Origin of the sequence: Citrobacter sp. Ce119, from assembly GCF_030334525.1 — a bacterium.
In the GTDB taxonomy this organism is placed as follows: Bacteria; Pseudomonadota; Gammaproteobacteria; order Enterobacterales; family Enterobacteriaceae; genus Citrobacter; species Citrobacter europaeus.
This window is the reverse complement of record NZ_JAOWDR010000059.1, coordinates 588,037-643,027: the sequence shown is the minus strand read 5'-3', so window position 1 is coordinate 643,027 and position 54,991 is coordinate 588,037. Positions and strand designations below refer to the sequence as shown.

The 54,991-nt window shown below is 52.7% G+C and carries 57 protein-coding genes, 1 other RNA gene and 1 pseudogene; 34 read left to right on the top strand and 25 right to left on the bottom strand.

Annotation, left to right across the window (positions count from 1 at the left end; translation table 11 throughout):
• Positions 1-388: 388 nt before the first annotated feature.
• Complete coding sequence (locus tag OGV80_RS20050; protein ID WP_043015384.1) at positions 389-928, bottom strand: SadB/YajI family lipoprotein; 540 nt, start codon at positions 926-928, stop codon at positions 389-391.
• Between the two features lie 154 nt (positions 929-1,082).
• Here OGV80_RS20050 and nrdR point away from each other — a divergent pair, with 154 nt between their 5' ends.
• From nrdR to pgpA, 6 genes are all read left to right on the top strand, one after another.
• Complete coding sequence (gene nrdR, locus OGV80_RS20045; protein WP_016152032.1) at positions 1,083-1,532, top strand: transcriptional regulator NrdR; 450 nt, start codon at positions 1,083-1,085, stop codon at positions 1,530-1,532.
• A gap of 3 nt (positions 1,533-1,535) precedes the next feature.
• The gene (ribD, locus tag OGV80_RS20040) at positions 1,536-2,639 is read left to right on the top strand and encodes a bifunctional diaminohydroxyphosphoribosylaminopyrimidine deaminase/5-amino-6-(5-phosphoribosylamino)uracil reductase RibD (protein ID WP_075145069.1); all 1,104 of its coding nucleotides are present in this window, start codon (positions 1,536-1,538) and stop codon (positions 2,637-2,639) included.
• A gap of 90 nt (positions 2,640-2,729) precedes the next feature.
• A complete protein-coding gene (ribH, locus tag OGV80_RS20035) occupies positions 2,730-3,200 on the top strand; it encodes a 6,7-dimethyl-8-ribityllumazine synthase (RefSeq protein ID WP_003021575.1) in 471 nt (156 codons plus the stop codon).
• A 19-nt stretch (positions 3,201-3,219) separates the two neighbouring features.
• Positions 3,220-3,639, top strand: a complete 420-nt coding sequence (gene nusB / locus OGV80_RS20030; RefSeq protein WP_000801129.1) for a transcription antitermination factor NusB — start codon at positions 3,220-3,222, stop codon at positions 3,637-3,639.
• A gap of 77 nt (positions 3,640-3,716) precedes the next feature.
• Positions 3,717-4,694: a thiamine-phosphate kinase gene (gene thiL / locus OGV80_RS20025; protein WP_043015387.1), complete on the top strand. Its 978-nt coding sequence runs from the start codon at positions 3,717-3,719 to the stop codon at positions 4,692-4,694.
• The gene (gene pgpA / locus OGV80_RS20020; RefSeq protein WP_003021578.1) at positions 4,672-5,190 is read left to right on the top strand and encodes a phosphatidylglycerophosphatase A; all 519 of its coding nucleotides are present in this window, start codon (positions 4,672-4,674) and stop codon (positions 5,188-5,190) included. Before thiL ends, pgpA begins: the two co-directional genes overlap by 23 nt.
• A gap of 57 nt (positions 5,191-5,247) precedes the next feature.
• On the opposite strand, the gene yajO is transcribed toward pgpA, so the two are convergent.
• From yajO to xseB, 4 genes are read right to left on the bottom strand one after another with little or no spacing between them, the layout of a single operon-like run.
• Positions 5,248-6,222 (bottom strand): 1-deoxyxylulose-5-phosphate synthase YajO, encoded by a 975-nt coding sequence (gene yajO / locus OGV80_RS20015; RefSeq protein WP_043015388.1) that lies wholly within the window; start codon positions 6,220-6,222, stop codon positions 5,248-5,250.
• A 56-nt stretch (positions 6,223-6,278) separates the two neighbouring features.
• A complete protein-coding gene (gene dxs, locus OGV80_RS20010) occupies positions 6,279-8,141 on the bottom strand; it encodes a 1-deoxy-D-xylulose-5-phosphate synthase (RefSeq protein WP_100194039.1) in 1,863 nt (620 codons plus the stop codon).
• Positions 8,142-8,165: 24 nt separating this feature from the next.
• Positions 8,166-9,065, bottom strand: coding sequence for a (2E,6E)-farnesyl diphosphate synthase (gene ispA / locus OGV80_RS20005; RefSeq protein WP_043015390.1), 900 nt, complete (start codon positions 9,063-9,065; stop codon positions 8,166-8,168).
• A complete protein-coding gene (gene xseB / locus OGV80_RS20000) occupies positions 9,066-9,308 on the bottom strand; it encodes an exodeoxyribonuclease VII small subunit (protein ID WP_087053084.1) in 243 nt (80 codons plus the stop codon).
• A 208-nt stretch (positions 9,309-9,516) separates the two neighbouring features.
• Here xseB and thiI point away from each other — a divergent pair, with 208 nt between their 5' ends.
• A complete protein-coding gene (thiI, locus tag OGV80_RS19995; RefSeq protein WP_003021587.1) occupies positions 9,517-10,965 on the top strand; it encodes a tRNA uracil 4-sulfurtransferase ThiI in 1,449 nt (482 codons plus the stop codon).
• Positions 10,966-11,030: 65 nt separating this feature from the next.
• Here thiI and OGV80_RS19990 read toward each other — a convergent pair whose 3' ends face one another.
• The 3 genes from OGV80_RS19990 to panE are packed head-to-tail and all read right to left on the bottom strand — an operon-like array spanning position 11,031 to position 13,580.
• A complete protein-coding gene (locus OGV80_RS19990; RefSeq protein WP_087053082.1) occupies positions 11,031-12,083 on the bottom strand; it encodes a hypothetical protein in 1,053 nt (350 codons plus the stop codon).
• Positions 12,084-12,115: 32 nt separating this feature from the next.
• Entirely contained in the window at positions 12,116-12,706 is a 591-nt protein-coding gene (yajL, locus tag OGV80_RS19985; protein ID WP_043015393.1) for a protein deglycase YajL, read from the bottom strand.
• On the bottom strand, positions 12,669-13,580 hold the full coding sequence (gene panE / locus OGV80_RS19980; protein WP_043015394.1) for a 2-dehydropantoate 2-reductase: 912 nt from the start codon (positions 13,578-13,580) through the stop codon (positions 12,669-12,671). The genes yajL and panE overlap by 38 nt, the downstream gene beginning before the upstream one ends.
• A 174-nt stretch (positions 13,581-13,754) precedes the next feature.
• On the opposite strand from panE, the gene OGV80_RS19975 reads away from it, so the two are divergent.
• Positions 13,755-14,246, top strand: a complete 492-nt coding sequence (locus OGV80_RS19975; RefSeq protein ID WP_003831002.1) for a YajQ family cyclic di-GMP-binding protein — start codon at positions 13,755-13,757, stop codon at positions 14,244-14,246.
• A gap of 94 nt (positions 14,247-14,340) precedes the next feature.
• Here OGV80_RS19975 and OGV80_RS19970 read toward each other — a convergent pair whose 3' ends face one another.
• Complete coding sequence (locus OGV80_RS19970; RefSeq protein WP_087053081.1) at positions 14,341-15,705, bottom strand: MFS transporter; 1,365 nt, start codon at positions 15,703-15,705, stop codon at positions 14,341-14,343.
• Positions 15,706-15,887: 182 nt separating this feature from the next.
• Between OGV80_RS19970 and OGV80_RS19965 the strand changes: the two genes are divergently transcribed.
• Genes OGV80_RS19965 through OGV80_RS19955 form a run of 3 tightly spaced genes read left to right on the top strand, consistent with a single transcriptional unit; the run spans position 15,888 to position 17,190 of the window.
• Complete coding sequence (locus tag OGV80_RS19965; protein ID WP_071445873.1) at positions 15,888-16,370, top strand: Hcp family type VI secretion system effector; 483 nt, start codon at positions 15,888-15,890, stop codon at positions 16,368-16,370.
• A gap of 11 nt (positions 16,371-16,381) precedes the next feature.
• Entirely contained in the window at positions 16,382-16,831 is a 450-nt protein-coding gene (locus OGV80_RS19960; RefSeq protein ID WP_087053080.1) for an STM2901 family protein, read from the top strand.
• Positions 16,816-17,190: a DUF1493 family protein gene (locus OGV80_RS19955; protein WP_087053079.1), complete on the top strand. Its 375-nt coding sequence runs from the start codon at positions 16,816-16,818 to the stop codon at positions 17,188-17,190. Before OGV80_RS19960 ends, OGV80_RS19955 begins: the two co-directional genes overlap by 16 nt.
• A gap of 63 nt (positions 17,191-17,253) precedes the next feature.
• On the opposite strand, the gene cyoE is transcribed toward OGV80_RS19955, so the two are convergent.
• The 7 genes from cyoE to OGV80_RS19920 form a co-directional block, all read right to left on the bottom strand.
• Positions 17,254-18,144, bottom strand: a complete 891-nt coding sequence (gene cyoE / locus OGV80_RS19950) for a heme o synthase (protein ID WP_003831005.1) — start codon at positions 18,142-18,144, stop codon at positions 17,254-17,256.
• Between the two features lie 11 nt (positions 18,145-18,155).
• Positions 18,156-18,485 carry a cytochrome o ubiquinol oxidase subunit IV gene (locus tag OGV80_RS19945; RefSeq protein WP_087053078.1) on the bottom strand — a complete coding sequence of 110 codons (330 nt, stop codon included), beginning with the start codon at positions 18,483-18,485 and terminating at the stop codon, positions 18,156-18,158.
• Positions 18,485-19,099, bottom strand: coding sequence for a cytochrome o ubiquinol oxidase subunit III (locus tag OGV80_RS19940; RefSeq protein WP_003021608.1), 615 nt, complete (start codon positions 19,097-19,099; stop codon positions 18,485-18,487). The genes OGV80_RS19945 and OGV80_RS19940 overlap by 1 nt, the downstream gene beginning before the upstream one ends.
• Entirely contained in the window at positions 19,089-21,080 is a 1,992-nt protein-coding gene (gene cyoB / locus OGV80_RS19935) for a cytochrome o ubiquinol oxidase subunit I (RefSeq protein WP_003831008.1), read from the bottom strand. The genes OGV80_RS19940 and cyoB overlap by 11 nt, the downstream gene beginning before the upstream one ends.
• Positions 21,081-21,091: 11 nt before the next feature.
• Positions 21,092-22,039 carry a cytochrome o ubiquinol oxidase subunit II gene (gene cyoA, locus OGV80_RS19930; protein WP_047413039.1) on the bottom strand — a complete coding sequence of 316 codons (948 nt, stop codon included), beginning with the start codon at positions 22,037-22,039 and terminating at the stop codon, positions 21,092-21,094.
• Between the two features lie 459 nt (positions 22,040-22,498).
• Entirely contained in the window at positions 22,499-23,974 is a 1,476-nt protein-coding gene (gene ampG, locus OGV80_RS19925) for a muropeptide MFS transporter AmpG (protein WP_087053076.1), read from the bottom strand.
• Between the two features lie 44 nt (positions 23,975-24,018).
• Positions 24,019-24,597: a lipoprotein gene (locus tag OGV80_RS19920; RefSeq protein WP_016152050.1), complete on the bottom strand. Its 579-nt coding sequence runs from the start codon at positions 24,595-24,597 to the stop codon at positions 24,019-24,021.
• Between the two features lie 306 nt (positions 24,598-24,903).
• Between OGV80_RS19920 and bolA the strand changes: the two genes are divergently transcribed.
• The 9 genes from bolA (at position 24,904) to fadM (ending at position 35,320) form a co-directional block, all read left to right on the top strand.
• A complete protein-coding gene (gene bolA, locus OGV80_RS19915) occupies positions 24,904-25,221 on the top strand; it encodes a transcriptional regulator BolA (RefSeq protein ID WP_003021619.1) in 318 nt (105 codons plus the stop codon).
• Positions 25,222-25,565: 344 nt separating this feature from the next.
• Positions 25,566-26,864 (top strand): trigger factor, encoded by a 1,299-nt coding sequence (gene tig / locus OGV80_RS19910; protein WP_003021622.1) that lies wholly within the window; start codon positions 25,566-25,568, stop codon positions 26,862-26,864.
• A 247-nt stretch (positions 26,865-27,111) separates the two neighbouring features.
• Positions 27,112-27,735: an ATP-dependent Clp endopeptidase proteolytic subunit ClpP gene (gene clpP, locus OGV80_RS19905; RefSeq protein ID WP_003021624.1), complete on the top strand. Its 624-nt coding sequence runs from the start codon at positions 27,112-27,114 to the stop codon at positions 27,733-27,735.
• A 126-nt stretch (positions 27,736-27,861) separates the two neighbouring features.
• Positions 27,862-29,136 (top strand): ATP-dependent protease ATP-binding subunit ClpX, encoded by a 1,275-nt coding sequence (clpX, locus tag OGV80_RS19900; protein ID WP_003831013.1) that lies wholly within the window; start codon positions 27,862-27,864, stop codon positions 29,134-29,136.
• 184 nt (positions 29,137-29,320) lie between these two features.
• Complete coding sequence (gene lon / locus OGV80_RS19895) at positions 29,321-31,675, top strand: endopeptidase La (protein ID WP_038638272.1); 2,355 nt, start codon at positions 29,321-29,323, stop codon at positions 31,673-31,675.
• A 190-nt stretch (positions 31,676-31,865) separates the two neighbouring features.
• Positions 31,866-32,156, top strand: a complete 291-nt coding sequence (hupB, locus tag OGV80_RS19890; RefSeq protein WP_219352570.1) for a nucleoid-associated protein HU-beta — start codon at positions 31,866-31,868, stop codon at positions 32,154-32,156.
• Positions 32,157-32,423: 267 nt separating this feature from the next.
• The gene (ppiD, locus tag OGV80_RS19885; RefSeq protein WP_043015402.1) at positions 32,424-34,298 is read left to right on the top strand and encodes a peptidylprolyl isomerase; all 1,875 of its coding nucleotides are present in this window, start codon (positions 32,424-32,426) and stop codon (positions 34,296-34,298) included.
• A gap of 146 nt (positions 34,299-34,444) precedes the next feature.
• Positions 34,445-34,819 carry a helix-hairpin-helix domain-containing protein gene (locus OGV80_RS19880; RefSeq protein WP_043015403.1) on the top strand — a complete coding sequence of 125 codons (375 nt, stop codon included), beginning with the start codon at positions 34,445-34,447 and terminating at the stop codon, positions 34,817-34,819.
• A gap of 102 nt (positions 34,820-34,921) precedes the next feature.
• The gene (fadM, locus tag OGV80_RS19875; protein ID WP_016152055.1) at positions 34,922-35,320 is read left to right on the top strand and encodes a long-chain acyl-CoA thioesterase FadM; all 399 of its coding nucleotides are present in this window, start codon (positions 34,922-34,924) and stop codon (positions 35,318-35,320) included.
• A gap of 59 nt (positions 35,321-35,379) precedes the next feature.
• On the opposite strand, the gene queC is transcribed toward fadM, so the two are convergent.
• Positions 35,380-36,075 carry a 7-cyano-7-deazaguanine synthase QueC gene (queC, locus tag OGV80_RS19870; protein ID WP_043015404.1) on the bottom strand — a complete coding sequence of 232 codons (696 nt, stop codon included), beginning with the start codon at positions 36,073-36,075 and terminating at the stop codon, positions 35,380-35,382.
• Positions 36,076-36,140: 65 nt separating this feature from the next.
• Positions 36,141-37,841, bottom strand: coding sequence for an SgrR family transcriptional regulator (locus OGV80_RS19865; RefSeq protein WP_043015405.1), 1,701 nt, complete (start codon positions 37,839-37,841; stop codon positions 36,141-36,143).
• A 100-nt stretch (positions 37,842-37,941) separates the two neighbouring features.
• On the opposite strand from OGV80_RS19865, the gene cof reads away from it, so the two are divergent.
• Complete coding sequence (cof, locus tag OGV80_RS19860) at positions 37,942-38,760, top strand: HMP-PP phosphatase (RefSeq protein WP_286515586.1); 819 nt, start codon at positions 37,942-37,944, stop codon at positions 38,758-38,760.
• 50 nt (positions 38,761-38,810) lie between these two features.
• Here cof and OGV80_RS19855 read toward each other — a convergent pair whose 3' ends face one another.
• On the bottom strand, positions 38,811-39,866 hold the full coding sequence (locus OGV80_RS19855) for a PLP-dependent cysteine synthase family protein (protein WP_219921265.1): 1,056 nt from the start codon (positions 39,864-39,866) through the stop codon (positions 38,811-38,813).
• Positions 39,867-39,982: 116 nt separating this feature from the next.
• Here OGV80_RS19855 and decR point away from each other — a divergent pair, with 116 nt between their 5' ends.
• From decR to amtB, 5 genes are all read left to right on the top strand, one after another.
• Positions 39,983-40,441 carry a DNA-binding transcriptional regulator DecR gene (gene decR / locus OGV80_RS19850; RefSeq protein ID WP_003831023.1) on the top strand — a complete coding sequence of 153 codons (459 nt, stop codon included), beginning with the start codon at positions 39,983-39,985 and terminating at the stop codon, positions 40,439-40,441.
• A 44-nt stretch (positions 40,442-40,485) separates the two neighbouring features.
• Entirely contained in the window at positions 40,486-42,258 is a 1,773-nt protein-coding gene (locus tag OGV80_RS19845) for a SmdA family multidrug ABC transporter permease/ATP-binding protein (RefSeq protein ID WP_043015407.1), read from the top strand.
• The gene (locus tag OGV80_RS19840; protein WP_087053074.1) at positions 42,251-44,029 is read left to right on the top strand and encodes a SmdB family multidrug efflux ABC transporter permease/ATP-binding protein; all 1,779 of its coding nucleotides are present in this window, start codon (positions 42,251-42,253) and stop codon (positions 44,027-44,029) included. Before OGV80_RS19845 ends, OGV80_RS19840 begins: the two co-directional genes overlap by 8 nt.
• 248 nt (positions 44,030-44,277) lie before the next feature.
• Positions 44,278-44,616, top strand: coding sequence for a P-II family nitrogen regulator (gene glnK / locus OGV80_RS19835; RefSeq protein WP_003021657.1), 339 nt, complete (start codon positions 44,278-44,280; stop codon positions 44,614-44,616).
• Positions 44,617-44,647: 31 nt separating this feature from the next.
• On the top strand, positions 44,648-45,934 hold the full coding sequence (gene amtB, locus OGV80_RS19830) for an ammonium transporter AmtB (protein ID WP_008783954.1): 1,287 nt from the start codon (positions 44,648-44,650) through the stop codon (positions 45,932-45,934).
• Between the two features lie 50 nt (positions 45,935-45,984).
• Here amtB and tesB read toward each other — a convergent pair whose 3' ends face one another.
• Positions 45,985-46,845: an acyl-CoA thioesterase II gene (gene tesB / locus OGV80_RS19825; protein WP_003831027.1), complete on the bottom strand. Its 861-nt coding sequence runs from the start codon at positions 46,843-46,845 to the stop codon at positions 45,985-45,987.
• Between the two features lie 212 nt (positions 46,846-47,057).
• Here tesB and OGV80_RS19820 point away from each other — a divergent pair, with 212 nt between their 5' ends.
• Positions 47,058-47,627 (top strand): YbaY family lipoprotein, encoded by a 570-nt coding sequence (locus tag OGV80_RS19820; protein ID WP_043015409.1) that lies wholly within the window; start codon positions 47,058-47,060, stop codon positions 47,625-47,627.
• 31 nt (positions 47,628-47,658) lie between these two features.
• On the opposite strand, the pseudogene OGV80_RS19815 reads toward OGV80_RS19820, so the two are convergent.
• Positions 47,659-48,048: pseudogene (locus OGV80_RS19815) on the bottom strand (MGMT family protein).
• Between the two features lie 84 nt (positions 48,049-48,132).
• Between OGV80_RS19815 and ffs the strand changes: the two are divergent.
• From ffs to OGV80_RS19800, 3 genes are all read left to right on the top strand, one after another.
• Positions 48,133-48,229: signal recognition particle sRNA small type (ffs, locus tag OGV80_RS19810), an RNA gene on the top strand.
• Positions 48,230-48,426: 197 nt separating this feature from the next.
• Entirely contained in the window at positions 48,427-48,678 is a 252-nt protein-coding gene (locus OGV80_RS19805) for a hypothetical protein (protein WP_043015410.1), read from the top strand.
• A complete protein-coding gene (locus OGV80_RS19800; protein ID WP_016152066.1) occupies positions 48,675-48,893 on the top strand; it encodes a hypothetical protein in 219 nt (72 codons plus the stop codon). The genes OGV80_RS19805 and OGV80_RS19800 overlap by 4 nt, the downstream gene beginning before the upstream one ends.
• Positions 48,894-48,952: 59 nt before the next feature.
• Here OGV80_RS19800 and yczR read toward each other — a convergent pair whose 3' ends face one another.
• Entirely contained in the window at positions 48,953-50,380 is a 1,428-nt protein-coding gene (gene yczR, locus OGV80_RS19795; protein ID WP_087053073.1) for a MocR-like transcription factor YczR, read from the bottom strand.
• Positions 50,381-50,466: 86 nt separating this feature from the next.
• Here yczR and yczE point away from each other — a divergent pair, with 86 nt between their 5' ends.
• Positions 50,467-51,096, top strand: a complete 630-nt coding sequence (yczE, locus tag OGV80_RS19790; RefSeq protein WP_043015412.1) for a membrane protein YczE — start codon at positions 50,467-50,469, stop codon at positions 51,094-51,096.
• 64 nt (positions 51,097-51,160) lie between these two features.
• Entirely contained in the window at positions 51,161-51,514 is a 354-nt protein-coding gene (locus tag OGV80_RS19785) for a DUF1428 domain-containing protein (RefSeq protein WP_003831033.1), read from the top strand.
• 51 nt (positions 51,515-51,565) lie between these two features.
• On the opposite strand, the gene pdeB is transcribed toward OGV80_RS19785, so the two are convergent.
• On the bottom strand, positions 51,566-53,119 hold the full coding sequence (gene pdeB, locus OGV80_RS19780) for a cyclic di-3',5'-guanosine monophosphate phosphodiesterase PdeB (RefSeq protein ID WP_087051625.1): 1,554 nt from the start codon (positions 53,117-53,119) through the stop codon (positions 51,566-51,568).
• 188 nt (positions 53,120-53,307) lie between these two features.
• On the opposite strand from pdeB, the gene OGV80_RS19775 reads away from it, so the two are divergent.
• Positions 53,308-53,568, top strand: coding sequence for a type B 50S ribosomal protein L31 (locus OGV80_RS19775; protein WP_043015414.1), 261 nt, complete (start codon positions 53,308-53,310; stop codon positions 53,566-53,568).
• Position 53,569: 1 nt separating this feature from the next.
• Positions 53,570-53,710, top strand: coding sequence for a type B 50S ribosomal protein L36 (gene ykgO, locus OGV80_RS19770; protein WP_005125190.1), 141 nt, complete (start codon positions 53,570-53,572; stop codon positions 53,708-53,710).
• 79 nt (positions 53,711-53,789) lie between these two features.
• On the opposite strand, the gene OGV80_RS19765 is transcribed toward ykgO, so the two are convergent.
• Positions 53,790-54,260 (bottom strand): YlaC family protein, encoded by a 471-nt coding sequence (locus OGV80_RS19765; RefSeq protein WP_043015415.1) that lies wholly within the window; start codon positions 54,258-54,260, stop codon positions 53,790-53,792.
• Between the two features lie 116 nt (positions 54,261-54,376).
• A complete protein-coding gene (gene maa, locus OGV80_RS19760) occupies positions 54,377-54,928 on the bottom strand; it encodes a maltose O-acetyltransferase (RefSeq protein WP_043015416.1) in 552 nt (183 codons plus the stop codon).
• Positions 54,929-54,991 lie beyond the last annotated feature (63 nt).

The following is a 54,991-nucleotide window of genomic DNA, read 5'->3' as shown; positions in this document are numbered from 1 at the left end:
GAAAAATGCGCAATTTGCGTTTCTATACACTTCATCCTTCAAGACGCCTCTTTGTTGGCTGCCTTTGCTCACCCCTGTTACTTACTGATGTAAGCTCCAGGGATTCACGCAGTTGCCGCCTCGATGCATCTTGCATGATTTTGTGTAGAAATATTTCGTGTTTCTTCGGAGCCTATTATAAAAATCATTGTTCACAAAAATATGTCTTGTTTCACAGTTCTATCATTCGCGTAATCGATTGCGTTCACGTTTGCGTACTTTAGGCGGCGAATTGTACTGGCTCCCATGAATGTTGCCAAGTTTTAACAGAAATATTGGTTATGTCAGGGGAGTAACAAAATAAGGCGAAGTGATGTTGCGGAACGCACAAAACGTCCCGCAAAAAAGTTTATTGGTTAACAGGCTGGATGTCGTGGATGCGCACAAACCCTAACTGGTCCGCAGAAAGGCCATTTAACTGCAGCGGAATATCGACGTCGCTGGGTGCAAGGATACTCGCGGGGGCAGTGACCAATTGATTCTGAACGTTCACTTCCTGATAGTTATCTGTGGTGCCCTGAATTTGTCCGTACTCGACGGTGGCGCTAAAGGCGGGTAAAGGTGTGTTGGATTCACCCTGAATCCGCAGCGTCAGACGTGTGCCGTCGGCGTTTGGCGCAATATTGATTAGCGACATACGTAGTGTGCCAATCTGGCTGTCCAGTCGGGCAGGCGTTTTGGAACCCGGCAACAGATAGACGCCGCTGGTTGATTTTGCATTCAACATATTCTGTTGTGTAATTTTTACCGTTTCCTGATTGAGCTGCGTCATCTCTTTGTTCAACGTGCTAACGCTTTGATGCATCTGACGTACTTCGCTTTGCTGTGCGCAGGCGCTAAGACTAAAGAGACTTCCCACCAGGACAATTCTTAGGTAACGTCTTGTCATTGTGATTACTTCCTTCATTGTCGCGATAGCATAATGGTAGTGCGCACTGAGCACGAAGGCATCGATCCTTTGTCTCAAAAGCGCTGCGCCTTTGTTGTCACGCCAGTTCAGGGTAAAATAGATTTCTGTTAACCACTGAGGTACAGGACGCCGTATGCATTGCCCATTCTGTTTCGCCGTAGACACTAAGGTAATTGACTCTCGTCTTGTAGGCGAGGGCTCCTCAGTACGCCGCCGTCGGCAGTGTCTGGTCTGTAATGAACGTTTCACCACTTTTGAAGTGGCTGAACTTGTTATGCCGCGCGTTGTGAAAAGCAACGATGTGCGTGAACCCTTTAATGAAGATAAGCTGCGCAGCGGCATGCTCAGAGCGCTTGAGAAACGCCCGGTCAGCTCTGATGACGTCGAAATGGCGTTGAACCATATCAAATCACAACTGCGTGCAACTGGCGAGCGTGAGGTGCCGAGCAAGATGATCGGCAACCTGGTGATGGAGCAGTTGAAAAAACTCGATAAAGTCGCCTATATTCGCTTCGCCTCGGTTTATCGGAGCTTCGAAGATATCAAAGAATTTGGCGAAGAGATTGCTCGCCTACAGGACTAAGCCATGCAGGATGAATTGTACATGGCGCGCGCGCTGAAGCTTGCTGCGCGCGGACGTTTTACCACGCATCCCAATCCCAATGTGGGCTGCGTGATTGTGAAAGATGGGGAGATCGTCGGTGAAGGATATCATCACCGCGCGGGCGAACCGCATGCTGAAGTCCATGCCCTGCGGATGGCTGGAGAAAAAGCGCAAGGGGCAACCGCCTATGTCACGCTTGAACCCTGCAGCCATCATGGTCGTACGCCGCCATGCTGCGATGCGTTGATTGCCGCGGGTGTGACGCGTGTGGTTGCGGCGATGCAGGATCCCAATCCACAGGTAGCAGGTCGTGGCCTCTACCGTTTGCAGCAGGCGGGTATCGATGTCAGCCACGGGCTGATGATGAGCGAGGTTGAGCAGCTTAATAAAGGTTTTCTCAAGCGCATGCGTACCGGATTCCCGTATCTGCAGCTTAAGCTTGGCGCGTCGCTTGATGGGCGTACGGCGATGGCCAGTGGTGAAAGCCAATGGATAACCTCGCCGCAGGCGCGCCGCGATGTGCAACGTCTGCGGGCGCAAAGCCATGCCATCTTAACCAGCAGCGCGACGGTGCTGGCCGACGATCCTCTGCTTACCGTGCGTTGGTCGGAGCTTGGGGAGTCAACCCAGGCGAGTTACCCGCAGGAAAATCTGCGCCAGCCAATCCGCATTGTTCTTGATAGCCAGAATCAGGTCACGCCGGAGCATCGTATTGTGCAACAGCCAGGAGAAACCTGGATTGTCCGGACTGAAGACGATTCTCGTAGCTGGCCGGAGGCGGTACGCAGCCTGAAGGTGCCGGAACATAACGGGCATCTGGATCTGGTGGTGCTGATGATGCAGCTGGGCAAACAGCAAATTAACAGCATTTGGGTTGAAGCTGGCCCTACGCTTGCGGGCGCGTTATTACAGGCCGGTTTGGTTGATGAGCTAATCGTGTATGTTGCGCCTAAACTGTTAGGCAGTGATGCGCGAGGATTATGTGTGCTGCCAGGGCTTGAGAAACTGGCCGACGCGCCCCATTTCAAATTCAACGAGATACGCCAGGTGGGCCCGGACGTTTGCCTGCATTTAACCACTGCGTGAGGCTTTCTGAATTAGAGCAAGCAGCGCACAGAATATTATGATAAAATCCGCCCCCCTTACGGGGCCATAAATCGAACCCGAAGGAAGAATATGAACATTATTGAAGCTAACGTTGCTACCCCGGACGCTCGCGTCGCCATCACCATTGCGCGTTTCAACAACTTTATCAATGACAGCCTGCTGGAAGGTGCGATTGACGCCCTGAAACGTATTGGCCAGGTAAAAGATGAAAACATTACCGTCGTTTGGGTTCCAGGCGCATATGAGCTGCCGCTGGCGGCTGACGCGCTGGCGAAAACCGGTAAATACGACGCGGTGATTGCGCTCGGTACGGTGATCCGTGGCGGTACTGCGCACTTCGAATATGTGGCTGGCGGTGCAAGCAATGGCCTGGCGCATGTCGCTCAGGACAGTGGCATTCCGGTAGCCTTCGGTGTTCTGACCACCGAAAGTATTGAACAAGCCATCGAACGTGCTGGCACTAAAGCCGGCAACAAAGGCGCAGAAGCTGCACTGACTGCGCTTGAAATGATTAATGTATTGAAAGCCATCAAGGCCTGATTTTTGTAAGGGGAAATCCGTGAAACCTGCTGCTCGTCGCCGCGCCCGTGAGTGTGCCGTCCAGGCGCTCTACTCCTGGCAGTTGTCCCAGAACGACATCGCTGATGTTGAATACCAGTTCCTGGCGGAACAGGACGTGAAAGATGTTGACGTTCTGTATTTCCGTGAACTGCTGTCCGGGGTGGCGACTAACAGCGCGTACCTGGATGGATTAATGAAGCCTTACCTGTCTCGTCTGTTGGAAGAGCTGGGTCAGGTAGAAAAAGCCGTGCTGCGTATTGCGCTGTTTGAACTGTCTAAACGTAGTGATGTGCCGTACAAAGTGGCCATCAACGAAGCGATTGAACTGGCGAAAACCTTCGGCGCTGAAGACAGCCACAAGTTCGTGAACGGCGTACTGGATAAAGCAGCACCTGTGATTCGCCCCAACAAAAAGTAATCCCGAGGCCGGCTGGATGGTGGAACCTGTTTCCGCTGTCCCCGGCTTTTTCTTTTTTTTCTGCTGAGGCATAACGTATGGCATGCGGCGAGTTTTCCCTGATTGCCCGTTATTTTGACCGCGTAAGAACGTCTCGTCTTGATGTCGAAACCGGTATTGGTGACGACTGCGCACTTCTGAACATCCCTGAAAAACAGACGCTGGCGATCAGTACCGATACGCTGGTGGCTGGCAACCACTTCCTCCCTGACATTGATCCTACCGATCTGGCCTGGAAAGCTCTGGCGGTGAATTTGAGCGATCTGGCGGCGATGGGAGCCGATCCTGCGTGGCTGACGCTGGCGCTCACGTTACCTGACGTCGATGAAGCCTGGCTTGAAGCTTTCAGCGATGGCCTGTTTGAACTCCTTAATTACTACGATATGCAGCTGATTGGCGGTGATACCACGCGTGGACCGCTGTCGATGACGTTGGGTATTCATGGCTACGTTCCCGTTGGGCGTGCCTTAAAACGCTCCGGTGCGAAACCGGGTGACTGGATTTATGTGACCGGCACGCCGGGTGACAGCGCTGCCGGGCTGGCGATTTTGCAGGATCGCTTGCAGGTTGCAGAGGTAAAAGACGCAGACTATCTGCTGAAACGCCATTTGCGTCCCACGCCGCGTATTTTGCAGGGACAAGCCCTGCGCGATCTGGCCAGTGCGGCTATCGATATCTCTGACGGTCTGATTTCCGATCTGGGGCATATCGTTAATGCCAGCGGCTGCGGCGCACGGGTTAACGTTGATGCGCTGCCTTACTCCGCGGCGTTTGCCCGGCACGTGGAGCCGGAACAGGCCCTGCGCTGGGCACTCTCGGGTGGTGAAGATTATGAGTTATGCTTTACCGTACCGGAAATTAATCGTGGCGCGCTGGACGTAGCGCTGGGAAATCTCGGCGCAACGTTTACCTGCATAGGACAGATGAGCGCGGACGTGGAAGGTATTCACTTTACGCGCGATGGAAAATCCGTCACGTTCGACTGGAAAGGATATGACCATTTTGCCGCGCCTTAAAAAAGATGTCGCCAAAAGCCGCCTGAGTATGCGCAATCCGTGGCATCTGTTAGCCACCGGTTTTGGCAGCGGGCTGAGCCCAATTGTTCCTGGCACCATGGGATCGCTGGCGGCGATCCCTTTTTGGTATTTAATGACGTTTCTGCCGTGGCAGCTGTATTCACTGGTGGTGATGTTATCTATCTGTATCGGCGTTTATCTGTGCCATCAAACGGCGAAAGATATGGGCGTGCACGATCACGGTAGCATTGTCTGGGACGAGTTTGTCGGGATGTGGATAACCCTGATGGCGCTGCCGACCAACGACTGGCAGTGGGTTGCCGCCGGATTTGTGATTTTCCGTATTCTGGATATGTGGAAGCCGTGGCCGATTCGTTGGTTCGATCGCAACGTACATGGCGGTACGGGAATTATGATCGACGATATCGTGGCCGGGATACTGTCCGCCGGGATACTGTACTTTATTGGCCATCACTGGCCGGTAGGTATCATTTAACGGGTTTGCCGGATGGCGGCGTAAATGCCTTATCCGGCCTACAATCTACAATCGCGCTTATTTAAATCCCACCACCGGATGCTGTTTGTACGGCGTTTCCAGCTCGGCAATCTGCTCCGGCTTCAGCGTTAAATCCACTGCATTGAGCAACTCATCCAGCTGTTCCTCGCGCGATGTGCCGATAATCGGCGCTGCCACACCCGGTTTGCTCAGCAGCCAGGCCAGCGCGACCTGCGCACGGGTTACGCCCAGTTCCTCACTGACGCCGGTCAGCCGTTCGGCGATTTGCGCGTCGTTTTCATCGCTCTCGCTGTACAAATTTTTACCGACCTCATCGGAAACCAGACGGGCGGTCGTTTCTCCCCAGGGGCGCGTCAGGCGACCACGCGCCAGCGGACTCCATGGGATCACTGCCACACCCTCCTGATAGCAAAGCGGCAGCATTTCGCGTTCTTCTTCGCGGTAGATCAGGTTGTAGTGATCCTGCATGCTGACGAACTGCGCCCAGCCGTGTTGCTTCTGTAAGGCCAGCGCCTGAGCAAACTGTGAAGCGTGCATGGATGAGGCGCCGATATAGCGCGCTTTACCGGCTTTCACTACGTCGTTAAGGGCTTCCAGCGTTTCTTCGATCGGCGTGTTGTAATCCCAGCGGTGAATTTGCAGGATGTCCACATAGTCCATACCCAGGCGTCTGAGGCTGTCGTCGATTGAGCGCAGGATTTGTGCGCGGGATAAACCTTCCGCTAAATCATCCACCTGGTGAAAAACCTTGGTCGCCACCACGACATCTTCGCGGCGGGCGAAATCACGCAGCGCGCGGCCGACAATCTCTTCGCTGCTGCCAGCGGAGTAGCTGTTGGCGGTATCGAAAAAGTTAATGCCGCCTTCAAGAGCGTGTTTGATTATCGGGCGGCTACTTTCTTCAGGTAGCGTCCAGGCATGATTGCCGCGATTGGGCTCGCCAAACGTCATGCAACCCAGGCAAAGGCGGGAGACCCGAAGGTCGGTTTTTCCTAAGGTGTTGTATTTCATCAATCCACTCCTGCTTAGCTCGTGATGAGTTAAGCATAGCAGGAGCGGAGAGAGGATTATGCCAGCCAGGCCTTGATTTTGGCCTCAATGCCGGCGGCATCAAGACCCAGATCGGCGCGAGCCTCGTCCTGAGTCCCCTGCGGGATGAAGAAGTCAGGCAGGCCAATGTTCAGCACCGGAACGGGTTTGCGATGGGCCATCAGCACTTCGTTTACGCCGCTGCCAGCGCCGCCCATAATGGCGTTCTCTTCGAGGGTGACCAGCACCTCGTGTTGGGCTGCCATTTCCAGAATCAACGTTTCATCCAGCGGTTTGACAAAGCGCATATCAACCAGCGTGGCGTTCAGCGACTCTGCGACCTGCGCGGCTTCCGGCATTAGGGTACCGAAGCTCAGTATTGCCACTTTCTCCCCGTGACGCTTCACGATGCCTTTCCCAATTGGCAGTTGCTCCAGCGGCGTTAGCTCAACGCCCACCGCGTTACCGCGTGGGTAGCGTACAACCGTTGGGCCGTCGTTGTAGTGATAGCCGGTGAACAGCATCTGGCGACATTCGTTCTCATCGCTCGGGGTCATAATGACCATTTCCGGGATGCAGCGCAGGAAGGAGAGATCGAACGCCCCCTGGTGGGTTTGCCCATCTGCGCCAACAATACCAGCCCGGTCAACGGCGAACAGGACCGGCAGTTTCTGAATGGCGACATCATGCAGCACCTGATCGTAGGCGCGTTGCAGGAAGGTAGAGTAAATAGCCACGACCGGCTTATAGCCGCCAATCGCCAGACCGGCAGCAAACGTCACCGCGTGCTGCTCGGCAATCGCCACATCGAAGTAGCGGTCCGGGAACTTACGTGAGAACTCCACCATACCGGAGCCTTCACGCATCGCCGGGGTGATCGCCATCAGCTTATTGTCTTTCGCTGCGGTTTCGCACAGCCAGTCACCGAAGATTTTTGAATAGCTCGGCAGACCGCCGCTGCTTTTCGGCAGGCATCCGCTGGACGGATCGAATTTTGGTACCGCGTGGAAGGTAATCGGATCTTTTTCCGCAGGCTCGTAACCACGACCTTTTTTGGTCATGATGTGCAGGAACTGCGGACCTTTAAGGTCGCGCATGTTCTTCAGCGTAGTGATAAGCCCCAGCACGTCGTGACCGTCTACCGGACCAATATAGTTAAAGCCCAGCTCTTCAAACAGCGTACCCGGCACAACCATGCCTTTGATGTGTTCTTCGGTACGCTTGAGCAGCTCTTTAATCGGCGGCACGCCGGAGAACACTTTTTTCCCGCCTTCGCGCAGCGAGGAGTAGAGTTTGCCAGAGAGCAGTTGCGCCAGGTGGTTGTTCAGCGCGCCGACGTTCTCTGAAATCGACATTTCGTTGTCGTTGAGGATAACCAGCATGTCGGGCTTAATATCACCCGCGTGGTTCATCGCTTCAAACGCCATCCCGGCGGTGATAGCGCCGTCGCCAATCACACAAACGGTACGACGATCTTTGCCTTCTTTCTCGGCGGCAACCGCAATACCAATACCGGCGCTGATGGACGTTGAGGAGTGCCCAACGCTCAGTACGTCATACTCGCTCTCACCGCGCCACGGGAACGGATGCAAACCGCCTTTCTGACGAATGGTGCCGATTTTATCGCGGCGGCCGGTCAGAATTTTGTGCGGGTAAGCCTGATGTCCCACATCCCAGATTAACTGGTCAAACGGGGTGTTGTAGACATAGTGCAGCGCGACGGTGAGTTCCACCGTGCCCAGACCAGAGGCGAAGTGCCCGCTGGAACGGCTTACGCTGTCGAGCAAATAGCGGCGCAGTTCGTCGCAAAGCTTTGGCAGACTCTCTTTTGGCAGCAGGCGTAACTCCTGGGTGGAGTCGACCAGCGCCAGGGTCGGGTATTTGGCTATATCAAAACTCATCGCAAGCTCATGGGATATGTTGGTTTATTTATCACGCTGGATTATATAGTCCGCTAGCGCTTCCAGTGCCGAGGTATCGAGTGACTGTGCGGCCAGCAAACTTAGCGACTCGCGGGCATCCTCAATTAAATCCCGGGCTTTGTTCTGGGCTTGCTCAAGACCCAGAAGTGCAGGATAGGTACTTTTGCCAAGCTGCTGGTCAGCACCCTGACGTTTACCCAATGTTGCAGTATCGCCTACCACATCCAGGATGTCATCCTGAACCTGGAAGGCCAGACCGATGCTTTCTGCGTATTTGTCGAGTATTGCCAGGCATTCTCGCCCTTTATCGCCTGCGCTTAATGCTCCCAGACGTACGGCGGCGCGAATCAGTGCCCCGGTTTTATGGCGGTGAATACGCTCCAGTGCATCCAGCTCAACCTGATGACCTTCAGCTTCCAGATCCAGCGCCTGACCGCCGCACATACCGGCAATACCGCTGGCCCGGGCCAGTTCAGAGATCATCGCGATGCGGTCACGATCGGACACTTCCGGCATCGGGGCATCGCTGATAATAGAGAACGCCAGCGTTTGCAGCGCATCTCCGGCCAGGATCGCGTTTGCCTCGCCAAATTTTACGTGGCAGGTCGGCAGACCGCGGCGCAGGTCATCGTCGTCCATCGCGGGTAAATCATCATGCATTAGCGAATAGGCATGAATGCACTCGACGGCGGCAGCGGGAGCATCAAGCGTACTCAGGCTGACGCCAAACATCTGACCGGTCGCATACACCAGGAACGGGCGCAGACGCTTACCGCCTAATAATGCGCCATATTGCATGGTTTCGACCACGGGAGTGTTCTGAAAGGGCAATGGCGCAATAAAACGGCTCAGTGCCTGGTTGGCCTGCTCAACGCATGCCTGTAGCTGCTGCGTAAAATCCATTTACTCATTATCCGGTGTGAAAGGCGTAAGGGCGGCGTCTTCAGTATCTGACAGCAGGATTTGTACGCGCTGTTCAGCCTGTTGCAATTTAACCTGTCCCTGACGCGCCAACTGTACGCCACGTTCGAATTCGTTCAGCGCTTCTTCCAGCGGCAGGTCGCCGCTTTCCAGGTGGGTAACAATCTGTTCCAGCTCGCTCAGCGCTGTTTCAAAACTGGCTGGCGCTTCATTTTTCTTCGGCATAATGAATGTCTGACTCTCTGTATTGGCAGCACAAGACTATGGTAACGGACTCGTACTGATAAGCAAATAACGCGCAATGGTAAGGCGATGTGCACAGGATGACCATGATAGTGGTATACTTGCGCGCCTGGATGCAGCCGCAGGGTATGGGCTGCTGTATTTTTTTCCATTACAAGTCGTTCAGACTTGCCAAAGAACCATTGCCGCCATGAAGTTTATCATTAAATTGTTCCCAGAAATCACCATCAAAAGCCAATCTGTGCGTTTGCGCTTTATAAAAATTCTGACAGGGAACATTCGTAACGTTTTAAAGCATTATGATGAAGACCTTGCCGTTGTCCGTCACTGGGATCACGTTGAGGTTCGCGCTAAAGATGAAAGCCAGCGCCTGGATATACGCGACGCGTTAACCCGTATTCCGGGGATCCACCATATTCTCGAAGTAGAAGACGTGCCGTTTACCGATATGCACGATATTTTCGAGAAAGCGCTGGTGCAGTATCGCGATCAACTGGAAGGTAAAACCTTCTGTGTACGCGTTAAGCGTCGCGGTAAGCATGAGTTTAGCTCCATTGAGGTGGAACGCTATGTTGGCGGCGGGTTGAACCAGCATATTGAATCCGCACGCGTGAAGCTGACGAAGCCGGACGTGACGGTTAATCTTGAAATCGAAAACGACCGTCTGCTGCTGGTTAAAGGCCGCTATGAAGGTATTGGCGGTTTCCCGATTGGTACGCAGGAAGACGTACTGTCGCTGATCTCCGGTGGTTTCGACTCCGGCGTGTCCAGCTACATGCTGATGCGTCGCGGCTGCCGCGTACACTATTGCTTCTTCAACCTCGGCGGCGCAGCGCATGAAATCGGCGTTCGCCAGGTGGCGCATTATCTGTGGAATCGCTTTGGCAGCTCGCATCGCGTGCGTTTTGTTGCAATCAACTTTGAGCCGGTGGTTGGCGAGATCCTGGAGAAAGTCGACGACGGCCAGATGGGCGTGGTCCTCAAACGCATGATGGTACGCGCGGCGTCGAAAGTCGCTGAGCGCTACGGCGTACAGGCGTTGGTCACCGGTGAAGCACTGGGTCAGGTGTCCAGCCAGACGCTGACCAACCTGCGCCTGATCGATAACGTATCTGACACCCTGATCCTGCGCCCGCTTATCTCCCATGATAAAGAGCACATCATCAATCTGGCGCGTGAAATTGGTACCGAGGACTTTGCCCGTACCATGCCGGAATACTGTGGTGTGATTTCAAAAAGCCCGACGGTGAAAGCGGTTAAAGCGAAGATTGAGGCTGAAGAAGAAAACTTCGATTTCTCTATCCTCGATAAGGTGGTTGAAGAAGCCAACAATATCGATATTCGCGATATCGCTCAGCAGACACAGCAGACCGTGGTGGAAGTTGAAACCGTGAGCGGCTTCGGCCCGAACGATGTGATTCTGGATATCCGTTCGGTGGATGAACAGGATGACAAACCGCTGAAAGTTGACGGTGTGGACGTCGTTTCTCTGCCGTTCTACAAACTGAGCACTAAATTCGGCGATTTGGACCAGAGTAAAACCTGGCTGCTGTGGTGTGAACGCGGGGTGATGAGCCGCCTGCAGGCGCTGTATCTGCGCGAGCAGGGCTTTGAAAACGTGAAGGTGTACCGCCCGTAATTGACTAAACACCGTGTTGTAAGCCGGATAAGGCGGTTACGCCGCCATCCGGCAATATAACGATATTATTCAAAACGCACGGGTAGTGTCTTTCCGTTCGATTCCCAGACGCCCTGATAGACACCGTCTTTTAACTCCAGCGTTATCTTCTCTTCCGATTGTTCAGCGGCAGACGTCTTCAGTTCATAATGTCGATTGTCGGCTGTGTCGCACTTACCGGTTAATTCAATCGGTGCGCCAAATTTCTGGTAAAAGTAAGCCCCTTCAAAAAAATCACCGTATTTGCAGTCCACCTTCAGCACAATACGCATGCTTTTTCCCAACGTGCCGTACATGACCTTGCCGTCAATGCCGGGAGTGGGCTCAACCGGTGTTGTACTCTTTGCACCAGTCAGATACTGGCCGTATGGCGTGAACTGTTTATGCAGTTCACCGGTAGGGATTTTCGTGGTGAAATCGCCCAGCTCGTCACCCGCGCGGTTGGCATGGTTGCTACAGCGTCCGTTCAGGAAAGCCAGATGATCTTTTTGCAGGGAGAATCTGTCGATGTAGTACAACCCGTCAATGTAGGTTGCGCATGAGGCGTAGAATTCGGCATAGCCAGGATCTCCACCGTCCTTCTGTGCCGTAACAAAGGTATCAATTTGGCTGCGGATATCCTTTCTGATGCGGGTGTTTAATTCGGCCATCGTGGAGCGGGAAAAAAGATCGTTAAGGGTAATTGCCGCGCCGCTGGCCAAATCGAAGCTGATCGGCACATTGTATGACTCGCAATACGCTCCGCAGCCTTCGACAAACATATTCAGGGTCAGGACATTGGCATCGCGATACTCAATCGTATAGTCAAGGTTTGCGGTAGGGTTCATCTCTGAATTTGCAAACTGATTCACTGTCGTTTGCGGATTATTTCCCGGTAGCTGATTGATAAAGCTGGCGAAAATATAATCGTTAATGCGTTTTGCAACCTGTGGGCTTTCCTTTGAAGTAAACCACGGCACGCGATACTGCATCTCAGTGCTTGCGGGATAGCGATACTCAAGGTTTTTTATTTCAAGCTGTGTTGCACAGGCGTAACCAGAAAAGAGCAGTAAAGCCACTGTGCTCAGATATCCTTTCATTATAATTCCTTGTATGTGAGTGGCCTGAAAGTTTACTCGTAGTAGTTATAAATTCCCGCGGCCATCACCAGCTGTGACGCCACCTCGTGAGCTTTTTCGCGACTCACCAGCAGATCAATGATTTTTAAACCGAAATCGATTGAGGTTCCCGGTCCCTGGCTGGTTAACAGATTAACGCGCGGATCCCATACGACGCGCTTGTCCTGCCACTGGTCAGCGGGGATCTTGTCTTTCAGCGCCGGGAAGCCCGTCATATTTCCGATGGGGAAAATATCGTGTGGGACGAGGACTGTGGCGGCAGCGGCGCAAATTGCTGCGACAATGCGCCCGGAGCGATGAAACTGTTTCACGGTTTCGACCAGCAGAGGGCTGTCGCGAAAACACTCGGCGCCTTTAATTCCGCCCGGCAGCACGATGATATCGAAATCGCCGTCAGCAACTTCCACTAATGGCGCATCCGCCAGCAGCTTCACTCCGCGTGAACACACAATAGCCAGGCCGCCATCGCTGGCGACGCTTGCGGTCGTGACCTTAATCCCGCCGCGAACCAGCAGATCGATAGTGGTGACCGCTTCGGTTTCTTCACTACCAGGGGCGAGACATACCAGTGCTTGAGCGCTCATACTCACTTTCCTTTCTCTTAACCATTTCAAACAGGCGGGCATTTTCCGGGACGGCGATGCCGTGCGCGCGGGCGCGTTTTAACAAATAGCCGGTAATGTAATCGATCTCAGTATGGCGCAGCGCACGAATGTCTTGCAGCATCGATGAGATATTTTCCGCAGTACTGTCAATTACTTGCTCGACATAATAGCGTAAATCATCCGCTGATGTGTGGTGGCCTTCGCGTTCAATGACCGCTGCTACTTCCTCGCAGATGAGTGCTATTTTTTCTGGATGATGGCGTAACTCGCCGTTTGGGCAATCCCATAATGCGGTCAGCGGATTAATAACGCAGTTTACTGCCAGCTTGCGCCATAGCTCGGCGCGGATAGTGTTGTGCCAGGCGACGTCCGGCAGCACTTCTTGCAGGACTTCAGCCAGATAGCTGAAATCACCGTCTTGTTCACGCGCCGGACCAATCCTTGTAGTACCCTGAGCGACATGAATGATGACGTTCCCGTCACGGCGTGCCGCGTGGGTGGTGGTGCCCATCAGCAGAGGTTGCTTAATGTTATGCAGTTCTTCAATCGTCCCCATACCGTTGTGAATCAGCAGAATGGGAGTGGTTTCAGGCAGTATTGCGGCCAGGCCTTTTACCGCATCAGAAACCTGCCAGGCTTTCAGGGTGACCAGCAGCAGGTCGCTTTTCGCCAAAAAATCGGGGTCGTTTGCCGTCAGGGATTCATTAAAAACTGACCCATCCGTGTCGATCAGGTTAACGCTGCAATAGGGTTGCGGTACGCGTAGCCACCCCTGAACTTCATGTCCATGTTTGCACAGCGCGGTTAGCCAAAGCTGTCCTAACGCTCCACATCCCAGTACGGTAATTTTCATTCTTCCTCCTCACCTGCAACAGCACCAGGTGTTAATCCATATCGGCCGTACCCCATTATTGTTCGCAGGTGTCAGTACCACGTACAATTAAAGGATACAGCCTAGTATAGCGCTGTCTGTTGTGTAACTTTGCAGGTATTATGCTTCGCATCAAAAATGAAGGGAGAGGAAAAGATGCCATCTTTCGATATTGTTTCTGAAGTTGATCTTCAGGAAGCCCGTAACGCGGTAGATAACGCCAGCCGTGAAGTGGAATCACGCTTTGATTTTCGTGGCGTTGAAGCGACTTTTGAGCTGAATGAGTCAAATAAGACGATTAAGGTGCTGAGCGAGTCTGATTTTCAGGTCAACCAGTTGCTGGATATTTTACGTGCCAAGCTGTTGAAGCGCGGTATTGAAGGCACGTCGCTGGACGTACCAGAAACCTTCGTGCACAGCGGTAAAACCTGGTTTGTGGAAGCTAAGCTGAAGCAGGGCATTGAAAGCGCGGTGCAAAAGAAAATCGTTAAGCTGATTAAAGACAGCAAACTGAAGGTGCAGGCGCAGATTCAGGGCGAAGAAATTCGTGTGACCGGTAAGGCGCGTGACGATCTGCAATCCGTTATGGCGCTGGTTCGCGGTGGCGATCTCGGCCAGCCATTCCAGTTTAAGAACTTCCGCGATTAAGTCGTAATGCCTGATGGCGCTACGCTTATCAGGCCTACAGGTAGCACACGCTATTGGTAGGCCGGATAAGGTGATAGCCGCCATCCGGCAATCTTCACGCCTGGCTGATGGCCTGCTCAACCTCAAATCGATTCGTCACTTTGCTGTCGATTTTCACGTAGGCCGAGTGCTCTTTCGCGACAATTAACACTTCGCTTATCCCTTCTTTAGCCAGCAGACGCTGCTTCAGGGTGTCATCCGCAGCAATTTCAGGTGGGATTTCCACCCGCAGGCTGCTGACATACGGCGGCTCTTTCATTGTACTTGCCACCAATAACCACACTGCTGCCAGAAGCGCACCAGCCAGGAATACCGCCTGACCATCAAACATTTCGACTACCCAACCGCCGAGCGAACCGCCAATCGCCACGCCGATGAACTGGCTGGTGGAGTAAACGCCCATCGCCGTGCCTTTATAGCCAGCCGGAGATTCTTTACTGATAAGCGAGGGGAGGAGGGCTTCCATCAGGTTGAAGGCGAGGAAGAATATCTGAACGCCCGCAATCAGCCCCCAGAAACGAATGTTAGCGCTCCACAATACAATTTCTGCAATAAGAATCAGTAACACGCAGGCGAGGAACACGCGTTTCATCCGGCGCTTCACTTCGGCGTAAATGATGAACGGCACCACGGAAACAAAGGACAGCAGCATCGTCACCAGATAAATTTTCCAGTGTTCGGCGGCGGGGAAGCCTGCTTTCGCCAGTTGGCCCGGTAAGGCGACGAAGGTAGACATCAGCAAAATGTGCAGACACATGATGCCGAAGTTGAGCTTCAGCAGTTTAGGTTCCGCCAGCACTTTGCTGAAGCTGCCTTTTACCATGCCCGACTCGCGGTTCAGCACGTGGTTGGTACTGTTGGGAACGACCCAAATGGTTAGCACGATACCCGTGGTAGCAAGAGCGGCAATCATCCAGAACAGCGCGTTTAGCCCCAGCGCATGGGTAACGATCGGCCCCAGCACCATCGCAATGGCGAAAGTGATACCAAAGCTGACGCCGATAAACGCCATCGCTTTCGTTCGGTTTTGCTCACGGGTTAAGTCGGACAGCAGCGCCATTACGGCAGCAGCAATCGCGCCAGAACCTTGTAGGGCACGACCAAGAATAATGCCCCAGATTGAATCGGAGAGGGCGGCAATTATGCTGCCGAGAACGAATACCGCCAGTCCGCCGACGATAAGCGGCTTACGCCCGATGCGGTCAGAGAGCAGACCAAAGGGGATTTGGAAAACGGCTTGCGCCAGGCCATAAATACCGATAGCGAGTCCGATCAAGGCTTCGCTGGCACCCTGTAGCGCCATACCGTACGTGGTCAGAACCGGCAGGACCATAAACATGCCAAGCATGCGCAACGAAAATACGGTCCCTAAACCCCAGGTGGCGCGCAACTCACCGGGCGTCATTTTGTAATCGTTCATTCCCACCTCTGTATTAATTTCGCGCCTAGTGTAAAGCGGGGAAGGGGTGGGGTAAACCTCTACGATATGTGGAATTGTGTAGTGGGATAATTGAAATAATTGCCAACGCAACTAATTTACTTGTGATAATTACGGGTGTAGTCTTTTTGTGGTTGTTTCTAATGGAAAGAGGGAAAAGGAAAATGGCGATTCCAGGCAATATGTGGATTTATGACGATGGTGGCGCGCTGATAAAGGGCGGGTGTGATGTAAAGGGAAGAGAATACAGTATTGAATTTAAAGGTTTTCATCACAATCTGTCTATTCCAACAGATAATGCAACGGGTAAACCGACAGGCACACGCCAGCATTCACCGATGATGATCGTCAAAGAGTTTGACTACTCTAGCCCGTATTTATACAAAGCGGTCGCTTCTGGTCAGAATCTTAAGTCCGCAGAGATTCGTTGGTACAAAATTAATGATGCGGGTCAGGAAGTTGAATACTTCAATATGTTTCTGGAAGGCGTGCGGATTGTCTCCGTTTCTCCCACGATGGCTGGTCCAGAGGACATGAACAATAACCATCTTGAAACCATAGAATTACGCTACGAAAAAATCACCTGGAAGCATTGCGACGGGAACATTATCTATACCGACGCATGGAATGACCGGCAGACGGCATAATGGGTGATTGAATGGACACCACTGAAGAAGTGAATGGAACCTATTGGTATCATGGTCACAGCAATCTATCAGCTGGGGAATTGTATGATCTCATCTTTCTGGAACAGTTTTGTGATGAGTTAGGAATTGGCATTGAATCGGGAGCAGCTATTCTGGCTGGTCAGCCCTGGTTAAAGACAAGGCAAAAACCACGAGACGCGACTAAAGGAACAAGTGTTGCCTCAAAGTACGCAAGAATTATACTGAGAGATATGCGATTACCTTTTGGTCTCAGAGTTAAAACACCAGTTGGTTTTACCATGAAGAAAACTAACAAGGTTGCTGCTGTGATTGGGCGTTATTGCCCTTGGTTAGGATGGGTGGCGTTAACCAACGCTATTTACCAGATCTCACGGCGTACACAGAATAAATACAATCTGATTGCCCGCCCAAAAGATCGCATACAGTGGACATCTTTCTAATGAGCATACAAAATGAAGTGTTGAAGCTATTCAGGAAGGAGATACCTGGATACGACGATAAAGACGGAAATGAGATCCCATTAGAATTGGACACAGATTTATTCGATGAGCCACGAGACGACCTCTCAGATGCAGTAGAAGAGTTTCAGAAAGTATTCAATGTAGATTTATCGAATGTTGACTGGACCCGCTATTTTCCTTGGGAAAACACGCCTCTTCTGACTCGGTGGTTCAAAGCTAACCGGGAAGAAGTGGAAGCAACACGCATACCGTTAACCGTAAGGATGTTTGCTGAGTCGGCTGAAGCGGGGAAATGGCTTTTTGAGGTCTGGGATGATAAACAAAAAGACGAGACCTAATGCTCTCCAAACTGCTTAGTAATAAAAAAGGGTGCCGAAGCACCCTTTTCGTATCCGCAGATTTTACCAGACGTAAGTCAGCAGGTTCTGCGAGTTTGGCACCATAAAGTCGACGGACATCATCACGCTGAGCGCGGTAATGGCGATGATGGAGAAGCCGAACAGCTTGCGCGCCCAGACTCTGTCATCTTCCACTTTATAACCGCGCAGCGCCATGCCCAACCACCAGACGCTCACCGCCGCCGCAACAATCAGGTATTTATAACCTGCATAACCGCCCAAGGTTAGCATCAGCGTGGCGATAGCAAATGCCACGATATACAGCGTGATATGGTTCTTCGCGACCGAAATGCCTTTTACCACTGGCAGTACAGGGATGTTGGCAGCCTGATAATCCTTGAAGCGGAAAATCGCAATCGCGTAAGAGTGCGGCATTTGCCACAGGCTGAAGATAGCCAGCAGAATCAGCGCACCGCTATCGAACTCACCGGTTACGGCGCAGTAGCCAATCACCGGCGGCGCAGCGCCGGAGAGTGAGCCAATCAGCGTGCCATAAACGGAATGGCGCTTCATGTACAGGCTATAAACGCCCACATAGACCACGAAGCCCATTACCCCCAGCCAGCAGGCCAGAGGGTTCGCGCCAAACCACAGCAGCATAAAGCCAGCAATACCCAGCAGGGTGGCGTATACCAGCGAGACCGCAGGGGAAATCAGACCTTTAACCAGCACGCGGTTTTTGGTCCTCTCCATCTTCCTGTCGATATCCCTGTCGATGTAGTTGTTAAATACACAACCCGACGCCACAACCAGTGACACCCCAACCAGCGTGTAGATAAACAGGGGATAATCAATGCTGCCTTTCGAGGCCAGCAGGAATCCCCCAATCACCGAGATCAGGTTGCCAAAGATGATGCCTGGTTTCGTTACTTGCAGGTATTGCTTAAACATCATAATCGCCGCTCTTAGTGCATCATCATGTTGTAGTTAAGGTTCCACATAATCCAGATGGAGCCCACAACCAGGATGGCGATGATTAGCACAGTAAAGACAAAGGCCGTCATGTTCCAACCTTCATCAGATTTGCTATTCATGTGCAGGAAGCACACCAGGTGCACCAGAATCTGTACCACTGCCATTGCCAGAATAGTTCCCAGAATGACGGCCGGAGAGGCAGCACCCGTCATGACCATCCAGAACGGAATGACCGTCAGGATGATCGACAGGATAAAACCTGTCATGTAGGTTTTTACGCTGCCATGGGATGCGCCGCCGCTCTCGTTAGAATGACTCATTACATCGCCCCCATCAGATAAACAACAGTGAACACACAGATCCACACCACATCAAGGAAGTGCCAGAACAGACTCAGACACATGATGCGGGTGCGGTTAGTACTGGTCAGGCCGCGACGAGCAACTTGCACCATCAGCACCGCCATCCAGATAAGACCGGAGGTAACGTGCAGACCGTGCGTGCCGACCAGCGCGAAGAACGCAGACAGGAAGCCGCTGCGATCCGGGCCCATACCGTTAACAATCAGGTGATGGAATTCATAGAGTTCCATCCCGATGAATCCGGCACCGAACAAGAAGGTCAACGCCAGCCAGGAGATAACCTGGCTCTTGTTGTTCTTGTACATGGCAATCGCTGCCATGCCGTAAGTAATGGAGCTGAATAACAGCAGGAATGTTTCAACCAGAACGAACGGCAGTTCAAAAATGTCCTTACCTGTTGGGCCACCTGCGGTGCCGTTCACCAGAACGGCATAGGTTGCAAACAGAATAGAGAACAGAATGCAGTCGCTCATCAGGTAGATCCAGAATCCGAAGATCTTGGTCTGGCCTGCATCGTGGTGCCCGTGTTCGTGCGCGTGGGCAGTCGCGTGCGTTAAAGTATCAGTTGCCATTTTTCAGCCCTGCCTTAGTAATCTCATCGAAATGCTGGTTTTCCAGTTTTTCGACTTCCGGGACCGGCACGTAGTAATCCACGTCTTCATCAAAGCTTTTCACAATCCAGCTGATGATCATGCCTGCGAAGCTTGCAATCGCCAGCCACCAGATATGCCAGATCATGGCGAAACCAAACAGTGTTGCGAAGGCGGTAATGACGATACCGGCACCGCTGTTCTTCGGCATATGAATTTCTTCATAGTGCGCAGGCTGCTTGTACGCTTCACCTTTTTCTTTCATTTCCCAGAAGGCATCACGCTCGTGAACGTGCGGCACAACGGCAAAGTTATAGAACGGAGGCGGGGAAGAAGTTGCCCACTCCAGCGTACGACCACCCCATGGGTCACCGGTCAGGTCACGGTTCTGCTCGCGGTCGCGAATAGAAACGAAGATCTGAATCAGCTGGCACAGGATACCCAGTGCAATCAGCGCGGCACCGCAGGCGGCAACGACCAGCATCGGATGGAACTGCGGGTCAATCTGCTGGCTGAGGCGACGGGTCATACCCATGAAGCCCAGCACGTACAGCGGCATAAATGCCACGAAGAAGCCGATGATCCAGAACCAGAACGCGCGTTTACCCCAGGTTTCGTTCAGCGTGAAGCCAAACGCTTTTGGCCACCAGTAGGTCATACCAGCGAAGCATCCAAATACAACGCCGCCGATGATAACGTTATGGAAGTGCGCAATCAGGAACAGACTGTTGTGCAGTACGAAGTCCGCACCCGGCACCGCCAGCAGTACGCCGGTCATGCCGCCGACTGAGAAGGTGACGATAAAGCCAATCGTCCACAGCATCGCTGAGTGGAATACGATACGGCCCTGATACATGGTGAACAGCCAGTTGAAAATCTTCACCCCGGTCGGGATGGCGATAATCATGGTGGTAATACCGAAGAAGGCGTTTACGTTAGCGCCCGCACCCATGGTGAAGAAGTGGTGCAGCCAAACAACGAACGACAAAACGGTGATACACACGGTTGCCCACACCAGTGAGGTGTAGCCAAACAGACGTTTACGCGAGAAGGTTGCAGCGATTTCGGAGAATACACCGAACACCGGCAGAACCAGAATGTACACTTCCGGATGGCCCCAGGCCCAAATCAGGTTGATGTACATCATCATGTTGCCGCCCATATCGTTGGTAAAGAAATGGGTACCCAGATAGCGATCCAGGGTCAGCAACGCGACGGTAACCGTCAGGATTGGGAAAGAAGCGATAATCAGGATGTTCGCACACAGAGATGCCCAGCTAAATACCGGCATCTTGAACATGGTCATTCCTGGCGCACGCATCTTAATGATGGTCACAAAGAAGTTGATACCGGTCAGAGTGGTACCAATACCTGACAACTGAACTGCCCATATCCAATAATCGACCCCGACGCTTGGACTGTACTCTATTCCCGAGAGCGGCGGGTACGCCAGCCAACCGGTCTGTGCGAACTCTCCCACGCCCAGAGACAGGTTAACCAGGATTACGCCGACAACGGTGAACCAGAAGCTCAGGTTGTTCAGGAACGGGAACGCAACGTCACGAGCGCCGATCTGCAGCGGAACCACCAGGTTCATCAGACCGATAACAAATGGCATTGCCACGAAGAAGATCATAATCACGCCGTGAGCCGTGAAGATCTGATCGTAGTGGTGAGGTGGCAGGAAGCCCGCTTCACCTGCAGAAGCCAGCGCTTGCTGGCTACGCATCATGATGGCGTCGGCAAAGCCACGAATCAACATGACGATTGCAACGATGACATACATGATGCCAAGGCGTTTGTGGTCAACAGAAGTCAGCCACTCTTTCCATAGATAGGTCCACTTACCGAAGTAAGTGATTAGGCCCAGTAAGGCCGCACCACCGATGATTATTGCAGCGATCGTAACCATGACAATGGGTTCATGGAACGGCACTGCATCCAGCGTCAATTTTCCGAACATCGTATTCTTCCTCAACCCTTGGAGTGGGCGGATTCCGCGTGGCTCATGTCCATGCCTTCGTGTGCGCTGTGCTCACCTTCGGGTTGGGTCATGTCCATGCTCTTACCGTGAGCCATAAATTTGTTAATAACGTCTTTAAACAAATCGGGTTTCACGTTGGAGAAGTATTCCACCTGGTTGTATTCACTTGGCACAGCCACTTTCTCGAACGCTGCCATGTCGCTCATGGTGTTCGTGGACTGTTTAGCTTTAGCAACCCATTGGTCGAATTCGGCGCGGTCCTTTGTTGCGATAGCCTTGAACTTCATACCGGAGAAGCCAGGTCCGCTATAGCTTGCGGAGATACCATCATAAGTACCGGCTTCGTTGGCGATCAGATGCAGTCGAGTCTGCATACCGGCCATGGCATAAATCTGGCTACCCAGACGCGGGATAAAGAAGGAGTTCATCACGGAGTTGGACGTCACTTTGAACTCAACCGGAGTATTCGCCGGGAAGGCGATTTCATTCACGGTAGCGATACCCTGTTCCGGATAGATGAAGAACCATTTCCAGTCCATGGAAACCACTTCGATGGTAATGGGCTTCTCGTCATGCGCCAGCGGTTTGCTTGGCTCAAGAGCGTGAGTGGTTTTCCAGGTCAGTACGGCAAGGAAAATAATGATTAAGATCGGCACCGTCCAGACCACAGCTTCCACTTTATTGGAGTGTGACCAGTTCGGGCTGTACTTCGCATCTTTATTGCTTGCACGATACTTCCAGGCAAAACCAACAGCCATCAAGATGGCGGGAATAACGACAATCAACATCAGGCCAAATGCCGTCAGTATCAATGAACGTTGTTCCAGTCCAATCTGTCCTTTAGGGTCAAGCAGCGCAGAATTACAGCCACTGAGTAACGCAGTGCCTGCAATTAATGACAACCATCCCAAACTTTTATTGTATTTCCTGAGTCTCATTTAACGACCTCAATTCCACGGGACCGGGTGGCGTTTAAAGTGTGAGGTCATTTTACGGGAAGGTTACATTACTGTAAACATCCTTGGATCTGTGTTACTGGGTTCTGCCGCGCATGTCACATATGTTGCAATATATGTCGCTTTGGCTTTAAGAACCTGTTGCAACATCACGTTATAACGAAAGCGGGCAGGCGAGGGACTTGCTGAGGGCAATTGGTATAACCAATACGAAAATAAAACAATTGTTTAACAATTGATTATCAATAAAAAGACAATTAAAGAACAAAAAATAAATCTGTAGTGGCTGAATCGAGTAAGGAAAATAGTATATATAAAAGGCGTCAATAATTTCCAAATTCTTTGGCGCACAAAATAACAAATTATATTTTTAGCGATTGTTGTTTATTTAGCCGTTATAATTACGCAAGGTGATTACAACGGCGATATTAATGCGGATTGTTACGCCAGACGGGTTTTGCGCAGTGCCAGATAATCCAGCAATCCACCAAAAACGACTCCACAGACCGCGACCACCACTGAGACTTCAAGCAGTTCCGGCAGGAAGGAGAAGTTGGTGTAATCCAGTGCGTTCATAGTTAACAGCAGTAGCCAAGCCAGCAGTAAGCAGCAGCCCGCTACCAACGTCATTAATGCCAGGCTGTACGCCCCACGAAATTCCGTGCGTGGAATAAAGCTTTCATTTTTCCAGCTATGCTCCAGCGTCTGACGACAAACCAGCAGCAGTATGAGGCCGGGGATCGCGGCAAACACGGAGAACAAATAAAACGTTGGCCAACCGTGCGCTTCGACAAACCAACCCGCTACCGGGCCAACGTAAACGCGACCAACCGCTGAAAGCGCGGAGAGCAGGGCGAACTGAGTCGCTGAGAAGGACTTATTGCACAGCGTCATTAATAAGGCGACAAACGCTGCCGTGCCCATTCCACCGCACAGGTTTTCAAAGAAGACGGCGGCCGCCATACTGAACATGTGTTTGTCAGTGATGGATAGTAACCAATAACCCGCATTCGACGCCCCCTGCAGGATGCCGAAAATCAGCAAGGCGCGAAACAGCGAAAGGCGCTGCATCAGGATCCCGCCGTACAGCGCGCCAACGATGGTGGCCAGCAGCCCGAGCGTTTTATTCACCACGCCAACTTCACCCGCATCAAACCCAACGCCGCGAATTAAAAAGGTGGTGGTCAGGCTCATGGCGAAAGCATCCCCAAGCTTATACAGCACAATCAGCAGCAGGATCAGCCAGGCGTTGTTACGACCAAAGAAGTCGCGCAGCGGGGCGACTACCGCCTGCTCCAGCGTTTTGGGCACCGGAATGGCATCAGTCGGTTCGGGGGCCAACAGGGTCGCGATGATACAAGGTATCAGTAGTGCTGCCATCAGCCAGTACATGCCCTGCCAGCCCAGCCAGCGATCGGCCATCCACAGGGCCAGCCCACCGGAAACCAGCATCCCTAAGCGATAGCCCAGCACGCTGATAGCCGCACCGGTGCCGCGTTCTTCGGCGGGCAACACGTCGGTTTTCCAGGCATCAAAGACGATGTCCTGCGATGCTGAGCAAAACGCGATCACCACCGCAAGCGCGGCCATCCAGCGCAGCTGCGTACCAGGTTCCAGAAAACCCATCGCGGCGATAGAAATCAGTAACAGTACCTGGGTTGCCAGCAGCCAACCCCGGCGTCGACCTAAAAACGGCGGAGTGTAGCGGTCCATTAGCGGGGACCAGAGGAACTTAAACACGTAGGCCTGGCCGACCAGAGAAAAGAATCCAATGGTTTTAAGATCGATATTCTCGACCGTCATCCACGCCTGAAGCGTACCCGAGGTCAGAGCGAGCGGTAAACCGGAGGCGAATCCCAGTATGAGCAGGATAGCTGAACGTGGTTGCTGAAAAATACGTAAGTAATGACTGGACATGGGCTTCTATAGGCCCGACGAGCGCCGGGCCATATGGGCAGAAATTAACGAGCGTTCTGCTTGATGAAATCGTGAACGCTGGTGTCCTGAGACATATCAGCGATGGTGTCGGTCAGTACGCTGTTAACGGCGTCAGCGATATTTTTGTTAGAGGCCTGCAGTGCGCCCTCAACAGAATAGCTTGCGCGGTAGTTTTTGGTCATCTTGTTGCCGTTAGCGGCGGTCGCGATGATGGCGATGTCTGCCTTGGTGGCGATGTTGTAACGCACGCTACCCTGAGACACGTCAGCATACAGTTGGCTAACAATAATTTGCAGGTTGACTGCACCGTTTGGCCCAATCATATAACCGCGTGCGGTCATCTGTTTTTCCAGTACTTCTTGCAGCAGGAAGCGCAGATCGCGAGACGCGGTCAGGGTAACCAACTGGTTGTCACGGGTGACTTTTGCCAGCGCCTGATCCTGACGCTGGTCGGCACCGTTGATGCTAACGGTCACGCCCATCAGGCTTGGGTCCTGCTGCGGCAGAGTGATTTTTGGGGAAACTTCAATAGTGGTCGGCGGCGTTGCGCATCCAGCTAACATAAACAGCGCGACAAACGGGACGAGGATTTTTTTAAACATGCCAGGGCTCTCAGCGAATCTAAATTGTATGGTTGGAGAAAATTCCCGCCATCATAACATCGCCAACGATGAGGGGAAGTGGGTAACGCATGTAAATTCATTGTGTTGTCCGTTTTATGACTTTGTGGAGACCATAAACGGACTTTTTGCAATAAATCGAAGGGTAGATTCAGTGAACTTCATCCGTTTGGCTGAGAAAATCAGACAAGGGCTAATTTTTTGTTGCTAAGGTGTAATGAAAACGGTAAAAGCGGCTAGTATTTAAAGGGATGGGTGACATCTCAGCGTTGTCGGAGGAAAAATTTCATGATGATTCGTGAGCAAATAGAAGAAAAATTAAGGGCAGCGTTCGAACCCGTATTCCTCGAAGTTGTGGATGAAAGCTATCGTCACAATGTCCCGGCTGGTTCTGAAAGCCACTTTAAGGTTGTGCTGGTTAGCGATCGCTTTACAGGTGAACGTTTTCTTAATCGTCATCGGATGATTTACAGCACATTAACGGCGGAGCTTTCCACAACCGTTCATGCGCTTGCCCTGCATACCTATACCATTAAGGAGTGGGAAGCGTTGCAGGATACGATTTTTGCATCGCCTCCGTGTCGTGGGGCGGGAAGCATCGCGTAAAAACGGATTTGCAACAACCGACGCTTTTCCAGTATGTTGCTACAGATTATGTGAAAACGGCCTGCGGGCCGTTTTGTTTTGTCTGAATTCTGGGGCGCTCGTACAGTATTCAGACAAAAATTAGCCGGGAATTGTGAAAAAAGCCGCAGCAACGCGCGATAACCGTTCTCGACTCATAAAAGTGATGCCGCTATAATGCGCGTCTTATTTTTCGGAATGTCTTCGGGATGATTCTGACGACAGGGAATGTGATTGCTTATGAGAACATCCCAGTTCCGCGAAGCCAACAACCTGTGCTTGCGGAGAAGAGTTGACCGAGCACTGTGATTTTTTGAGGTAACAAGATGCAAGTTTCAGTTGAAACCACTCAAGGCCTTGGCCGCCGTGTAACGATTACTATCGCTGCTGACAGCATCGAGACCGCTGTGAAAAGCGAGCTGGTCAACGTAGCGAAGAAAGTGCGTATTGACGGTTTCCGCAAAGGAAAAGTACCGATGAATGTTGTTGCTCAGCGTTATGGCGCATCTGTTCGCCAGGACGTTCTGGGTGACCTGATGAGCCGCAACTTCGTTGACGCGATCATCAAAGAAAAAATCAATCCGGCTGGCGCACCGAACTACGTTCCGGGCGAATACAAACTGGGTGAAGATTTTACTTACGCGGTAGAGTTCGAAGTTTACCCGGAAGTTGAGCTGACTGGCCTGGAAGCAATCGAAGTTGAAAAACCGGTTGTTGAAGTCACCGACGCTGACGTTGACGTGATGCTGGATACCCTGCGTAAGCAGCAGGCTACCTGGAAAGACAAAGACGGCGCTGCTGATGCAGAAGACCGTGTAACCATCGACTTCACCGGTTCTGTAGACGGCGAAGAGTTCGAAGGCGGCAAAGCGTCTGACTTCGTACTGGCGATGGGCCAGGGTCGTATGATCCCGGGCTTTGAAGAAGGCGTTAAAGGCCACAAAGCTGGCGAAGAGTTCACTATCGACGTGACTTTCCCAGAAGAGTACCACGCTGAAAACCTGAAAGGTAAAGCCGCTAAGTTCGTTATCAACCTGAAGAAAGTTGAAGAACGCGAGCTGCCGGAACTGACTGAAGAATTCATCAAACGTTTCGGCGTTGAAGATGGTTCCGTAGCAGGTCTGCGCGCTGAAGTACGCAAAAACATGGAACGCGAGCTGAAAGGCGCTGTGCGTAACCGCGTTAAGTCTCAGGCGATCGAAGGTCTGGTAAAAGCTAACGACATCGACGTTCCGGCTGCTCTGATCGACAGCGAAATCGACGTTCTGCGTCGTCAGGCTGCACAGCGTTTCGGCGGCAACGAGAAACAAGCTCTGGAACTGCCGCGTGAACTGTTCGAAGAACAGGCTAAGCGTCGCGTAGTTGTCGGTCTGCTGCTGGGCGAAGTGATTCGCACCAACGAGCTGAAAGCTGATGAAGATCGCGTTAAAGGCCTGATCGAAGAGATGGCTTCTGCTTACGAAGATCCGAAAGAAGTTGTTGAGTTCTACAGCAAAAATAAAGAGCTGATGGACAATATGCGTAACGTCGCTCTGGAAGAGCAGGCTGTTGAAGCCGTTCTGGCGAAAGCGAAAGTGACTGAAAAAGCCACTTCCTTCAATGAGCTGATGAACCAGCAGGCGTAATTCGTCGCTTTTTTAGCTCGAATTTCGTACGCAAGCCCGTCACCTTTTGGTGGCGGGTTTTTTTTTGTCACGCATTTTGCATGGGAAGAGTGCGAAAACAGCGTTTCAGTGTTAGCGTTACAACAAAAGATTGTTATGCTTGAATTATGGCGATGTCGTACCCATTACTGAGGGACTAGCTGATAATCCGTCCATAAGGTTACAATCAGCACAGCAGGTTTTTTCAAATTTTATCCAGGAGACGGAAATGTCATACAGCGGCGAACGAGATAACTTTGCACCCCATATGGCGCTGGTGCCGATGGTCATTGAACAGACCTCACGTGGTGAGCGCTCTTTTGATATCTATTCTCGTCTACTTAAGGAACGCGTCATTTTTCTGACCGGCCAGGTCGAAGACCATATGGCTAACCTGATCGTGGCGCAGATGCTGTTCCTGGAAGCAGAAAACCCAGAAAAAGATATCTACCTGTACATCAACTCCCCTGGTGGAGTGATCACTGCCGGGATGTCTATCTATGACACCATGCAGTTTATTAAGCCGGACGTCAGCACCATTTGTATGGGCCAGGCGGCCTCAATGGGCGCGTTCCTGCTGACTGCCGGGGCGAAAGGTAAACGTTTTTGCCTGCCTAACTCTCGCGTCATGATCCACCAGCCTCTGGGCGGTTACCAGGGCCAGGCAACGGATATTGAAATTCATGCCCGTGAAATCCTGAAGGTAAAAGGGCGCATGAACGAACTTATGGCGCATCATACGGGTCAATCTCTTGAGCAGATTGAACGTGATACCGAGCGCGATCGCTTCCTCTCCGCTTCTGAAGCGGTAGAGTACGGTCTGGTCGACTCGATTTTGACCCATCGTAATTAATGCCCAGCGCGCAGGTGTGCCGCTATAATTACCTGGAGCGGCACAACGCTGACTAGCGTCTTGCGCCTGAGAATGGCATTTGCGTCGTCGTGTGCGGCACAAAGAACAAAGAAGAGGTTTTGACCCATGACAGATAAACGCAAAGATGGCTCGGGCAAATTGTTGTACTGCTCTTTTTGCGGCAAAAGCCAGCATGAAGTGCGTAAGCTGATTGCCGGACCATCCGTGTATATCTGCGACGAATGTGTTGATTTATGTAACGACATCATTCGCGAAGAGATTAAGGAAGTAGCACCGCACCGTGAACGCAGTGCGCTGCCGACGCCACATGAAATTCGCAACCACCTGGACGATTACGTTATCGGTCAGGAGCAGGCGAAGAAAGTGCTGGCGGTCGCGGTATACAACCATTACAAACGTCTGCGCAACGGCGACACCAGCAATGGCGTCGAGTTGGGCAAAAGTAACATCCTGCTGATTGGCCCGACGGGTTCCGGTAAAACGCTGCTGGCTGAAACGCTGGCGCGCCTGCTGGACGTTCCGTTCACGATGGCCGACGCCACCACGCTGACCGAAGCCGGTTATGTGGGTGAAGATGTTGAAAATATTATTCAGAAGCTGCTGCAGAAATGCGATTACGATGTGCAGAAAGCACAGCGCGGGATCGTCTATATCGATGAAATTGACAAGATTTCTCGTAAGTCCGATAACCCGTCCATTACCCGTGACGTTTCCGGCGAAGGCGTACAGCAGGCGCTGTTGAAACTGATCGAAGGTACGGTTGCTGCCGTTCCGCCGCAGGGTGGTCGTAAACATCCTCAACAGGAATTCCTGCAGGTTGACACCTCTAAGATCCTGTTTATCTGTGGCGGTGCCTTTGCCGGTCTGGATAAAGTGATTGCTAACCGTGTTGAAACCGGCTCCGGCATTGGTTTTGGCGCAACGGTAAAAGCGCAGTCTGACAAAGCCAGCGAAGGTGAACTGCTGTCGCAGGTAGAACCAGAAGATCTGATCAAATTTGGTCTGATCCCTGAGTTCATCGGTCGTCTGCCGGTTGTCGCGACGCTGAGCGAGTTGAGCGAAGAAGCATTGATTCAGATCCTCAAAGAGCCGAAAAACGCCCTGACCAAGCAGTACCAGGCGCTGTTCAATCTTGAAGGTGTCGATCTGGAGTTCCGTGAGGAAGCGCTGGATGCGATCGCCAAGAAAGCGATGGCGCGTAAAACTGGTGCTCGTGGTCTGCGTTCAATCGTCGAAGCCGCGCTGCTCGACACCATGTACGATCTGCCGTCTATGGAAGACGTCGAAAAAGTGGTGATCGATGAGTCGGTGATTGGCGGTCAGAGCAAGCCATTGCTTATTTACGGTAAGCCGGAAGCGCAGCAGGCATCTGGCGAATAATTCATCAATTCATACAGACATTTAATTAAAAAGGGGGGATTTTATCTCCCCTTTTATTTTTCCGTAAACATGGCGTTGAATGTGTGGGAAACATCCCCATATACTGACATACATGTTAAAGGTGGTGTGGAGCACAGTCGTACCACCTGATTACCTGGCGGAAACTAAACTAAGAGAGAGCTCTATGAATCCTGAGCGTTCTGAACGCATTGAAATCCCCGTATTGCCGTTGCGCGATGTGGTGGTTTATCCGCACATGGTCATACCCTTATTTGTAGGGCGGGAAAAATCTATCCGTTGTCTGGAAGCGGCTATGGACCATGATAAAAAAATCATGCTGGTCGCACAGAAAGAAGCGTCAACGGATGAGCCGGGTGTAAACGATCTTTTCACCGTCGGGACCGTGGCCTCTATTCTGCAGATGCTGAAACTGCCTGACGGCACCGTAAAAGTGCTGGTCGAGGGGTTACAGCGCGCGCGTATTTCTGCGCTGTCTGACAACGGCGAGCATTTCTCTGCGAAAGCGGAGTACCTTGACTCGCCAGCCATTGATGAGCGCGAACAGGAAGTGCTGGTGCGTACCGCTATCAGCCAGTTCGAAGGCTATATCAAGCTGAACAAGAAAATCCCACCAGAAGTGCTGACGTCGCTGAACAGCATTGACGATCCTGCACGTCTGGCGGACACCATCGCTGCACACATGCCGCTGAAACTGGCTGACAAGCAGTCCGTGCTGGAGATGTCCGACGTTAACGAACGTCTGGAATATCTGATGGCGATGATGGAGTCTGAAATTGATCTGCTGCAGGTTGAGAAACGCATTCGCAACCGCGTGAAAAAGCAGATGGAAAAATCCCAGCGTGAGTACTATCTGAACGAGCAGATGAAAGCCATTCAGAAAGAGCTCGGCGAGATGGACGATGCGCCGGACGAAAACGAAGCGTTGAAGCGTAAAATCGACGCGGCGAAAATGCCGAAAGAGGCAAAAGAGAAAGCGGAAGCAGAACTGCAGAAGCTGAAAATGATGTCTCCGATGTCCGCGGAAGCGACCGTAGTGCGTGGCTACATCGACTGGATGGTTCAGGTACCGTGGAATGCGCGTAGCAAGGTCAAAAAAGACCTGCGTCAGGCGCAGGAAATCCTCGATACTGACCACTACGGTCTGGAACGCGTCAAAGATCGTATCCTTGAGTATCTCGCGGTTCAAAGCCGTGTGAACAAAATCAAGGGACCGATCCTGTGCCTGGTTGGGCCGCCGGGGGTAGGTAAAACTTCTCTGGGACAGTCCATCGCTAAAGCCACCGGACGTAAATATATTCGTATGGCGCTGGGCGGCGTGCGTGATGAAGCTGAAATTCGCGGTCACCGCCGGACCTATATTGGCTCTATGCCGGGTAAACTGATCCAGAAAATGGCTAAAGTGGGCGTTAAAAACCCGCTGTTCCTGCTCGATGAGATCGACAAAATGTCTTCTGACATGCGTGGCGATCCGGCTTCCGCACTGCTTGAGGTGCTGGATCCAGAGCAGAACGTGGCGTTCAGCGATCACTACCTTGAAGTGGACTACGACCTCAGCGACGTGATGTTCGTTGCGACCTCTAACTCCATGAATATTCCAGCGCCGTTGCTGGATCGTATGGAAGTGATCCGTCTGTCCGGTTATACCGAAGACGAGAAGCTGAACATTGCTAAACGTCACCTGTTGCCGAAACAGATTGAGCGTAATGCGCTGAAAAAAGGAGAGCTAACGGTCGACGATAGCGCCATTGTGGGCATTATTCGTTACTACACCCGTGAAGCCGGCGTGCGTAGTCTGGAGCGCGAAATCTCCAAATTGTGCCGTAAAGCGGTGAAACAGCTGCTGCTCGACAAGTCGCTGAAACACATCGTGATCAATGGTGATAACCTGCACGATTACCTGGGCGTTCAACGCTTTGACTATGGCCGCGCGGACAACGAAAACCGCGTTGGTCAGGTAACGGGTCTGGCGTGGACGGAAGTGGGCGGCGATCTACTGACTATCGAAACCGCCTGCGTACCGGGTAAAGGTAAGCTGACCTACACCGGTTCGCTGGGTGAAGTCATGCAGGAATCCATTCAGGCAGCACTGACCGTGGTGCGGGCGCGTGCGGAAAAACTGGGTATTAATCCGGACTTTTACGAAAAACGCGACATCCACGTTCACGTACCTGAAGGGGCGACGCCGAAAGATGGTCCAAGTGCGGGTATTGCCATGTGTACCGCGCTGGTGTCTTGTCTGACCGGTAACCCGGTACGCGCCGACGTGGCGATGACCGGCGAGATCACCCTGCGTGGTCAGGTTCTGCCTATTGGTGGTTTGAAAGAAAAACTGCTGGCGGCACACCGTGGTGGTATTAAAACGGTCTTAATTCCAGACGAAAACAAACGTGACCTGGAAGAGATTCCGGACAACGTGATTGCCGATCTGGACATCCATCCGGTGAAACGCATTGAGGAGGTTCTGACGCTTGCGTTGCAAAATGAGCCCTCCGGAATGCAGGTTGTGACCGCAAAATAGTGACCTCGCGCAAAGAGCACTAATAAAAACAGGGCTGGCAGGCCATTTCGGACTTGCCAGCCTTTTTTTGTATAGCTAATTTAGATGACGGATTGGGCTTGCCATCATTAACGGGTGTTGTAAGGGCATGGCAGGCCTGATATAACTGCTGCGCGTTCGCACTTTGAAGGATTCAGGTGCGATATAAATTATAAAGAGGAAGAGAAGAGTGAATAAATCTCAACTGATCGACAAAATTGCTGCAGGGGCTGATATCTCTAAAGCTGCGGCTGGACGTGCGTTAGATGCAATTATTGCTTCTGTTACTGAATCTCTGAAAGAAGGTGATGACGTAGCGCTGGTAGGTTTTGGTACTTTTGCCGTTAAAGAGCGTGCTGCCCGTACTGGTCGCAACCCGCAAACAGGTAAAGAGATCACCATCGCCGCGGCTAAAGTACCGGGCTTCCGTGCAGGTAAAGCACTGAAAGACGCGGTAAACTAAGTGATTTCCCCTTTGGGGATGTGACGAAGTACAAGGGCGCATCGACTGATGTGCCTTTTTTATTTGTAATTCCGGTACTTTCTACGCGTTGTGGGCTGACAATTGCCCCTGTTTCTTGTCACAATAGACCTTTGTGCGCAGCGTTCAGGAAACGCTATGCTGCGTGAAGCATATATACTCAAAATCCTTGCCGCCGTTGTTGTGCCTGCGCGCAGGCGGCTTGAGAGATAACGCGTATAGTCATCTACAGCGGAGTGTGGTTACACCATGATGGACAGCTTACGCACGGCTGCTAACAGTCTCGTGCTCAAGATTATTTTCGGTATCATTATCGTGTCGTTCATTTTGACCGGCGTGAGTGGTTACCTGATTGGCGGGGGCAATAACTTCGCCGCCAAAGTGAATGGCCAGGAGATCAGCCGCGGGCAGTTCGAGAATGCGTTCAACAGCGAACGTAACCGCATGCAGCAACAGCTGGGCGATCAATACTCCGAACTGGCTGCGAACGAAGGCTACATGAAAACGCTGCGTCAGCAGGTGCTGAATCGTCTTATTGACGAAGCGCTGCTGGATCAGTACTCCCACGAGCTTAAGCTCAACATCAGCGACGATCAGGTCAAACAGGCTATTTTCGCCACGCCTGCGTTCCAGGTGGACGGCAAATTTGATAACAACCGCTACAACGCGATTGTTAATCAGATGGGTATGACCGCCGATCAGTACGCTCAGGCATTACGTAATCAGCTCACTACCCAGCAGCTGATCAACGGTGTTGCCGGTACGGACTTCATGCTGAAAGGCGAAACGGACGAGCTGGCGGCGCTGGTTGCACAGCAGCGTATCGTTCGCGAGGCGACGATTGACGTTAACGCACTGGCCGCGAAGCAGTCTGTTACCGAGCAGGAAGTTGCCAGCTACTACGAGCAAAATAAAAACAACTTTATGACGCCGGAACAGTTCCGCGTGAGCTACATCAAGCTGGACGCCGCTGCTATGCAGGAGACGGCCAGCGATGCGGATATTCAGTCTTACTACGACCAGCATCAGGACCAGTTCACTCAGCCGCAGCGTAACCGCTACAGCATCATTCAGACCAAAACGGAAGATGAAGCCAAAGCGGTGCTGGACGAACTGAACAAAGGCGGTGATTTCGCTGCGCTGGCAAAAGAAAAATCTGCTGACATCATCTCTGCCCGTAAAGGCGGCGACATGGGATGGCTGGAAGATTCCACCACTCCGGATGAGCTGAAAAGTGCTGGTCTGAAAGAAAAAGGCCAGTTGTCAGGCGTGATTAAATCTTCCGTTGGTTTCCTCGTTGCGCGTCTTGACGACGTACAACCTGCACAGGTTAAACCGCTGAGCGAAGCCCGTGACGACATTGCGGCGAAAGTGAAGCAGGAAAAAGCGCTGGACGCGTATTACGCACTGCAGCAGAAAGTGAGCGATGCCGCCAGCAACGATAACGAATCCTTGGCGGGCGCGGAGCAGGCTGCTGGCATGAAAGCGGTTGAGACGGGCTGGTTTAGCCGTGACAGCCTGCCAGAAGAACTGAACTTCAAACCGGTCGCTGACATCATTTTCAATGGTGGTCTGGTTGGCGAAAACGGTACGCCTGGCAGTAACTCCGACATCATCACCGTGGACGGCGATCGTGCGTTTGTACTGCGTATTGCAGAACACAAAGCCGAAGCCGTTAAGCCACTGGCTGAAGTGAAAGATCAGGTAACTGCGCTCGTTAAGCACAATAAAGCAGAGCAGCAGGCGAAGCTTGATGCCGATAAACTGCTGGCGGATCTGAAAGCCGGTAAAGGCGATGAAGCGATGAAAGCGGCGGGTCTGAGCTTTGGCGAAGCGAAAACCCTGAGCCGTACCGGGCAGGATCCGCTGAGCCAGGCGGCCTTTGGCCTGAGCCTGCCAGCGAAAGACAAACCGAGCTACGGCGTGGCGAACGATATGCAGGGTAATGTTGTTCTGCTGGCGCTGGACGAGGTGAAAGCCGGTTCTATGCCTGAAGCGCAGAAGAAAGCGATGGTTCAGGGGATTACCCAGAACAACGCGCAGATTGTCTTCGAAGCGCTGATGAGCAACCTGCGTAAAGCCGCAAAAATTAAAGTCGGTGACGCGCTGGAACAGCAGCAATAACCGAGGCTGCTCGCAAAAAATTGCAAAAAGTTGTATCGACAAAAGGCCGCTTTCGCGGCCTTTTCCATTTCTGATATTTGCCGTTTGTCTGTCGTTGTGCACCCCGCTATCGTGATTCCACTGTTAACAAACAAGGAGAAAACAGTATGAAACATGGAATCAAAACCCTTCTTATCACTCTTTCATTGACCTGTGCCGGCATGGCTCAAAGCGCACTGGCTGCAGAGCCTGTCGCCAAAAGTCAGGCGACTCAAGCCAAAGCGGATGCTTCCACAGTGGCGCAAAGCAAAGCCACGTCAGCGGCTAAAGCGAGCGACGATGAAGGTACCAGGGTAAGCATCAACAGTGCTTCTGCTGAGGATTTAGCTCGAGTCATGAATGGCGTTGGTCTGAAGAAAGCGCAGGCGATTGTGAGCTATCGTGAAGAGTACGGACCGTTTAAAACGGTGGAGGACTTAAAGCAGGTGCCGGGCATGGGTAGCTCGCTGGTTGAGCGTAATTTGGCAGTTTTAACACTTTAATAACTTGCGCAGTGGCCAATATTTGCCACACTAGAGAGGTCATACCAGTTATGGCCTCACTACCCTGAATATATTCCTATAAAAACGTAAGGTTCCTGCGCTATGCAAACACAAATCAAAGTTCGTGGTTTTCATCTTGATGTCTATCAGCACGTTAACAATGCCCGCTATCTGGAGTTTCTGGAAGAAGCCCGCTGGGATGGTCTGGAAAACAGCGACAGCTTTCAGTGGATGACCGCACACAACATCGCTTTTGTGGTCGTGAATATTAATATTAACTACCGCCGACCTGCGGTGCTGAGTGACCTGCTGACCATCACCAGCCAGGTCCAACAGCTAAATGGTAAAAGCGGCGTGTTGAACCAGACCATCACCCTGGAGCCGGAAGGACAGGTGGTGGCAGACGCGTTGATTACCTTCGTCTGCATTGATTTGAAAACGCAAAAAGCGCTGCCGCTTGAAGGGGAGTTGCGCGAAAAATTGGAGCAGATGGTGAAGTAGTGGCTGCGAGTGTCTGCAGGCCGGATAAGCAAAAGCGCCATCCGGCATCACTCAACGTATTACTTTAACCCGGTTTTCTGCTTCATTGCCGCCATCACCGCCGATTTATCCGCCAGATAATGGTTCAGGCCGTTGGCGCGCAGATTACACGCCGCACAGTGACCGCAACCGTCACCTTTGATGCCGTTATAACAGGTCAGCGTTTCTTCGCGTACCAGGTCCAGCTTGCCCCAGTAATCGGCCAGTGCCCAGGTTTCGGCTTTATCGATCCACATTAACGGTGTTTCAAAGCGGATATCTTTTGCCATCCCCAGGCTTACGGCATGGTTCAGGGCTTTGACGAACTCATCGCGACAGTCCGGGTATCCGGAGAAATCCGTTTCGCAAACGCCGGTAATGACCGCTTCTGCCTGTACCTGATACGCGTAAATCGCCGCCAGCGTTAAAAACAGAATATTGCGTCCAGGCACAAAGGTGTTGGGGATGCCGTTGGCATCAGGTTCGTAATCAGGTACCGGAATGTTATCGCGGGTCAGGCTGCTGACGGCCAGTTCGCTGAGCAGCGTGACATCAAGGACTTTGTGCGCACGCGCGCCGAGTTTTAAGGCCAGGTCACGTGCGACATCAATCTCAGCGCGGTGGCGCTGACCATAATCAAAGGTCACGCAATGCACTTCATCATACTGATGCAGCGCTTGCGCCAGACAGGTTGTGGAGTCCTGGCCTCCACTGAATACAACAACGGCACGTTTCATGGCTTTTCCTGACTAGTAACGAAAGCGCTTATGGTAGCGCCTGGGCGTGTCGCCGACCAGCTTCTTCACGCTGAAGGCGGCGGTAGCCAGGCTTCGGTAAACTCGAACCAGCCGCGAGGGTTCAGGCGTACGCCGTTCACACCTGGAGGGGCGCTAATACGATAGTGATAATTGAACAGCGGCGTCAGGGTAGCATCATGCATCAGCGTGGCGAAAACTTGTTGTAAAGCCGCGTGACGATCGTCTTCATCAGCCTGAATTTGCAAGGCATCCAGAGTGGTTTGCAGATGAGTATAAGCCGGCGCGCTCAATACGTGTGACCAGAGCTGATCGCAGCGCAGCCACTGTTCGAGGGTATATTCAGGCGCTTCGCCAATTAGCCTGTCGCCCATCATCAGGTCGGCCTGGGCTAAAGGATGATCGCCATCCCAGTTCTTGGCATTATGAAAAATAAGCGTTAATTCACAACCGAGCAGCGCCAGCGCCTGGCGAAGCTGTTCAGCCATCGCATGCAGTTCTACCGGCAGATGATAGGCCAGCGTTAGTTTTTTCGGCAGCGTTACCTCGTCCAGTTCATCCCATTGTGGGATAGTCCATCCTGGCAGCAGCGCATTGCTTGGCGTAATCAGGTTTTCATCCACTTCAAGCGTTTGTAGCAGGGAAGAGCGGTGGATAATATTGACCAGTCGGCGGGCCTGCTGCGTATTCAGGCGCGCGCTTTTTCTGAGCGTAAGATAGCAAAAACCGAGGCTGATGCCGCTGCTTACCTGGCTTAGCATGGGCAATTCTTCGGGCTTACCAATCGCAATTTGCACCGGATGGCGACAGCTGGTGCCCAAATCCTGGGAGAAGAGTTGCGGGGTTATCCAGTATTCAATGGCTTTTAGCAGCGGATGACTCAGGTGGTAGTGATCGTGACTTTCGATACGCACCAGTTCAGGAGTAAACAGCGTCAATCGGAACGGACCAGTACCCACAAACGGATGTTCAGGATGCGCCAGATGACTGCTGTAGCTTGCCAGACGATGCGCCAGCCAGAAGTCGGGGCGATGCAGAATAAAGGTCAGGCACTGGGGATGCGTCACTTCAATGCGCTTCACGCTGATAAACAGCTTATTCAGCGCGGGTAGCGCTAACAGCTTCTGCAATTGTTGATGTAGCTGCGTGCTGCTGACCGCATCGCCGTTATGCCAGTGCAGGGTGGAACGAATATAGAAATCCCAGTGCAGGCCATCGGCGGAGATATTCCAGTGGTGGGCTAAATCTCCGCAGGGGCGTTGCGTCTTGCTGTCGAACCGTGTCAGTCCAGAAAATAGTTGTCCGGCGAGATGCTGCTCCGCGCGACCGGGGAGAAATCCAGGGTGCAAAGGGTCGAGCTGGCGGTAGTAGGGGATACGCAGGGTTGGCGTGTCGTTTTGCCACTGACCTCCCATAAACGGTTGTAGCAACGTTCTTAATTCGCCTGGCGCCAGTTGAGCCAGTTCAAGTACGCTGAGCTGTTCTCCCTTTTGCAGCGCCTGTTCCATCATGGTGTTGCGCAGCGAATCTGGCGTCACCAAAAAACGTAGCAGCCCGCGTTTCCCGCGCCCCGACTGAGCGTACCACTCCAGCCAGCCAGCATCCTGCGCTTGCTTTAGCAAGGTTCGCACGTGGCGCTCGCTGCAAAAACAGCGTTTGGCCAGTTCGCCCACGGTCACTGACTGTGGTTCGCCGTTCGACGGTTGCCACAGGCGCTGGTACTGATTCAGTCGATTCAATAATCGCATATAAACCCGGAACAATTCATTTTATCTATTCACTATTACTTCCGTATATCTCAGGTGATACTGAATCACAAGTTAACCGCGTCACAGTGTGGAGAAAGAAATGGCTCGTCTGGCTGCATTTGATATGGATGGCACCCTTTTGATGCCGAATCACCATTTAGGTGACGAAACGCTTTCAACGCTGGCGCGCCTGCGTGAACGAGATATCACCCTGACCTTTGCCACCGGTCGCCATGTGCTGGAGATGCGCCATATTTTGGGTTCTGTGTCACTGGACGCTTTTTTGATCACGGGTAACGGCACGCGTATTCACTCTCTTGAGGGCGATGTGCTGCACCGTCAGGATCTGGATCCGAATGTTGCGGATATCGTGCTACATCAGAAGTGGAAAACCACCGCCAGCATGCATGTCTTTAATGACAACGGTTGGTTCACCGGACAAGAGATCCCCTCGCTGCTGCAGGCGCATGTATATAGCGGATTTCGCTACCAGATTGTCGATGTGAAACGTATTCCTGCTCATCAGGTCACGAAAGTTTGTTTCTGCGGCGATCATGACTCCCTGATCCAATTACGCATTCAGCTGAATGAAGCGCTGGGTGAACAGGCGAATCTCTGTTTTTCCGCGTTTGATTGTCTTGAGGTACTGCCGTTGGGCTGTAACAAAGGATCTGCGCTGGCGGTACTAAGCGAGCACTTAGGTTATTCAATGGCCGAGTGTATGGCGTTTGGCGATGCCATGAACGATCGCGAAATGTTAGGCAGCGTTGGTCACGGTCTGATTATGGGTAACGCGATGCCGCAACTGATTGCCGAACTGCCTCATTTATCGGTGATTGGGCATTGCCGCAATCAGGCAGTATCACACTTTTTGACGCATTGGCTGGACAATCCGCATCTACCTTATTCCCCCGAATGAGAGATCCCTTCCAGCAAGCCAGACTTCGCGTCTGGCTTTTTTTTATCCTGTTAATGGGTGTTCAGAAGTCGGGCGAGTTCCCCTTTCCACGGCGTTAAATCACCGATCTGCGCGTCGACCCATTGTGGGTTGTAGTAGGTTTCCAGATAGCGTTCGCCACTGTCGCACAGTAGCGTTACCAGTGAACCGGTAACGCCTGCATCGCGCATACGAGCGGCAAGCTGCAGGGTTCCCCACATGTTGGTACCGGTTGAAGCGCCGACTTTTCGGCCCAATTGCGTTTCCAGCCAGTGCGCGGTAGCCACGCTTGCGGCATCCGGTACGCGCAACATTTCATCAACCACGTCAGGAATGAAAGACGGTTCGACACGCGGGCGGCCAATGCCTTCGATTTTACTTCCTAGCGGGCTGCGCAACGTTGCATCGCGATCCTGCCAGAAGGGCAGAAAGACCGAGTTTTCCGGGTCCACAACCATCAGTTGAGTGTCGTAGCCCTGACAGCGGATATAGCGGCCAATGGTTGCTGAGGTGCCGCCGGTTCCGGCGCTCATCACGATATGGCGGGGAACGGGGTTGGGCTCGCACTGCATCTGACGAAAGATGCTGTCGGCAATATTATTATTGCCACGCCAGTCGGTGGCGCGTTCAGCGTAAGTGAACTGATCCATGTAATGACCGTTCAGCTCACGCGCCAGCTGTTCAGAAACCGCATAGATTTCGCAGGCGCTTTCCACGAAATGACAGCGACCGCCGTAGAATTCAATCTGTTCAATTTTACGTTTCGCCGTACAGGAAGGCATGACGGCAATAAACGGCAGTCCTAACAGTCGGGCGAAATAAGCCTCGGAAACCGCCGTTGAACCGGACGATGACTCAATGATGGTGGTGCCTTCTTTGATCCAGCCATTGCACAATCCGTACAAAAACAGTGAGCGCGCCAGACGATGCTTCAGGCTCCCGGTCGGATGCGTGCTCTCATCTTTTAAATAGATCTGAATGCCCGGGAACGCCGGTAGCGACAGACGAATGAGATGCGTATCCGCAGAACGCTGATAATCCGCGTTGATTTCATTGATGGCGTTTTTAACCCAGGAGCTATTCATCATTAATAGATATCCATTTGTCATTTTGTGCCCAGAATAGCGAAAAGCACGGAAAAAATTGTTGCCATTTAGCCTTTAAAATAGAATGTAAGGAGAAAATTCTTCTCTGTGGAGTGGTTATGTTAGACAAAATTGACCGCAAGCTGCTTGGCTTACTGCAACAGGACTGCACCCTTTCTTTGCAGGCGTTAGCAGATGCCGTTAATCTGACTACCACCCCCTGCTGGAAACGTCTCAAGCGACTTGAGGATGACGGTATCCTGCTAGGCAGAGTCGCGCTGTTGGATCCAGAAAAGCTGGGGCTGGGACTCACCGCGTTTGTGCTGATCAAGACTCAGCATCACAGCAGCGAATGGTATTGCCGCTTTGTCACTGAAGTGACCGGAATGCCCGAGGTTCTGGGATTCTGGCGTATGGCTGGGGAGTATGACTACCTGATGCGAGTGCAGGTTGCCGATATGAAAAGCTACGATGAATTCTATAAGCGCCTGGTGAACAGCGTACCGGGCCTGTCTGATGTCACCTCCAGCTTTGCGATGGAACAGATTAAATACACAACTGCTCTACCTATTGAATAATTCTCCCGGCGCTCATTGCCGGAAATCTTGTCAGGACATAACGCGTGCGATTATTTGCTCAATTAAGCTGGTACTTCCGCCGGGAGTGGCGTCGCTATCTCGGGGCAGTGGCCTTGCTTATCATCATCGCTATCCTTCAGCTTATTCCGCCGAAAGTGGTTGGGATCATTGTCGATGGCGTGACGACACAACGCTTCACCACCGAGCGGCTGCTGATGTGGGTGGGAACAATTGCCCTGATCGCAGTGGTGGTTTATTTGCTGCGCTATGTCTGGCGCGTGCTGCTGTTTGGCGCATCCTACCAACTGGCGGTTGAACTGCGGGAAGATTATTACCGTCAGCTGAGTCGCCAGCATCCAGAATTTTATCTGCGTCACCGTACGGGCGATCTGATGGCGCGTGCAACTAACGATGTCGATCGCGTCGTATTTGCCGCCGGAGAAGGTGTGCTGACGCTGGTGGATTCGCTGGTGATGGGGTGTGCGGTGCTGATCGTGATGTCTACGCAGATAAGCTGGCAATTGACGCTGATTGCGCTACTGCCGATGCCGGTGATGGCGATAATGATCAAACGTTACGGCGATCGACTCCATAATCGCTTTAAGCTGGCGCAGGCGGCGTTTTCCAGTCTCAATGACCGTACTCAGGAAAGCCTGACCAGTATTCGTATGATCAAGGCCTTTGGTCTGGAGGATCGGCAGTCGGCATTATTTGCCGCCGATGCCGAGGATACCGGTAAGAAAAACCTGCGCGTGGCGCGCATTGACGCCCGCTTTGATCCCACGATTTATATTGCCATTGGTATGGCTAACCTGCTGGCGATTGCCGGAGGAAGCTGGATGGTGGTGCACGGTTCGTTGACGCTCGGCCAGCTCACCAGCTTTATGATGTATCTCGGTCTGATGATTTGGCCGATGCTGGCGCTGGCATGGATGTTTAATATCGTCGAACGCGGTAGCGCTGCCTACAGCCGGATTCGCGCTATGCTGGCCGAAGCGCCGGTGGTGGATGACGGCACTGAGTCGGTACCGGAAGGACGCGGCGAGCTGGCGGTGGCGATTCGCGAATTTTGTTACCCGCAGACCACCCACCCGGCGCTGGAAAATGTGAATTTCCAGCTTAAACCTGGACAGATGCTGGGCATCTGTGGTCCGACCGGCGCGGGAAAAAGTACGGTGCTGTCGCTGATCCAGCGTCATTTTGATATCACTCAGGGCGATGTACGCTTTCATAATATCCCGTTAACGCGCTTACAGCTTGATAGCTGGCGCAGCCGACTGGCGGTCGTCAGCCAGACGCCATTCCTGTTTTCAGATACCGTCGGTAATAACATCGCGTTAGGACGCCCGCAGGCCACGCAGGAAGAGATCGAGCATGTGGCGCGCCTTGCCAGCGTTCATGAGGATATTTTACGTCTTCCGCAGGGCTACGACACCGAAGTGGGCGAACGTGGGGTGATGCTGTCTGGTGGGCAAAAACAACGTATTTCTATCGCTCGGGCACTACTGCTGAACGCTGAAATCCTGATCCTGGATGATGCGCTGTCGGCGGTGGACGGTCGTACCGAGCATCAGATCCTGCATAATCTGCGCCAGTGGGGCGAAGGCCGAACCGTCATTATCAGCGCCCACCGCTTATCGGCTCTGACGGAAGCCAGCGAGATTATCGTGATGCAGCATGGGCATATTGCCCAGCGCGGCGAGCATGACGTGCTGGTGCAGCAGGCTGGCTGGTATCGTGATATGTACCGCTATCAGCAACTGGAAGCGGCGCTGTCTGATGCACCAGAGATAAACGAGGAGGCGGCTAATGCGTAGTTTCGGGCAATTATGGCCGACTCTGAAAAGATTACTGGCATACGGTTCCCCATGGCGAAAACAGCTGGCGATTGCGGTCGTCATGCTGTGGGTGGCGGCTGCGGCGGAAGTCAGCGGCCCGCTGCTGATTAGCTATTTTATCGATAACATGGTGGCGAAGAACAATCTGCCGCTGGCGATGGTCGCCGGGCTGGTTGCGGCGTATGTCGGTCTGCAACTGCTGGCAGCAGGCCTGCATTATGCACAGTCATTGCTGTTTAACCAGGCGGCGGTTGGCGTAGTACAACAGCTACGCACCGACGTAATGGACGCTGCGCTGCGCCAGCCGCTCAGCGCCTTTGATACTCAGCCTGTAGGGCAGCTTATCTCCCGCGTGACCAATGACACCGAAGTGATTCGCGACCTGTATGTGACGGTGGTTGCAACGGTTCTGCGCAGCGCGGCATTAATCGGCGCCATGCTGGTCGCGATGTTCAGCCTCGAGTGGCGTATGGCGCTGGTGGCGATGGCTATTTTCCCGGCAGTGCTGGTGGTGATGGTGATTTATCAACGCTACAGCACCCCGATTGTGCGCCGGGTTCGCGCTTATCTGGCGGATATTAACGATGGCTTTAACGAAGTCATCAACGGCATGAGCGTTATCCAGCAGTTCCGCCAGCAGGCGCGGTTTGGCGAGAGAATGGGGGAGGCCAGCCGCTCGCACTATATGGCGCGTATGCAGACCCTACGACTCGATGGCTTTTTGTTGCGCCCGCTGCTGAGCCTTTTTTCGGCGCTGATCCTCTGCGGTTTATTGATGCTGTTCAGCTTTACCTCTGGTAGCTCCATCGAGGTTGGTGTGCTGTATGCGTTTATCAGCTACCTCGGCCGTTTAAACGAGCCGCTTATCGAACTGACAACCCAGCAGTCAATGCTGCAGCAGGCGGTTGTCGCCGGTGAACGTGTGTTCGAATTGATGGACGGGCCTCGTCAGCGCTATGGTGAAGACGATCGACCGCTCAAAAGCGGTGACATTGAGGTGGATAACGTTTCATTTGCCTATCGCGACGACAGTCTGGTGCTGCAAAACATCAGTCTGTCCGTGCCTTCGCGTAGCTTTGTGGCCCTGGTCGGACACACCGGCAGCGGCAAAAGTACGCTGGCCAGCCTGCTGATGGGGTACTACCCGCTGACGCAGGGTGAAATCCGACTTGACGGACGTCCGCTGTCTTCGCTGAGCCACGGTGCGTTACGTCAGGGCATCGCGATGGTGCAGCAGGATCCCGTGGTGATGGCGGATACCTTCCTGGCCAACGTCACGCTGGGTCGCGATATCTCAGAAGAGCGGGTATGGCAGGCGCTGGAGACCGTGCAACTGGCAGAACTGGCCCGCGGTTTGAGCGAGGGGATTCATACCCGGCTGGGTGAGCAGGGCAATAATCTCTCCGTTGGGCAGAAACAACTGCTGGCGCTGGCGCGGGTATTGGTTGAAACGCCGCAGGTGCTGATCCTCGATGAAGCCACGGCCAGTATTGATTCCGGTACTGAGCAGGCCATTCAGCAAGCTCTGGCGGCGGTCCGTGAACACACAACGCTTGTAGTGATTGCGCATCGGTTATCGACGATTGTTGATGCGGATACCATTCTGGTGTTACATCGCGGTCAGGCGGTTGAGCGTGGTACGCACCAGCAATTACTGGCGGCGCAAGGCCGTTACTGGCAGATGTATCAGTTGCAGCTGGCGGGCGAAGAGCTGGCAGCCAGTACGCAAGAGGATTCTGTTATCGCCTGACGGCGCAGCGCTTATCCGGCCACGCGGAGTCGTAGGTCGGGTAAGGCGTAAACGCCGCCATCCGGCAATCAACAATCTGGTGCAAAAATGTAACGCACTATGCACCGTTATAGTGCGTTTTTTCTTTTTCTCTCCTGGCAGTACCCTACGAACCTGAATCATTCCGCGTTTTTCATTCCTGGCACATCCCTTGCAATATTCCTCTCGTGTATCTGCAGCCACTACTGAATTCTGACTGGAGGGGATCTATGAAGCTGGTTACCGTGGTAATCAAACCGTTCAAACTGGAAGACGTCCGTGAAGCACTGTCGTCTATTGGTATTCAGGGGCTGACCGTCACCGAAGTGAAGGGGTTTGGCCGACAGAAAGGTCATGCTGAGCTGTACCGTGGGGCTGAATATAGCGTCAATTTTCTGCCAAAGGTGAAGATTGATGTGGCGATTGCCGACGACCAACTGGATGGCGTGATTGATGTCATCAGTAAGGCGGCATACACCGGAAAAATTGGCGACGGCAAAATCTTCGTCGCCGAGCTGCAACGTGTGATTCGTATTCGTACCGGCGAAGCCGACGAAGCCGCACTGTAACTTCTGGCACACAGTGATAGGAAACCAAAAAATGAAGATAGCAACGATGAAAACGGGTATTGCCTCACTGGCGCTACTGCCGGGACTGGCGATGGCGGCACCGGCGGTTGCGGATAAAGCAGATAACGCTTTTATGATGATCTGTACCGCGCTGGTGCTGTTTATGACTATCCCTGGCATTGCGCTGTTCTACGGCGGTTTGATTCGCGGTAAGAACGTGCTGTCGATGCTGACTCAGGTAACAGTGACATTCGCTCTGGTTTGTATTTTATGGGTAGTTTATGGCTACTCGCTGGCCTTTGGCGAAGGGAATAATTTCTTCGGCAACTTCAACTGGGTATTGCTGAAGAACATCGCGTTGACGGCGGTCACGGGGAGTTTCTACCAGTACATTCACGTTGCTTTTCAGGGTTCGTTCGCCTGTATTACCGTTGGGCTGATTGTCGGGGCGCTGGCTGAGCGTATTCGCTTCTCTGCGGTGCTGATTTTCGTGGTGGTGTGGTTAACGCTGTCGTATATCCCGATTGCCCATATGGTCTGGGGCGGCGGCTTGCTGGCTTCCCATGGCGCGCTGGATTTTGCCGGCGGAACGGTCGTGCACATCAACGCGGCGATAGCCGGTCTGGTTGGTGCGTATCTGATTGGCAAACGCGTCGGTTTTGGCAAAGAAGCCTTTAAACCGCACAACCTGCCAATGGTCTTCACCGGCACCGCTATTCTCTACATTGGTTGGTTTGGCTTTAATGCCGGTTCAGCGGGAACGGCGAATGAGATCGCCGCACTGGCCTTCGTCAATACCGTGGTCGCCACCGCTGCTGCCATTCTCGGATGGATCTTCGGTGAATGGGCGCTGCGTGGCAAACCGTCTCTGCTGGGCGCTTGTTCTGGCGCTATTGCGGGTCTGGTAGGCGTAACACCGGCATGTGGCTACATTGGTGTCGGCGGCGCGCTGATTATCGGTGTCGTTGCGGGGCTGGCTGGCCTGTGGGGCGTAACCATGCTGAAGCGTTTTCTGCGCGTGGACGATCCGTGCGACGTGTTTGGCGTTCACGGCGTGTGCGGCATTGTTGGTTGCATCCTGACCGGCGTTTTCGCTGCCAGCTCTCTGGGCGGCGTGGGCTTTGCTGAGGGCGTGACCATGGGGCATCAGCTGCTGGTGCAACTGGAAAGCGTGGCGATCACCATCGTCTGGTCCGGCGTGGTGGCCTTCATTGGCTATAAGCTGGCGGATATGACGGTGGGTCTGCGCGTACCGGAAGAACAGGAACGCGAAGGTCTGGATGTGAACAGTCACGGCGAAAACGCCTACAACGCTTGATGTTTCAATCTGCCGGATGGCAACGCTTTTGCGCCACCATCCGGTAATTCTTAATTGCGATTACGCATTACCCCTTCCTGCACGGTAGAGGCGACCAGCACACCGTCCTGGGTATAAAACTCCCCGCGAACAAAGCCCCTGGCTCCGGAGGCCGAAGTGCTCTCGACGTTATACAGCAGCCACTCATTGATATTGAATGGACGGTGGAACCACATTGAATGGTCAATGGTAGCGATCTGAATCCCTTTTTCCAGGAAGCCAATCCCGTAAGGCTGCAACGCTACAGGCAGGAAGTTCAGGTCTGAGGCATAACCCAGCAGATACTGATGGACGCGCAGATCGTCCTGCAGTTCGCCGTTAGCGCGGATCCAGACCTGGCGCGCCGGAGGTGCGACGTGACCTTTTAAGGGGTTATGAAACTCTACCGGACGCACTTCCAATGGACGATCGTTGATAAATTTTTCTTTCAACAGCGGAGGCAGCAAATGCGCCACTGAGCGGGCAATTTCCGTTTCTGATTTCAACTCATCGGGACCCGGCGCATCCGGCATGGTTTTCTGATGTTCAAATCCGTCTTCCGGTGCCTGAAAAGAGGCGGTCATATAAAAAATGGGTTTACCATTCTGGATCGCGGCAACGCGGCGTGCGCTGAAGCTGTTACCATCACGCAGGACTTCTACATCATAGATGATGGGCTTCTGGCTATCGCCGGGACGTAAAAAGTAGCTGTGAAAAGAGTGCACCAGACGCTCTTCTGGTACGGTTTCTTTGGCGGCATACAGCGCCTGACCGACAACCTGCCCCCCAAAAACCTGACGTAACCCTAAGTCTTCACTTTGGCCCCGAAAGAGTCCTTCTTCAATTTTTTCCAAATTTAACAATGTCAGCAAATTTTTCAGCGCCAGACTCATACGTGCTCTCCAGGTAATATCGATCTCGCAGCGAGGTAGGCAGAGTATAACGCAATTTTGAAAGTGGTCCGATGGGTGCAATTGTCTGAATTACTGGCCTATTACAGGCAAAAATAGCTGTCTTGTGCCACACTTAGTCACGTTATGTTTTTGTTAACCACTCTTCTGGCGGGGAAAGTTCTCGCTGGTGCATAGATGATAAGGAGAATTTAATGAAACTCGTGCACATGGTAAGTGGTTTAGCGGTTGCGGTCGCTCTGGCAGCCTGCGCCGATAAAAGTGCTGATATTCAGACGCCTGCGCCAAGCCCTAATACGTCAATTTCTGACACACAGTCTAAAATTCAACAACCGAATGTTTCCGGTACGGTATGGATCCGCCAGAAAGTGGCCTTGCCACCCGATGCGGTGCTGACCGTTACGCTGTCGGATGCTTCACTGGCCGATGCGCCGTCAAAAGTGCTGTCGCAAAAAGCGGTCCGTACTGAAGGTAAACAGGCGCCATTCAGCTTCGTATTACCGTTTAACCCGGCAGATATTCAGCCTAACGCTCGTATTCTGCTGAGTGCGGCGATTACGGTGAATGATAAACTGGTCTTTATTACTGATACCGTTCAGACGGTCATTAATCAGGGTGGTAAAAAAGCCGACCTGACGCTGGTGCCTGTACAGCAAACAGCAGTACCGGTTCAGGCGAGCGGTGGGGCGACAACCACGGTACCGTCAACGTCACCAACCCAGGTGAATCCGTCGTCTGCGGTTCCAGCTCCCACGCAGTACTAAGGCAGTTGTAACCCTCTCCGCCAGGAGAGGGTTAGTACACCCAGCGATAGCGCTGTAAATCGATCTGTCCGCTTCCTGAAACCACTATTCCTTCTGCCAGCAGCGCCTGACGCTGTCGTTGCAGATCGGGACCCGTCAGCGAAATAGCTCCGTGGCGATTAACCACCCGATGCCAGGGGAGAGTGCTGCCTTCAGGTAGACGCTTGAGCACGCCGCCTACCTGGCGCGCAGCACGCGGCGAACCGGCAAGCCTGGCAACATCGCCATAGGTAGTGACGAAACCTTCGGGGATTGACGCGACGATTTGCCAGACGCGTTGGGGGAAAGTGTCTTGTATATCCATCATTTATTCCTGCGCTAATCCTCCAGCATAATGCCGAAAAGCGAAGGAGTGAAGCCGCATTGCGCAAGAAAACAGCATCCGATGCTGGATGGGTTGCAATTACAGGGTGCAGCAGTGATAATGCGCCTGCGCGTTGGTTAACAACGCTCTCAATGGGGGCTCTGTTGGTTCTCCCGCAACACTACTCTGTTTACCAGGTCAGGTCCGGAAGGAAGCAGCCAAGGCAGATGACGTGTGTGCCGGGATGTAGCTGGCAGGGCCCCCACCCATTTCTGCCGTCCGATATTTCCCTTCTGTTTATCTTCTTTTCTTTGTCATCGTAATGTCATTTTATTGTCATCAAATGCTGTCAATGTGTTTCGGGGATGTTATTTGATGCTTTTGCCGCCGCCATCGCGCTGTAACGACATGGTCTTACATTCGGTGTGTTTTGGCTGACCACAAGGATTTTCTACGATGTCGACCGCTGTATTGAATGTCAAAATTGATGAGGCGCTAAAAGAAAAGCTTCGCCATTACGCTGAAGTACATAATGAAAATTTAAGTATTGCGACGGAAAAACTACTGCTGATCGCATTTTCCGCCGTTGAAGAGGCGGGAGTCTCCGCTGAGGATATCGATAGCCAGCACACGGAAGAATCCGTAGTTGAAGCACTGACTCCTAAAGAAATCAAAGCATTGCGAAGATTACTGAAGAAGAAAAAATGAAACAACAATCGCTATCAACCGCCTGTAATTACGGCGAAGCCTGTGAAATGCTGCGCTCCGGTTATGTGAAACATGTTCGTCTGAGCTGGAACGTCGGCAGCGATGAGTTCTTCCGTATCGCCTCCGACTGGTGTGATGCCGGGGCAAAGATTAAGAAGGATGGTGAGAATTTCGTGATTTCCCTGAAGGGGTTCCCGGTACCTCCTCAGCGCTAATATTGCAGGGGCATCCTCGTCCATCACGGCATTCAAAGACGAGTCCTTTGACTCGTCGTTTAGATTATTTTACGCATTTTCCCGCTGCTGGCCTGCAAACGCAGATTATCCCAAATGGGTTGCAATACCTGGAAGGCGGCACGCGTTGTGTCATCCGGTAACGTGAAAGGCATACGCAAAAAGCGGTCGAATGCGCCATCAAGGCCAAACCGCGTACCGGTTCCCAACTGAATGCCAGCGCTTTCGGCGCGCGTAGCGAACAGTGTTGCCAGCGTATCGGGCAGTTCAACCCAGAAAGAGAGCCCTCCCTGCGGCTGGGTAAATTGCCATTCCGGGAAATGTGAGTTCATCAGGTCCGAGCACAGATCTCGCTGGGATGTGAGCAGGCGTCTTCTGTCAGGAAGAAAGTCGGCGGCGTTATCCAGTAGCCAACTGGTGGCGAGTTGTTCAAGCACCGGTGAGCCCAGGTCGAAGGTGTCGCGGGTTTGTACCAGCGCGGCAATGGTTCGCGCCGATGCCCGGATCCAGCCCAGACGTAATCCTCCCCAAAAGCTTTTCCCTGCCGAACCGAGCAGGATGATCGGCGCATCGCGGTTGAATGCGGCAAGCGGCGGCGGCGGCGGGGCGTCATACCACAGGTTCACCATGGTCTCATCGACCACCAACGTAGTGTGGGTTCTTTCAGCAATATCCGCCACGACCTGGCGAGTTGCGGCATCCATACAGCGTCCGGTCGGGTTGTGAAAGTCCGGCATCAGATAAGCCATTCTCGGTGCAGTTTGCGCAAGGGTGGCGACCAGGCCCGCCGTATCCCAACCGTGCTCGGGCAGCGACACGCCGACGGGGCGACATGATGCGCCTTGAATCGCGGCAATCGCCAGCGGATAAGTGGGGTGATCGACCACTACGCGATCGCCAGGGCCGGTGAGTAACCGCAGGATCAACGCCAGGCCACTGACCGCGCCGTTCACGACCATTATTTCATCTGGCTGTGTCGGGAGTCCGCGTTCGCAATAATGCCGGGCGATGGATTCACGCAAAACCGACAGCCCCTGCGGCAGATACCCGGAGCTCTGCAGGTGCTGCGGCATTGCGAACAGCGCCTGCTGGTAAGCCTGATGAATTTCGGGACCGGCGTTCAGCGCCGCCGTGGACAAATCAAGCGCGGTGCCGGTGCTGGTCCGGGTCGGCACATGGCGAATATGTTCCGCCAGTATCACCCGCGAGCCGCTACCATGACGACTTTCCAGATATCCCTCTTCACGCAACTGCGCCATAGCGCTGGCGATGGTAGTTCGACTTACTTGCAGAACGGCGGCGAGCTCGCGTTCACCCGGTAAGCGGCTATCCAGCGCCAGTCGACCATCGAGGATCAGTAAACGTAACGCTTCTGCCAGCTGTCGCCAGATGGGTGTTCGCGAGGGGCTTTCCTGCCAGTGTCCGAGCAGGCGCTGCAAAGACTGGCTTCCGTAACGGCGAGATGACATAGCAGTCCACTTTTTGAAAACTGGACATTAATCATAGTGCCAATTGCGGTGAAGATGAAAGTTATCTGATAGTGAGAGGGAAAAGCATGCTGCGTCGTTTACTTCAGCTGTTTATCGGGCTGACGCTGTACGGTGTGTCGACGGCGATGTTTGTCCGTGCCGATTTAGGGGCCGATCCGTGGAACGTGTTTCACCTGGGGGTGGCAAATTTACTGTCGATGAATATCGGCGTGGTGATTATTGCCGTGGGCGTGTTGGTACTGCTGGCGTGGATACCACTGCGCCAGCGCCCAGGGTTTGGCACGTTGAGCAACGTGATTATGATTGGGCTGGCGGCAGATGCCGCGCTGCTGGTGATTCCGGGATTTGAATCCCTGCTGGCGCGCAGCGGGCTGTTGGTGTCAGCGGTGATCCTGAATGCGTTAGCAACCAGTCTGTACATTGGTGCCGGTTTTGGCGCCGGTCCGCGTGACGGCCTGATGACCGGTATTCACGCGCGTACCGGCTGGCCAGTACGACGAATTCGAACCGCAATCGAAGTGTCGGTGCTGCTTATCGGTTGGTTGCTGGGAGGAACCGTTGGGTTAGGGACCGTGCTGTATGCACTGGCTATCGGGCCGCTCATTCAGATTTGCCTGCCATGGTTTCGCCATCAGCCGCAGGCGCGTATTCGCATCAGGAATGCGCCTGGGGCACGATCGCCTGCTGGCGACTAAACTTAACCTCGACTGACGCGGCCGGAATCGGCTTGCCGCGCAGTACACTTCGGAGGTTTTTCTCATGAAGTATGTTGATGGCTTTGTGGTTGCCGTACCCGCTGAAAACAAGGAGGCGTACATTGCGATGGCGGCAAAAGCAGCTCCGCTTTTCAAGGAGTTCGGTGCATTGCGCGTGGTGGAGTGCTGGGCAGATGATGTCCCCGACGGCAAACTGACCGATTTTCGCATGGCGGTGAAAGCGCAGGATCATGAAGAAGTCGTATTCAGTTGGATTGAATACCCTTCCAAAGAGGTCCGCGATGCGGCAAATCAGAAGATGATGTCCGATCCCCGTATGAAGGAATTCGGTGAATCTATGCCATTTGATGGCAAGCGAATGATCTACGGTGGATTTGCGCCCATTATGGAAGAGTGATGTGACTGGCTGTGCGGCGTGCCGCCAGCCATCTCAACATCAACAGCCATGTTAAAGCCGTTTTTCTGCCCACAGAATAAATTCTGCTTTCGGCAGCGCTTTGCTGTAAAGCCACCCCTGACCGTACTGCACGCCGTGCTGGCGTAGCCAGGCTTCCTGATTCTCGGTTTCGATACCTTCCGCTACCATCTCCAGCTTCAGCGTTTTCGCTATCTCGATAATATGCGGCGTGACGTTGTTGTACTCCAGCGCATCGACGAACGATTTGTCTATCTTCAGGATGTCTACATCCAGATCCTGCAAATAGCTCAGGCTGGAATAGCCGGTACCAAAGTCATCAATATAAATTGAGTGACCCGCCTGACGGTATTTGGCAATAAACGGCGCGCTGTTTTTCGGGTCGGCAAATTCGCGTTCGGTGAGTTCCAGCGCGATTTGCGCAGGTTTTAGCTGCCAGTGGTTCACCTTCTGGCTTAACAGGGCAGGAAGCGTTTCGGAAGACAGATCGGCTGACTCAAGGTTGATGGAGATATGCTGCTCCGGATGCTGGCGCAGCCATTTTCCTAAATCATCAAATACGCTTTCAATAATCAAACGGGTGAGCTGTTCTGAGAGTCCGGTCTGCTGCGCCATGGCGACGAAGATTTCCGGCGACAGATAGCTCCCATCGGCTTGCTGCCAGCGAGCCAGCGCTTCTGCCCCGACCACTTTCCCCGTTTTGAGCGAGATAATCGGTTGGTAGTGGACTTTAATGTCCCGATGCTGGATAGCGTCCTGCAGCTGGTGATGGGGCGACTGTAAGCGGCGCAAAATGCGCAGTACAAAGGCGGCGGTGAGCAGGCCGATAAGAATACCTGCCGGGAGCCAGATCAGCGCCTGTCGGTGCCAGGTTTTTTGCAATGGCAGGGTGGAGGCCCAGGTTACGATAGTGATGCCCAGCTCCGGGAAAGGGCGTGCGTTAAAAATGCTGCCATCTTTCTGAAAATGGGTAATCGAGCGTTCTTGCTGTACATGCTGCAAAACGTCCGAAGGCAGATCGGCGCTACTGGCAACCACGACGTTGCGCACGGTGCCAATGATAGTGACTTCAATTGGCCATGAGCCAAACGGGATGACGTCTATGAAAGAGCTCGGATCGACCATCACAACGTAATGTTCGCTCCCTAATGCCGCCATAAAGCGCTTAATCCCCAAATCGTTCTGCGTAGTAAGCCATGCGCGATATCCATCAGGCGTGACTTTCATTGCGGGGGGAAATGCGTCAGCCTGGCTTCTTTTTTCCAGAGATGAGCATTGCGGAACGTTATCTTTGAGGTACAGCACTTCCTGAATATAGCGATAGCTATATGACAAACGACGCATTTCCAGCAGATGCTCTTCACTACAAGGCACCCCCTGAAAGGCTTCAATATGGCGTAATGCTTTCCTGGCCTGCTCGCCTACGCGTTCCGTGCGTAATGCGACTCGCGTTGAGAACATATCGAGTTCATCGATAAATTTCGTTTCGACCTGACGATGTGCCAGCCACAAGCTTAAACCTACGGGCGCGAGGATGGAAAGAAACAGTACCCCTGTCACCAGGCTTATCAGATGTCGTGTTGTCACAGTGATATCCTTATTAACACAGCGTAGGGAAAGTATATCCGAAAGCCGAAAAAGCTATTCGATTGGCATCATATATTTACGGCCACTTATCATCCTGTTTAACTCTCTGTAGCGTAAATCAGGTTGTGGTTTGTACAAGAGTGGTGTATTTTGCTGGTTATGTTATAACGTAACAAATTGGGGTTGCCATGAAACCGGATATTCATCCTTTTTACCGTACCGTGGTGTTTCACGATACCAGTGCCAATGAGTTCTTTAAGGTCGGTTCGACCATCAAGACTGAGCGTGAGATTGAGTTTGAGGGGAAAATGTACCCATACGTGACCCTGGATATCTCTTCCAAATCGCATCCGTACTATACCGGGAAACAAAAAACCTTTGATAACGAAGGCAGCGCAGCTCGTTTCCAGAAACGTTTTGGCCATTTTATTGGCGCTAAGCGAGGTTAAGATGCAGGTACTCAATTCACTTCGCAGTGCGAAACAGCGCCATCCTGACTGCCAGATAGTAAAGCGCAAAGGGCGTTTGTACGTTATCTGCAAAACGAACCCACGCTTTAAAGCGGTACAGGGGCGTAAAAAAAGACGTTAGTTTCTTTGCCAGCATTTCAGGGACTAAAGTGCGTTTCCTCCACAGGGACGCACTTTTTTTATCTGTACTGAGGCCGCCTTTACTGGCTGGTCTGGGGGCGGGTTAGGGTAAAGACATCGTAAAACGAGAGTTCGCCCTTACGCGATATCATTTTTTGCAGCTGTGCTTTATGTTCACTATCGACGGAGGGTGAGTGCAGGATGGTGTCGATGAGTGAAGGGGGGACAAAGCGCGTGTTGTACCATTCGCCGTTGTAGCAAACTCTGAAATCCAGTACGTCGATATCTTCAAAGCGGTATCGCGGCGCAACGTCGAAAAAGAAAAACGCGTTGAGTATGACGAACAGAACCACCAGCAGCCATACTGAATCGACTAACGTTTCTGATTGTAGCATCACCGCCAGCGTGGCAAACCACGCAACATACATGCCGATGAACAGCCCTGGGTGTTTGCGAATAAAGCTGACGCTAAAGCGCGGTTTGTTGTCGCGCTTTTCGCGAATATTTAAGTCGTCGATTGTTTCAGTAAGCAGGCGCTGTATTTCTGTCATCTCTTGCCTTCGTGGTGTCTGCAAAATTCAAGTGTGATCGCCCTATTTTAAAAGGGGATACCTTTTGAAGAAAGTAACAGATTAACCACAATTTAGCATAACAGTTACATTTAAGATCACAGCGTTTTGATGATCCTCGCGGGATTGCCCCCAACCACGCTGTTGGCCGGAACGCTTTTAGTGACTACCGCGCCTGAGGCCACAACCACGTTATCTCCCAACGTTACGCCGGGGTTTATCACCGCGCGCCCACCTATCCAGACGTTGTTGCCAATCGTCACGGGTTTACCCAGCTCCATGCCGCTGTTTCGCTCGGTGGCATCCAGCGGATGGGTCGCGGTATAGATATGGACGCCCGGCGCTAACATGCAGTTGTCGCCAATATGGATCGGACAGACGTCGAGCATAACGCAGTCGAAGTTGGCGTAAAATTCTTTACCGAGATAGATGTTGTAGCCGTAATCGCAACGAAAAGAGGGTTCAATATAAGCGCCCTCGCTCTGACCCAACAGCTCATGCAGGATAGCTTGTCGCTCGCTTTTTTCATCGGGAGCGGTGTGATTGTAGCGATGGGTCAACTGACGAGCGCGTAGCCGGTCGTTGCGCAATGTTTCATCTGCCGGGCGATAAAGTTCACCGGCGATCATTTTTTGCTTTTCATTACTCATTACGAATTCCCTGTGTCCTGGAGATCATTTCAACACAGTAAAACGCAATGCCAGCAAGGGGAA

What these genes read in the sequence shown, in the direction of transcription:
- OGV80_RS20050 (WP_043015384.1), bottom strand. Translation starts at nt 928, where the DNA reads ATGACAAGACGTTACCTAAGAATTGTCCTGGTGGGAAGTCTCTTTAGT.
- nrdR (WP_016152032.1), top strand. Translation starts at nt 1,083, where the DNA reads ATGCATTGCCCATTCTGTTTCGCCGTAGACACTAAGGTAATTGACTCT.
- ribD (WP_075145069.1), top strand. Translation starts at nt 1,536, where the DNA reads ATGCAGGATGAATTGTACATGGCGCGCGCGCTGAAGCTTGCTGCGCGC.
- ribH (WP_003021575.1), top strand. Translation starts at nt 2,730, where the DNA reads ATGAACATTATTGAAGCTAACGTTGCTACCCCGGACGCTCGCGTCGCC.
- thiL (WP_043015387.1), top strand. Translation starts at nt 3,717, where the DNA reads ATGGCATGCGGCGAGTTTTCCCTGATTGCCCGTTATTTTGACCGCGTA.
- pgpA (WP_003021578.1), top strand. Translation starts at nt 4,672, where the DNA reads ATGACCATTTTGCCGCGCCTTAAAAAAGATGTCGCCAAAAGCCGCCTG.
- yajO (WP_043015388.1), bottom strand. Translation starts at nt 6,222, where the DNA reads ATGAAATACAACACCTTAGGAAAAACCGACCTTCGGGTCTCCCGCCTT.
- dxs (WP_100194039.1), bottom strand. Translation starts at nt 8,141, where the DNA reads ATGAGTTTTGATATAGCCAAATACCCGACCCTGGCGCTGGTCGACTCC.
- ispA (WP_043015390.1), bottom strand. Translation starts at nt 9,065, where the DNA reads ATGGATTTTACGCAGCAGCTACAGGCATGCGTTGAGCAGGCCAACCAG.
- xseB (WP_087053084.1), bottom strand. Translation starts at nt 9,308, where the DNA reads ATGCCGAAGAAAAATGAAGCGCCAGCCAGTTTTGAAACAGCGCTGAGC.
- thiI (WP_003021587.1), top strand. Translation starts at nt 9,517, where the DNA reads ATGAAGTTTATCATTAAATTGTTCCCAGAAATCACCATCAAAAGCCAA.
- OGV80_RS19990 (WP_087053082.1), bottom strand. Translation starts at nt 12,083, where the DNA reads ATGAAAGGATATCTGAGCACAGTGGCTTTACTGCTCTTTTCTGGTTAC.
- yajL (WP_043015393.1), bottom strand. Translation starts at nt 12,706, where the DNA reads ATGAGCGCTCAAGCACTGGTATGTCTCGCCCCTGGTAGTGAAGAAACC.
- panE (WP_043015394.1), bottom strand. Translation starts at nt 13,580, where the DNA reads ATGAAAATTACCGTACTGGGATGTGGAGCGTTAGGACAGCTTTGGCTA.
- OGV80_RS19975 (WP_003831002.1), top strand. Translation starts at nt 13,755, where the DNA reads ATGCCATCTTTCGATATTGTTTCTGAAGTTGATCTTCAGGAAGCCCGT.
- OGV80_RS19970 (WP_087053081.1), bottom strand. Translation starts at nt 15,705, where the DNA reads ATGAACGATTACAAAATGACGCCCGGTGAGTTGCGCGCCACCTGGGGT.
- OGV80_RS19965 (WP_071445873.1), top strand. Translation starts at nt 15,888, where the DNA reads ATGGCGATTCCAGGCAATATGTGGATTTATGACGATGGTGGCGCGCTG.
- OGV80_RS19960 (WP_087053080.1), top strand. Translation starts at nt 16,382, where the DNA reads ATGGACACCACTGAAGAAGTGAATGGAACCTATTGGTATCATGGTCAC.
- cyoE (WP_003831005.1), bottom strand. Translation starts at nt 18,144, where the DNA reads ATGATGTTTAAGCAATACCTGCAAGTAACGAAACCAGGCATCATCTTT.
- OGV80_RS19945 (WP_087053078.1), bottom strand. Translation starts at nt 18,485, where the DNA reads ATGAGTCATTCTAACGAGAGCGGCGGCGCATCCCATGGCAGCGTAAAA.
- OGV80_RS19940 (WP_003021608.1), bottom strand. Translation starts at nt 19,099, where the DNA reads ATGGCAACTGATACTTTAACGCACGCGACTGCCCACGCGCACGAACAC.
- cyoB (WP_003831008.1), bottom strand. Translation starts at nt 21,080, where the DNA reads ATGTTCGGAAAATTGACGCTGGATGCAGTGCCGTTCCATGAACCCATT.
- cyoA (WP_047413039.1), bottom strand. Translation starts at nt 22,039, where the DNA reads ATGAGACTCAGGAAATACAATAAAAGTTTGGGATGGTTGTCATTAATT.
- ampG (WP_087053076.1), bottom strand. Translation starts at nt 23,974, where the DNA reads ATGTCCAGTCATTACTTACGTATTTTTCAGCAACCACGTTCAGCTATC.
- OGV80_RS19920 (WP_016152050.1), bottom strand. Translation starts at nt 24,597, where the DNA reads ATGTTTAAAAAAATCCTCGTCCCGTTTGTCGCGCTGTTTATGTTAGCT.
- bolA (WP_003021619.1), top strand. Translation starts at nt 24,904, where the DNA reads ATGATGATTCGTGAGCAAATAGAAGAAAAATTAAGGGCAGCGTTCGAA.
- tig (WP_003021622.1), top strand. Translation starts at nt 25,566, where the DNA reads ATGCAAGTTTCAGTTGAAACCACTCAAGGCCTTGGCCGCCGTGTAACG.
- clpP (WP_003021624.1), top strand. Translation starts at nt 27,112, where the DNA reads ATGTCATACAGCGGCGAACGAGATAACTTTGCACCCCATATGGCGCTG.
- clpX (WP_003831013.1), top strand. Translation starts at nt 27,862, where the DNA reads ATGACAGATAAACGCAAAGATGGCTCGGGCAAATTGTTGTACTGCTCT.
- lon (WP_038638272.1), top strand. Translation starts at nt 29,321, where the DNA reads ATGAATCCTGAGCGTTCTGAACGCATTGAAATCCCCGTATTGCCGTTG.
- ppiD (WP_043015402.1), top strand. Translation starts at nt 32,424, where the DNA reads ATGATGGACAGCTTACGCACGGCTGCTAACAGTCTCGTGCTCAAGATT.
- OGV80_RS19880 (WP_043015403.1), top strand. Translation starts at nt 34,445, where the DNA reads ATGAAACATGGAATCAAAACCCTTCTTATCACTCTTTCATTGACCTGT.
- fadM (WP_016152055.1), top strand. Translation starts at nt 34,922, where the DNA reads ATGCAAACACAAATCAAAGTTCGTGGTTTTCATCTTGATGTCTATCAG.
- queC (WP_043015404.1), bottom strand. Translation starts at nt 36,075, where the DNA reads ATGAAACGTGCCGTTGTTGTATTCAGTGGAGGCCAGGACTCCACAACC.
- OGV80_RS19865 (WP_043015405.1), bottom strand. Translation starts at nt 37,841, where the DNA reads ATGCGATTATTGAATCGACTGAATCAGTACCAGCGCCTGTGGCAACCG.
- cof (WP_286515586.1), top strand. Translation starts at nt 37,942, where the DNA reads ATGGCTCGTCTGGCTGCATTTGATATGGATGGCACCCTTTTGATGCCG.
- OGV80_RS19855 (WP_219921265.1), bottom strand. Translation starts at nt 39,866, where the DNA reads ATGATGAATAGCTCCTGGGTTAAAAACGCCATCAATGAAATCAACGCG.
- decR (WP_003831023.1), top strand. Translation starts at nt 39,983, where the DNA reads ATGTTAGACAAAATTGACCGCAAGCTGCTTGGCTTACTGCAACAGGAC.
- OGV80_RS19840 (WP_087053074.1), top strand. Translation starts at nt 42,251, where the DNA reads ATGCGTAGTTTCGGGCAATTATGGCCGACTCTGAAAAGATTACTGGCA.
- glnK (WP_003021657.1), top strand. Translation starts at nt 44,278, where the DNA reads ATGAAGCTGGTTACCGTGGTAATCAAACCGTTCAAACTGGAAGACGTC.
- amtB (WP_008783954.1), top strand. Translation starts at nt 44,648, where the DNA reads ATGAAGATAGCAACGATGAAAACGGGTATTGCCTCACTGGCGCTACTG.
- tesB (WP_003831027.1), bottom strand. Translation starts at nt 46,845, where the DNA reads ATGAGTCTGGCGCTGAAAAATTTGCTGACATTGTTAAATTTGGAAAAA.
- OGV80_RS19820 (WP_043015409.1), top strand. Translation starts at nt 47,058, where the DNA reads ATGAAACTCGTGCACATGGTAAGTGGTTTAGCGGTTGCGGTCGCTCTG.
- OGV80_RS19805 (WP_043015410.1), top strand. Translation starts at nt 48,427, where the DNA reads ATGTCGACCGCTGTATTGAATGTCAAAATTGATGAGGCGCTAAAAGAA.
- OGV80_RS19800 (WP_016152066.1), top strand. Translation starts at nt 48,675, where the DNA reads ATGAAACAACAATCGCTATCAACCGCCTGTAATTACGGCGAAGCCTGT.
- yczR (WP_087053073.1), bottom strand. Translation starts at nt 50,380, where the DNA reads ATGTCATCTCGCCGTTACGGAAGCCAGTCTTTGCAGCGCCTGCTCGGA.
- yczE (WP_043015412.1), top strand. Translation starts at nt 50,467, where the DNA reads ATGCTGCGTCGTTTACTTCAGCTGTTTATCGGGCTGACGCTGTACGGT.
- OGV80_RS19785 (WP_003831033.1), top strand. Translation starts at nt 51,161, where the DNA reads ATGAAGTATGTTGATGGCTTTGTGGTTGCCGTACCCGCTGAAAACAAG.
- OGV80_RS19775 (WP_043015414.1), top strand. Translation starts at nt 53,308, where the DNA reads ATGAAACCGGATATTCATCCTTTTTACCGTACCGTGGTGTTTCACGAT.
- ykgO (WP_005125190.1), top strand. Translation starts at nt 53,570, where the DNA reads ATGCAGGTACTCAATTCACTTCGCAGTGCGAAACAGCGCCATCCTGAC.
- OGV80_RS19765 (WP_043015415.1), bottom strand. Translation starts at nt 54,260, where the DNA reads ATGACAGAAATACAGCGCCTGCTTACTGAAACAATCGACGACTTAAAT.
- maa (WP_043015416.1), bottom strand. Translation starts at nt 54,928, where the DNA reads ATGAGTAATGAAAAGCAAAAAATGATCGCCGGTGAACTTTATCGCCCG.